Here is a 54667-nt window from a genome sequence, read left to right on the forward strand (position 1 = left end):
GCGGGAGCGGCAAAAGAGATCGCAAACGCGACCGATCTAGAAACTTGCAAAAAGATTCAGGCTCGTCTTCTAAAAGACGAACGCTTTATTGATGAAACGGCGGCTTGCGAAATCGTCGATCTATTAGCGTTTGTTCTGCGCGGCGATAATAGCCAATCGATCGCAACGCCGCCAAGCTCGCAATACGCTTCGCCATCGACTTCGCAGTCGCGATACGCGCAACCGCAAACAAACGCAAACGCGCAGAATACGGGCGTAAATAACGCAAGCGGCTGGATTAGTAACGCGGCAAAAACAATTATCACCGTAATTATCGCGATAGCCGTTGGTATCGTAGTTGGGGCTATTGCCGTATTTGTGATATGTTGTATTAGCTTTCTAATTGCAGGCGGAGAAAGAATAGACAATTTATGGTCGTCTAATTATGACTATCATTCTTACAAAATTATAGATCACGCCAAAAAGATAGCCGCAGTTTGCGGCGCTATTGGCGGCTTTATAGTTTGGCTAATAACATTTTATAAGGTCAATAAAAAGTTACTGCCAAAGGCTACAAAAGATTGGATTAAGAATTGGCGCAATTGACTTGCCGCTTATATTTATATAGCAAGGCTTTATTAGCGCCGATCTTTAATAAACGCCGCGTGATAAATCTATATCGCTAGGGAGATAAAGATGTATGATCGCATCACTAAAAAGACGGCGTTTTACGCTGGCGGCGGCGCTATTGGCGGCGCTTTAGGCGAAATTATAAGCGAGTTATTCGCTTTTAATGAAGCTACCGACTCATTCATTGAATGCCTAGTTCATACGGCGATCTGGATGGGAGTAATCGGGTTTGGCGTATCCATATCGCTGTTAGTAGCGCTTGGGATATATCTAAGAAAAACGCCAAATTGGCAATCGCTAGTAAAAGCGGCGTTAATCGGCGCGGGCGCGGGCGCGGTCGCGGGCGGATTGGCGCAATTTATCTATAGCTTCGCGTTAGCGGAGATTGGCAAATTTGGATTGCTGCCGCGCGTTATTCAGGCGCTCTGCTGGGGCTTGGCGGGCTTGGGTTTGGGTTTGGGCGTTTCGCTTTTCACGCCAAACTATTCGGCGCTAAAAGCGATTTTGGCTGGATTTGCGGGCGGCGCGATCGGCGGCGCGATATTTCTTTTGTCTGGCGCTTTTCTGCCCGAAACAATTTCTCGGATTGCGGGCATAGCGATTTTAGGCGCGACGATTGGGCTAACTATTTCGGCGGTTGAGGAGATATTGCGCGAGGCGTGGCTAACGATAATCTGGGGCAAAAACGAAACCTCCTCCGTCTCGCTAGGGCAAAAACCCGTAACGCTAGGTAGTTCAAGCGAGGCGGACATTCGCCTGCCGCGCAAAAAATATCCGCCCGTAACGGCGGTCATATCGGTAGAAAACGGCAAAGTTATATTGGACAACAGGCTGAGCAATCAAAGAGTCGCGCTCCCAAACGGCAGCAAAATTAGCATGGGAACAATCGGCGTAATTATCAATATACGCAAAAGCGGCATAGATAGAAAGGAGCGATAATGGACGCGAAGTTTATAGCGATTGTAGGGCGCTTGCTCAAGGAGCAAGGCGCGGATACGTTGATCAATGCGGCAAAATGCAAAGCGTTTTTAAACGATTACGCCAAAAGCGAATTTAAGAGAGAGCGGCATTTGCTGATGATCGCTATTGAGGCGGGGGCGGCAAAAGAGATCGCAAACGCGAGCGATCTAGACGCTTGCAAGAAAATTCAAATCCGTTTTCTAAGAGACGAACTCAGCATCGACGGCGCGGCGGCTTGCGAAATCATTGAGCTATTAGCGTTTCTCCTGCGCGACGATCAAAACCAATCTATTGCCCAAACGGCAAAACTCGCGCCGCAATCGCAATATAATCCAACGCGATACGACGATGAATCCTCGTTGCGGCGGCAAACGAGCGATCCGCCGTATCAGACGCCGCAAAACGGCGATAACGCACGATCGGCAAAAGCTAATAGATCAATAGGCTTTTTTCTTTTTATCGCGGGCGTTATAGCCGTCGTTTGCTTTGGTATAGTCGTCTTTATAAACGATCTATCCAGTAGCTATTATCAATCGCAATCAACGCAAAAGATCGCGCCGCCAACAACGCAGAATATCGACCCGCAAATCGCAATTCTAAAAGAGACGCTTGATAAGGCAAAGAGAGCCGAGCGCCTAAACGATCGCAAAGAGGCGATACGACTATATACAAAAGCGATCGAACTCGCCCCCGATAATTTCGCCGCGTATAGCGATCGCGGGGATATTTACTACGCGCTAAACGATTACAAAAAAGCGATCGCGGATTTCAGCCAAGCTATCAAGATTGATCCTAACGTAGCCTACGTTTATAACAACCGAGGAAACGCCTACGCCAATCTGGGCTTTTATTCCGCGTCTATCGTCGATTACTCTCAAGCGATCAATATCTCTCCTAGCGACGCAAAAATCTACAATAATCGCGGATACGTCTATCAAACATTAAACGATTACAAAAAAGCGATCGCGAACTATAATCAAGCTTTGGGTATCGATCCAAACTATGCGGAGGCTTATAATAATCGCGGGCTTGCCAACTATAGTTTAGGCGCTTATTCAAAGGCAATCGCGGATTTTAACCAAGCTATCAACATTAACCCCTACATCGCGGACGCTTATAACAATCGAGGAAACGCTTATAATGATTTAGGCTATAGAAATAAAGCGATCGCCGATTACAATCAGGCGATAACAATAAATCCAAATTTGCCGTATTTGTATAATAATCGCGGGGACGCTTACTATAATATGGGCGACTACAAAGCCGCCGCGAAAGACGCGCGAAAAGCGTGCGAACTAGGTAGTTGCGATCTGCTGCGGCAGATAGAGAAAAATTAACCGCAAACGAGATAGCAAAATATTTACGCAAGTAGCAAAGAAACTTAAACGCTAATGCTTGAGCGAGCGGCTTTTTTAGCGCTTACAAATCTTGTCTCGAGCGCTATGTCTAAAACATTAACCGTTTTCCCGTCCATTATAACAATAGCGCGCCAATCGCCAAAACGCAAGCGACGCGCAAGCCTTTGAATAATCCGATAAGCGGTTTAGGGCGCGGCAAGCCCGTTTCAGCGAAACGATAAATGCGCTCGATGATCGCCGAGCGGTCGCGCTTGTCGATTTTATCAAGCGTTTTCAGCGACGTTTCCGCAAACTCAACTTTTAGCGGCATAGCGCGACCTTACCTCTTCAAGCGAATATGCGCGCTCTTCGCCGCGATCAATACGATCTAAGATCGCGCGGCATTTAATCGCCAGCGCGTCGTCTAGTTCGTCGTCCTCGTCGATGTAGTCTAGCGCAGCCGCTTATGTTACGGCGCTTTAACGCATATTTTTCTTTTTCGCAATCGCGGCGATTAACTGGATAATATCAGCGTCCAACGAGTAAGTTTTGACTACCGCTCCCATTTCTTGCTCCTTTGTTATTTATTGTTATAACATAATCATATTTTGACAAGACTTTCTCGTAAATAATCAGACGGGTTGTTATGGAGAAGTAAAAAAGCGGCTCTATACCCTATTTACGCCCTGTAAGCCGCGTCGTTAGCGTCGCGCGATTGTATTATAGACTGATCGGATCGCAACGCAAACGCTAAAAAATAGCGCAAATATTTTGCCGCGCGGCGATTTAGCGTATTTTTCGGTCTCAAACGATCACGACGCCAAGTCTTGCGTCGCGATCGTATCGATTACGCTTATTTCAAACGAATAACTTTTTGTCGCCGTTGGCATATGGCTCTCCTATTGTTCATTATGCGTATTAACATATTTCCGCTTCGAGGTCAAGATTTTCCATAACAATTCTATCCGCCGCTTTGGTTGCGTAACATCGGTAATCGAAAACCCGCGATCAGACCTTGCGATGCGTTTAGCTTTAAGTTAAGCGGTCGCTAGGGTAATAGTATTTGATCGATTAGAAACAAGCCTATTATAATAAAGCGGATATTTTGTTTTTTGCGATTTATCGGTATGTTGTGGCGCTTAACGCGCCGCGATCAACGTTAAAGCGTTTATCGCCGCGTCTCGCGGATTTTTTGCGCAAACGATCGGGCGCCCCATAACGATGAAATCGCACCCTTCGCGTCGCGCCGTTTGAGGCGTAGCCACGCGGAACTGATCGTCGGTTTCGCCGCCCTCAAAACGAACGGCGGGACAGAGCGAGAGAAAATGCTCCGCGCACGCCGCTTTGATCGCGCGACTTTCATAAACCGAGCAAACCGCGCCGTCCAAACCCGCGTTATACGCAAATCGCGCCATATCGATCGCCGACTTTTCAATTGGGTTGTGGTAGATCGACGCAAATTCGTCGTTAGAAAAACTCGTTAGCGCCGTAACCGCCAAAACAATCGGGCGCGTTTTTCGCGCGTTTAAGCGGCTCATCGTCGTTTCCATCGCCCTGATTCCGGCGGAAGCGTGAATATTGAACATATCCGCGCCGCGATCGGCAATCTCTAACGCCGCGTCCGCCGTCGTGTTTGGAATGTCGCATAGCTTCAAGTCTAAAAAAATAGGCGCGTCGCCCAACCTTTTTATCCTATCTATAAACGCCCACCCGTCGCGGATAAAACTCCTAAGCCCGATCTTGAACCATAGGTCTAAGCCGCTTAGCTTTTCGACGACTAGCAGGTTCTCTTCGGCGCTTTGCAAATCCAGCGCGACGCATAACTTCAAGCGCTAATCCTTTGTTTGCGGATCGCTTCCAACACTCCGTTGATAAACGGCGGCGCGTGTTCGTCGGCGAACATTTTTATTAAATCCAGCGCCTCGTTAATGGCGATCGGCGCGTCGCTACCGCCAAACATTATCTCGCAACAGGCTAACCGCAAAACGGCAAGCTCCATGCGCCCTAGCCTATCCAGACTCCACTCTTTTGATATTTTGGAGGCGATCTCCGCGTCGATCGCGCTTAGGTTGGCGCAAGTTTTTTCAAAAAGCGAAACGGCGAACTCTTTATATTTTTGCGCTATTTTCGTCTCGGCGAGGAAGCCGTCCATCAGGTCTTGGCGGGTGTTGCCCATATCGTAAGCGTATAGCGCCTGCGCGGCGATAAGCCGAGAGCGGCGGCGCGCGCTCAAACTATTCGCCTAGTTTAGCGTAGAGATCGATTAGCTCGATAACTCCCGTCATCGCCTCGAATCCTTTGTTGCCCGCTTTGCTTCCGGCGCGTTCTATGGCTTGCTCGATAGTGTCGGTGGTCAATACGCCGAAGGTTACGGGAATCAGGGATTCTAAAGCGACGGCGGCTATGCCTTTGGTGGTTTCGGCGGCTATATAATCAAAATGCGGCGTAGAACCGCGTATCACCGCGCCGATGCATACTATGCCCGCGTAACGACCAGTTTTTATGGTTTTTTTAAGCGTCATCGGTATTTCAAACGCGCCGGGCGTCAATACTACGTCCAGATTCTTTTCGTCGCCGCCGTGTCGTATAAAGCTGTCTTTCGCCCCCTCTACAAGCCGATCGGTAACAATATGGTTAAAACGCGAAGCGATTATCGCCGCTTTGACGTTTTTGTCTAGCCGTAACGCGCCTTCGTAAAGCATTCTAAAGCCTTTGATCGCCCGCAAATCGGGCGTGGATTAAAAACTACCGATTTTCGGCGGTTTTAGCGGAGCGAATCTCTTTGATACGCGCCGCTTTACCGCGTAGGTTACGCTGGTAGTAGAGTTTCGCGCGGCGAACGCGACCGCGTCTAATAACCTCGATTGTTTCTAGCGCCTCCGCGTAAAGCGGAAAAATACGCTCTACGCCGATATTGTTCGCGCCAATCTTGCGAACGATAAAGGTTTTGTTAGCGCCCTCGCCGCGTTTGGAGATGCAAACGCCCTCGAAAATCTGAACGCGGGTTTTTTCGCCCTCTTTGATTCTAACGCCGATACGAATAGTGTCGCCCGCGCCGAACTGAGGACGCGCTCTCTCGCCGATCTGCGCTTTTTCAAAGGCTTCGATATATCGGTTTCTCATAACTGTATCCTTAAAATTGCTTGAAAAAGGGGCAATTATAGCGGAAATAACTTAATAGATTAGCGCTAAGTCAGATCGGGGCGAAAATAGCGCGTCTTTAGCGCCGAAAGGCGCGATCTAAACTCGTCGATCGCCTTATGATTGCCGCTAAGTAGCTCGCTTGGCGTTCCATAGCCGCGAAACAGCGTCGGTTTCGTAAAACTAGGCGACTCTAAAGCCGCGTTTTCAAAGCTATCCGTTAGCGCCGATCGCTCGTTGCCAAGCGTCCCGCTCACAAAGCGGGCGATCGCGTCGCACATCATAATCGCGGGTAACTCGCCGCCCGTCAAAACAAAATCGCCGATCGAAAAAACCTCGTCGGCAAAAACTTCGATCGCGCGTTCGTCGAAACCCTCGTAACGCCCGCAGACAAAAGCGATATGTTCTTGCGCGGCTAACCTTTTCGCGTCGCGCGATCCGAACCTTTTCGCGCACGGCGTCATGAACAAAATCTTGACCTTTGGCGATTTGCGCCTTAGATCGGCTAACGAGTCAAACAGCGGTTGCGGCGTCATCACCATTCCGGCGCCGCCGCCGGTTACCGTATCGTCGGTTTTTTGCCATTTGTCGGCGGAGTAATCGCGCGGATTGACGATCTCGATCTCAAGCAGCTTTTTATCAATCGCTTTTTTTAGGATCGCCTCGTTGAAATAGGGCGCGATCAGGTTCTCAAAGATCGTAATAAAGCTAAAACGCATTGCCGCTCTTAGATTTTTCAAATAGTATAGACAAATCCGCCAAAAAACTCGGCGCTAAGCGCTCGATCCGCCCTAACATAGCCGCGACGATACGCCAAGCTAACCGCTCGATTCCGTTTTCGCGCGCCCTTTTAACGTCCGCGTTCGTCAACGGCGAGAAACAAGCTAAACGTCGTTCTTACTCGCCAATCCGCGAGGGTCGTATCTTAACGTCGCGGATCGCGGCGATCTCGGCTTGCCGATCAATCTTACTCGCGAGCGGAAAATTGATCCGCGCTCATTTATTTGGCGTTAAGATTAGCAAAATCTCCCACCATTTTCATAGCCGCCTCTTTTTTGGCGCAATCGACGCGCTCGGTCGTTTCGTTAAACGCCGCGATCAGCAAAATAACAAGCGATTGCTTGTCTCCTAAAAGCGAGTCGTCGATCTGAAGATCGACAATCTCCCCCTTGCCGTTGGCTACGATTTTTATAAGTCCGCCGCCGCTTTTGATCGTATAGGCGACGCTTTCGGCGCTCTCTTGAATTTCGCGGGCTTTTTGTTGCACTTGGGTTAAAAGCTCGCCGATATTCCCTAAGTTTAAATTTTCAAACATTATCAGCCCTATATTTCGCGCAAAACCTGCGTTAGCGTGTTGTTTTCATCGACCATTACAATCGTCGGCTTGTAGTTAAGCGCCTCTCGTTGATCCAGCAAACAGTAACATACGACAATCACCTTATCGCCGACGCACACTTTTCGCGCCGCCGCGCCGTTTAAGCAGATTTTCCCGCTATGTTTTTCGCCTTTGATCGCGTAAGTGCCAAAACGCTCGCCGTTGTTGAGGTTTAACACCTCCACTTTTTGACCGACTAAAATCCCGCTCGCTTCCAGCAAAGCCTCGTCGATCGTAATCGATCCCACGTAATTTATATTCGCGTCCGTAACCGTGGCGCGATGAATCTTCGCGCACATCATTTCTCGCATCACGCCGCGCCTCCTTTTAGTAGTTCTAGGACGACTTCGCGATCGCTAAAGGGCAAAATGTTATCGCCGATTGTTTGCGTCGTTTCATCGCCTTTGCCTAGTATAGCCAAAATCTCGTCTTTTTCAAGATCGGCGAGGGCTTTGGCGATCGCCTCTTTGCGATCGACGATACAGACGACGTTTGGGTGAGACTCGCAACCGACTTTAATATCGTCGATAATCGCTTGCGGATCTTCGCTTCGCGGATTATCGCTTGTAATATATAGCCTCTTGCAATGCTTGGCGGCTGCCGCCGCCATCAGCGGTCGTTTGCTTTTGTCGCGATCGCCGCCCGCGCCGAAAACCGCGACGATTTTTCGCGGAAAGAGCGCCTCTAACGCCTTATCGATCCCGTCCGGCGTATGGGCGAAATCTACGATCGTTAGCGGTTCTTTGCAAACAATCTCCATACGTCCCGCCACGCCGCCAAAGTTTTCAACCTGATCGCAAATCGTTTTTAGCGGTTTGTCGGTTAGCAGTTTTACCGCGCCGATCGCGGCGGTAACGTTGTATAGGTTAAAGCGCCCGATCAAATCGGCGTTAAAGATTGCGCGTTCGCCTCCAAAAAGGATCGCGCCGCTTAAACCGTCGTTTTGCGAGTAGGCTTCAAGTTTAAACGTGGCGGGCGTTTCGATCGCGTAGGTGCGGGCGTTGGTTATGTTGAACTCTACTTGCGGATCGTCTTTGTTGATCAGTTTTAGCGTATCGTCGGCAAAAAAACTATTTTTCACGCGCCGATACTCCTCAAACGTTCGGTGAAAATCCGAGTGATCGCCCGTGATATTGGAGTGGATTTTAAGCGCGAATTTAAGCGCCTCGACGCGCCCTTGCGCGATCGCGTGGCTACTGACTTCGGTAACGAAAAAATCGCGCGCGGCTTTTTTGGCGCGATCTATTCGGGCGTAATTATCCAGCAAAACGGGCGTGGTAAGACCTTTTGGCGCGATCGCTTCGCCGTCGATAAAAAAACCGCGCGTGCCTTGCATAGCGACGCTATAGCCTAAATCCAGCAAGATCGAGTAGATAAGCGCCGCGATAGTGGTCTTGCCGTTGGTTCCCGTAACGCCTATTATCGGCATATCAACGTCAAAATAGCCGCCTAGATCGGACGCCTCTAAAAGCGCGGGCGCGCCTTTTTTTAGCGCGTCGTCGGCAAAGGGGCGCGAATACCAATCGAGAGCAAACGCCGTTTGACCGTCGCATTCGCGCGAATCGCTCGAGACAAATTTGAAGCGATCTGAAATTACGGGATATTTCACCTACGCCTCCGCTTTGTTTTTCTCGCTCGACTCTTTTTCTCGCAGTTTGACCAGCAACGCCCGCGCGCGATCGTCTATGCCCACAAGCGGCGAGGCGCTCTCTATAAATCGGTAGGCAATCTCAAAATAGCCGCTTTCGATCAGCCGCTCTAGCAGATCGTACCAATCTTTTTTGCGCGAAATATAGACGTTGGTAGAACGGCTTACTTTTTCAAACAGATCGGCAAAACTCGGCGAAGCGTCTAAAAGAGTCAAAAACTCGTTGTAGTCTATGCCGTTTTGCAACGTCAAAAATTGTTCCAGCTCCGCGCCGTTTTTGCTCTCTTCCGCTTCGATCGCCTCGATCAGTCCAAGCGCGAGGCGTTTGGCGTTTTTAGGATCGATCGCGCGCGCGGCGGCGTAAGTTTCCGCTATTCGCGCGGCAAATTCGGCGCGTCTAAGGCAAAAATCCGCGATCAAAAGCCCTTCCATAGCCGAGCGGTTATCTCGCTTTATCGCTAGAGCGCGGCGAAACAGTAAAGACGCGGAGTTGAAATTCAAGCTCTCCAGCGCGCGTTCCGCTTTATCGCATAGCGATCGAAAAGAGGCGTTAGTCGTTAACGTTTTCATTGTCCGAGTCTATTACGATCATCTCCGGATGAATGCGCGATCTGATCGCCCGCTCGACGACTTTTTTAAGCGTCTGCGAGCTCGCGTTGCATGCGGCGCACGCGCCCGTTAGCCGCACGAAAACCTCTTTTTGACGAACGCGCAAAAGCTCTATATCGCCGCCGTCCTTTCGCAACGCGCCGCGAACGGAGTCTAGCGCGCGCTCGACGGCGGGAAAAAGCTCCTCGTCGGTAAACGGAAAGCGCATTAACGCCTTAAATTAACGAGATAATCGCCAGCGGCGCCGCGTCGCCCAGCCTAACGCCGCTTTTTTGAATTGTCGTATAGCCGCCTTTGCGATCGGCGTATTTGGGCGCGATCTCGACGACTAATTTATGCGCGCACTCTTTGTCTTGCAATTTGCCGAATACGGCGCGATGCGCGTTTGGATCGCCTCTGCGCGCTCTGGTTATCAATTTTTCGATATAGCTTTTAAGCTCTTTTGCTTTCGGCTCGGTCGTTTCTATCTTACCCGCTTTTATTAACGCGATACTAAGATTTTTAAGCAACGCTTGACGATGCGCCGAAGTGCGTCCAAGTTTGCGATGCGCTTTTAAATGTCTCATAGTTTAACCTTTTAATTCCGCTATTGCCGCTTTAAGTCTTTTGGCTAGATCGTCCGAAAGCGACTCGTGGACGGGATAGCCTAGTTGCGATAGCTTGTCTTTTATCTCGTCCAACGATTTCTTGCCAAGGTTTTTCACCTTGCTAAGCTCCGACTCGTCCATCAAAACCACTTCGCCTAAATAGACGACGCCGCTTCTTGCCAAACAGTTATGGCTTCTAGCCGAAAGCCCTAAATCCTCGACTTTGATCAGGAGCGTTTTTAAGTTCTCGTCGTAAGCGCCGCCCTTCGAGCCAAACAAGCCCGCGCTCTCCACGCCAAGCGCGGAAGAAAGCACCTCTGTCTGCTTAAAGAGCGTGGCTACGCCGCTTTTGAAAACCTCCTTTGGATCGATCTGCCCATACGTGCATATCTCGAAAACGATCTTTTCAAAGTTCGGGTTGTCCTCCACCAATATCTTTTCGATAGAGTAGTTGGCTTTTTTAACGGGACCGAAAATCCCGTCGAGCGGCAAGTAGCCTTCGGGGATCAACTCGCGTATATCCTCGCTCGGCACGTAACCCATGCCTTTTTCCAAAATAATGGAAATTTTCAGCTCGCCGTCCTCGTTAATCGTCGCGAAGTGCGCTTCCGGCGTTACTACGTCAACACCCTGAGCGGCGAGATCGGCGCCTTTGACCTCTTTAGGACCTTTAAAGGATGCGACTAGCTCTACCCTATCCTCGCTTCCCGTAATTTTGAAGCGAACGTTTTTTAGATTGACGATCAGGCGAGCCGCGTCTTCGACCACGCCGCGAACGCTGTCAAACTCGTGCGTGGCGCCTTCGATTTTTACGGCGATCGGCGCGCTACCGACCGCGCTGGAGAGAATTAACCGTTTGATCGGGTGAGCCAAAGTAATAGCGTATCCCGGCTCGAAAGGGTAAATTTCAAACACAGCGCGATCGTTATCGCTTTTCGTTACGACAAATTCGGTAGGCGCGTGTGGCGCCGTTTTGATTTTTTTCATCTCTATTACCGCTTTGAATTGGTTTATTACTTGGAATACAGTTCGATAATCAGGCGCTCTTCGATCGGCAAGCTAAGCTCGCTACGATCGGGTACGCGAGTGAAAATCCCCTCAAAATTATCTCTATCCACGTCAACCCAAGCGGACAAGCCCGTCTGATTGGTAAGCTCTATCGCGCGTTGAATCTGCGGATTGTTTCTCATCTTCTCTTTAACCGCGACTTTTGCGCCCGCTTTCAAAAGCATCGACGGCACGTTTGCGGCTCTACCGTTTACAAGAATATGACCGTGGCTTACAATCTGTCTCGCAAGGCGGCGCGTCGTGGCGAAACCCATTCGATAGACCACGTTATCAAGGCGGCTTTCAAGCAACTGGATAAAGTTTTCGCCGGTGTTGCCCAAGCGGCGGCTCGCCTCTTTGTAAGCGCCGGCGCACTGCTTCTCGCTCACGCCGTACATATAGCGCGCCTTTTGCTTTTCGCGTAGTTGCAAGCCGTATTCGCTAATCTTGGTTCGTCTTTGACCGTGTTGCCCCGGAGCGTAAGGGCGCTTTTCGATCGCGCTCTTGCCCGCTAAACGGCGCTCGCCTTTAAGGTTCAGATTTACGCCGAGCCTTCTTTCGATCTTTTCTACGGGACCTCTATATCTTGCCATCGTTAATCCTTACACTCTTCTTCGTTTGGGCGGTCTGCAACCGTTGTGCGGCAACGGCGTTACGTCTTTGAGAGAGGTTACTTTGATTCCGTCAAACGCGCCGACGCTCTTTATCGCCGTTTCGCGCCCGCCGCCCGGACCTTGAACGCGAATCGCAACCTCTTTTAATCCCGCTTCTTTGGCTTTCGCCAGCGCGTTTTCCACCGCCTGTTGCGCGGCGTAAGGGGTGGATTTTTTGCTGCCCTTGAAACCCAAACTACCCGCCGTAGTCCAGCAGATCACGTTACCCGCTTCGTCGGTTACGGTTATGTTGGTGTTGTTAAAGGTCGCGGCTATATGCACCACTCCCTTGCCTATGGTCTTTTTAATCTTTTTGCGCGTCGTTCGCTGTTGTTTTGTAGCGGTTATCGCCATTAGCTTGTTTCCTTATGCTTCTTTGGGCTTAGAGCCTACGGTTTTGCGCTTGCCTTTGCGGGTGCGCGCGTTGGTTTTGGTTCGCTGACCGCGAACGGGCAAACCCTTGCGATGACGAATGCCGCGCAACGTTTTAATGTCTATAAGGTTTTTAATGTCCATAGCCGTGCGCTTTCGCAAATCGCCCTCGATCGCGTAATTGCGAAGCTCTTTTGTGAGGGCGGCTACATCGTCCTCGCTTAGATCCGCCACGCGCTTATCGGGGCTAACCCCCGTCGCCGCGAGCGCTCTAAGAGAGGTGGCGCGTCCAACGCCGTATATATAGGTCAAACCAAACTCGATTCGTTTCTTTTTGGGCAGATCGACGCCCGCAATACGTGCCATTTATCCTTGCCTTTGCTTATGTTTTGGATTCGCGCAGATAACGCGCGCGACTCTTTTGCGTTTAATAACCTTACATTTATCGCACATTTTTTTAACGCTTGCTCTAACTTTCACGTCTTTTCCTTTTTCTAGTAGCCGGCAATGAAGGGCGGAATTTTACCATTATAAACATTAAAATCTACTTATAACGATAAATTATTCTGCCTTTGTCTAGGCTATATGGCGTTAGCTCCACCTTAACCTTATCGCCCGGCAGTATGCGGATATAGTGCATACGCATTTTGCCGGCGATATGGCACAAAATCACGTGCTTATTCTCCAACTCCACGCGAAAAGTGGCGTTGGGAAGCGCCTGATTTACGATTCCGTCAATCTCTATTACGTCGTCTTTTGCCAATTGGTAAATCCTTACGCTACTGATAAAATCTCGGCTCTGCCGCCCATTATCGCCACGGCGTGTTCGTAATGACTGCCGTTAAGCCCGTCCTCGCTCGTTACCGACCATTTATCGGCGAGTATTTTACTTCTGCCGCTTTTTTGGCAGATCATCGGTTCGATGCAAAAAACCATGCCCTCTTTGATCTTTGGTCCCTGCGTAGGTTTACCTTCGACATAGTTTAATATCTGCGGCTCCTCGTGCGGTTTTCGCCCAAGTCCGTGCCCGCAATAACCGCGCAGAGGAACATAGCCTCTTGAAACGATCGACTCTTCTAAAACGGCGCTTAGCTCTTTGAAACGCATGCCCGCTTTGATCGAGTCAATCGCCTCGTAGAGCGTCTCTTTGGCGCAGTCGATCAGCTTTTGATCGGCTTGCGAAATCTTGCCCACCGGCAAAGTTACCGCCGCGTCGCCATACCAACCGTTTAGCTCTACGCCTATGTCCAGCCCAAGAATATCGCCCTCTTTAAGCGGCGTATCGTCGGGAACGCCGTGAATGATCACCTCGTTTTTTGAGGTGCAGATCGCGCCGGAAAAGGGCGGTTGGTATAGCCCTTTAAACGACGCGCGCGCGCCGTTTTCGACGATAAAGCGCTCCGCCTCTCTCGCAAGATCGTTTGTGGTCGCGCCCTCTTTTACGAGAGCGCCCACGCGCTCGAGCGTCCTCGCGACCAATCGATTTGCCGCGCGCAAGCCGGCGATCTCGTTTTTGTTGCGAAGCGCTATCGCCATCTTGCTATAAACCGACCGCGCTAAGCGTCTGATAGCGGCTCATATAGATCTGCGCCTCGATTTTGCGCATCGTATCTAGCGCCACTTGCACCACGATCAGCACCGCCGTGCCGCCGAAATAAAACGGCACGCCCATAGATTTGACCAACACCCACGGAAGAGTGGAGATGATCGCCAGATATATCGCGCCCCAAAACGTCAAACGGCTTGCGATCTCGCTTAAATACTCCGAGCTGTGCTGTCCCGGACGCACGCCCGGAATAAAGCCGCCTTGCCGTTTGAGATTTTCGGCTATGTCCTTAGGGTTAAAGACGATCGAAGCGTAAAAATAGGCGAAAAATATCACGAGCAAAAAGGTCGCGAAGTTAAACCAATAGCCGTCTGGACTTAAGAGGTCTCGCGCGAAACGCACGTATTCGTTCTCGCTCGCCTGTAACAGCGTAGCGGGAAACATCAAGATCGCGCTGGCAAAGATCGGCGGTATAACGCCGCTTAGGTTGATCTTGATCGGAATATAGTTCATAACGCGCTTGTTCTGACTTTCGATTATTACTTTGCGGGAGTAGCTAACCGGCACGCGCCTTTCGGCAAGCTCCACATAGATAATCGCCGCCACTGTTAGCAGCATAATCGCCACGATGGCGATCGCGACTAAAAAGTTCATCTCCGCGCTGTTGATAAGTCTGATCGTCTCGTCGATAGCGCTCGGAATCCCCGCGACAATGCCGCCGAAGATGATAAGGCTGGTGCCGTTACCCACGCCGCGCTTGGTAATCTGCTCTCCGATCCACAACAAGATCATAGTCCCAGCCGTCATTGAAGCGGACGCTAACGCGACAAAGACGTTCATATCGAGCATAATCGGATTTTTGCCGCCCTCTCCCGAAAGACTGTTTAACCCGATCGCCACGCCAATTGACTGAACTAAGGCTATGCCGACGGTCATATAACGAACGATCTGCATATATTTCTGCATGCCGTCGCGCTCTTTTTTCAGTTTGCCAAGCTCCGGAAAGGTCGCCGCTAAAAGCTCCATAATAATAGCGGCGGTAATGTAGGGCATAATGCCTAAGCTGATAATGCTAAGGCGCTCCACGGCGTTGCCGCTAAACATATTATAAAGCCCCAGAGCGTCGCCCCGATGAGAGTCGAAAAGCTCTTTGATAACCTCGACGTCAACGCCCGGCGTAGGCACGTATGCAAGCACGCGGAAAATAAATAAAAATCCTAAGGTGATTAGGATTTTATTAACTAGGGCTTTATCCATCGCTTATTTTTTGGCGCCGGAATAGGCGACCGCTTCGTCTTTGATCTTTGGCGCCAGCGTTTTGGCTTCCGAACCGATCAGCTTAACTTTTTTAGCCGACTTTGGCGCCAAACCAGCCTCGATCAAAGCCGCGATTGTGATCTCGGCAAGCTCCTTAACCGCGGGAAAGCGATCCACGCTGATCGCGTAAGGTTTGCATATATGCGACGTGAAACCGACTTTTGGCAAACGGCGATACAGAGGTTGTTGTCCGCCCTCGAAGCCCGATTTGTAACCGCTACCCGTTCTAGCGTGCTGACCTTTGGCGCCGCGTCCGGCGGTTTTGCCATGTCCGCTGCCTTGTCCGCGACCTATACGCTTAATTTTTCGGTTTGAACCGGCTGCGGGATTAAAATTTTCAAGCATTGCAGCTCCTTATTTCTTTAGTTGTTCCAGCGCAAGGCAGGTAGCGCGAACCACGTTAGCCGCGTTGTTGCTTCGCAACGATTTAGTCAGAATATCTTTCACGCCCGCAAGCTCCAGCACAGGGCGGACGGCGCCGCCGGCGATAAGCCCCGAACCCTCCGCGGCAGGTTTCAAAAGCACGACGCTCGCGTTGAACTTGGCTTGCACCTCGTGAGGGATCGTCGTCTTTTTGAGATCGACAAAAATCATATTCTTAAAAGCGTCGTCCACCGCTTTGCGAACCGCGTCGGGAATCTCTTTGGCTTTGCCCACGCCGTAGCCCACGCGCCCTTTTTTATCGCCGACGACGACAAGCGCGCTAAATCTGAAACGGCGACCGCCTTTTACCACTTTGGTTACGCGCCCGATATTGACGATCGCCTCTTCAAACTCTTCGCGGTTTAACGCTCTTATTTCGCTTTGCTGCATTATTAGCCTTTACAGTTTAATCGCGTTTTCGCGAAGCGCGTTAGCAAACGCCGCCACAACGCCGTGATAGAGATAGCCGTTGCGATCAAAAACGACCGTTTCGATCTTTTTTTCTTTAAGCAGTTTGGCAAACGCTTTGCCAGCCGCCGTCGCGCCCTCTTTGTTGCTTGCCGCGCCGCTCGCCTTGCCGTCAAAAGCGGCGATTGTTACGCCGTTCGCGTCGTCGATCGCCTGCGCGTAGATGTAGCGGTTGCTTCTAAACACGCTGATTCTTGGTTTGCTAGCGACGCCGACAAGCCTAGAACGGATACGCGCCTTGCGGCGAGCGCGCGTCGCGGTTTTTCGTTTTAAATTTTTTTCGGTCATATTAAAGCCTCTTAATTACTTTTTAGCGGTTTTACCGGCTTTTCTAAGGATCGTTTCGTTCGCGTAACGAACGCCTTTGCCCTTATAAGGCTCCGGTCCTCTAAAGCCGCGTATAATAGCCGCCACCTGACCGACCTGTTGCTTGTCGGCGCCTTTAATTGAAACGCTTACGCTCTTATCCACCGCGATCTCCACGCCTTCGGGAATCTCGTAGTTAATCGGGTGAGAGTAGCCGAGCAACAGCTCCAGCGTTCTGCCTTTTACAGCGGCGCGGTAACCCACGCCCGTAATTTCCAGATTTTTCTCAAAACCCTTCGTCAAGCCCTGAACAATATTGTGAGCCAAAGCCCTATAGGTTCCCCAAAACGCTTTGGACTGCTTGGTTTCGTCTTTTGGCTTGAAATGCAATTTGCCCTCTTCAAGCGTTACCTGCACGTTGCCCAGCGTATCGAGCGTTTTAACCTGTTTCGCGCCCTTAAACTCTATGGTGTTGCCGTTAATTTTCGCCTCTACGCCTTTAGGCAGAGCGATCGGCGCTTTTCCTATTCTAGACATTGTTAATCCTTACCATACGGTGCAAAGCGCTTCGCCGCCGGCGTTTTGCGCGTGAGCGTCGTCGTTGCTAAGCACGCCTTTTGAGGTAGATATGATTATCGTTCCAAAACCGTGCTTGAACTTTTTAACGTCTTTAGCCGAAACGTATATTCTACGACCCGGTTTGCTGACGCGCTTAATCTCGACGATCGCGCTTTTGCCGTCGTCGCCGTATTTCAAAAACACGTCGATATAACGTTTAACGTCCGATTCGTCGGCTTTGAACGAATCGATATAGCCTTTTGCCTGCAAAACGCCCAAGATAGACTCGACCGTTTTAGAATACAGAAGTTTAGTCGCCTCTTGGCGGCGCAAAGCGGCGTTACGAATACGGGTAATAGAATCGGCGATAATGTCGTTCATTTTTTTCCTTACCAGCTTGCTTTACGAACGCCCGGCAACAACCCTTCGTTCGCCATCTTGCGCAGACATACGCGGCATATGCCAAAATCGCGATAAACCGATTTCGGACGACCGCAGATTTGGCAGCGCGTATAGCCGCGCACCGCGAATTTAGGCTTGCGCGCCGCTTTAACTATAATTGACTTCTTTGCCATCTCTTCCTCTCTTTAGCTCTTCTTGGCGAATGGAAAGCCAAGTTTTTCAAGCAGCGCCAAAGCCTCTTTGTCGCCCCTTGCCGTAGTAACGATCGAGATATTCATGCCGTGAATCTTCACAACGTCGTCGTAATTTATTTCCGGAAAGATCAGCTGTTCGGACAACCCAAAATTATAGTTGCCCGCGCCGTCGAATCCGCTTCTTGGCAGACCTCTGAAATCCTTGATGCGCGGCGCGGCGATCGAGATAAACTTCTCTAGGAAGTTATACATCTGCGCGCCGCGAAGCGTTACGCGAACGCCCACGTTCATACCCTGTCTAATCTTGAACGTCGCGACCGATTTTTTAGCTTTAGTAATCACCGCTTTTTGACCGGCGATCAGGCTGATCGTATCGGCGATATTTTGCATCAGCTTCTGATCCTTGCCGCCCTCGCCGCTTCCAACGCTAATAACGATCTTCTCTAGTTTAGGTAGAAGCATCGGATTGGCTAATCCAAGCTCTTTGGATAATTCGGGCTTCAAAGCGGCGTATTTCGACCTTAATTGAAACATACTAGCCCTCGACTTTTTTAATGTTAGAGATATGGATCGGCTTCTCTTTGCCAATAAATCCGCCCTCTTTGTTTTTGTCGTTAGGTTTGATCGCCTTTTTAACGACTCTCACGCCCTCGACAATCGCAAGCGAATCTTTTGGTAAAACGCGCAAAACTTTGCCCTCTTTACCTTTGTCGTCGCCGGCGATCACCCTAATCGTATCGCCTTTTTTTATATCAAACTTAGGCATCACAAAACCTCCGGAGCGAGCGAAACGATCTTCATAAAGTTGGCGTAGCGCACCTCGCGCCCAACAGGACCGAAAATGCGCGTGCCGATCGGCTCTTTTTTCGCGTCGATAATCACCGCCGCGTTGTCGTCGAATCGGATCAGGCTGCCGTTTTCGCGGTGCGTCTCTTTGCTGACGCGAACGATCACCGCTTTGACGACCTGACCTTTCTTCACCTTGCCGTTTGGAACGGCTTTTTTCACGCTTGCAACGATTACGTCGCCAAGCCCCGCGTAGCGGCGTTTGCTACCGCCCGGAACCTTGATGCACATAATCTCTTTAGCGCCGCTGTTATCGGCGACGTTAAGACGAGTAAAGCTCTGTATCATGCAAGCGCCTCCGGTCTGACGTAGGATTTAAGCCTAAAGTTTTTACTTTTGCTGATCGGGCTTGTTTCCACCGCCGTTACCTTATCGCCGATTTGAAGCTCGTTCTTTTCGTCATGCACCTGAAAGGCGCTAAATCGTTTAACGATCTTGCGATACCTTGGGTGCAAAACCCGTCTTTCCACGCGGATCTTTGCGCTCTTATCGCCGCTTTTGGAGACGACGACGCCCTGAATTTCGCGTTTATGCGCGGCTGCTTTTTCGCTCATTTGCTCTCCCTTGCCTTAGCCGACAGCGCGGTTTGAATCCGCGCGATCTCTAATCGTTTGCCTTTGATTTCGCCCGTATTGGTAAGCTGCATCGTCTTTAACTTTAACCGCAACGAAAATAACTGCGTCTTTTTCTCTTTTAAATCTTTTAACAGCTCTTCTTGACTTTTGGCTCTTATCTCGGCGTTAAGTTTCTGGCGCTTAGTCAGATACTCTTTGCCGCCCGCCTTTTTCTCAGTATAACTCATGTTCGGCTCCCGCGCTTACGATTTTAGTTCTTAGCGGCAGTTTGCTGGCGGCGATGGTAAGCGCCTCTTTAGCCAGCGCGTTCTCGATGCCCGCGATCTCGTATAAAACGCGACCGCGCTGAATGTTCATCACCCACTCCTCTATGCCGCCTTTGCCTTTACCCATACGAGTTTCAAGCGGTTTTTTAGTCAAAGGCTTGTCGGGAAAGATTCTAATCCACACCCTGCCCTGCCGTTTAATATGCCGTGTCATCGCAACGCGCGCCGCCTCGATCTGGCGGGAGTTGATTCTGCCGTTTTCGACGGCTTTCAATCCCAAATCTCCGTTGGCTAACTCGGCGCCGCGGTTAGCCTGCCCGCGATTGCGCCCTTTCATCATCTTGCGATATTTGGTTTTTTTGGGCGTTAACATATCGGTTACTCCCCTTTATCTTCTGTTTTTCTGCGTCTAGGCGAGCGCCTTCTCTCGCTCTGCTCTTCTTTAGGCTCCGACGCGGTTTCCGCGTCGGCTTGAATACCTTTGGCAAGCACTTCGCCCTTAAATATCCACGTTTTTATACCGATCACGCCATAAGTGGTATGCGCCTCCGCAAAGCCGTAATCGACTTTGGCGCGAAGCGTATGAAGCGGCACCCTGCCCTCCAAATACCACTCCCTGCGGGCGATCTCCGCGCCGCCCAAACGACCGCTGACTTGAACGCGAATGCCTTTAGCGCCGCCTTTTAAAGCCGCCTGCATCACCTTTTTCATCGCGCGGCGGAAGGCGACGCGCTTTTCGAGCTGCGCGCCTACGTTTTCGGCGGCAAGCTGCGCCGACAGTTGCGGACGGCGCTCCTCTTTGATATTGATGATCACCTCTTTTTTATTGACCAGATCGGAAACCTCGTTTTTGAGCTTATCGATCTCTTCGCCTTTTTTACCGATCACAAGTCCGGGGCGAGCGACCACAAGAGTAACTTTCAGCTTTTTGATCGTCCGCTCGATAATAATATCGCTGACGCCCGCATAGTAGAGCTTCTTTTTCAGAAAGTTGCGCACTCTGTAATCTTCGCCAACGTTCGCCGCTCGAGAGCTTTTGCCCGGAAACCAACGCGACTTCCAGTTGGCGTTGATCCCAAGCCTTAGACCAATCGGATTAGTTTTCTGACCCATTACTTATCACCCTCTTTTTCTACTTCCACCAAAATATGCGAAGTCGGCTTTCTAATCGGCGTGGCGCGTCCGCGAGCGCGGGGCGTAAAACGCCGTAAAACGGCGGCTTTATCCACGCGCGCGCTTTTTACGATCGCCTTATTCGCGTCCAGACCGGAGTTGGCTATCGCGCTGGCAAGAACTCTATAGAGAACGCGAGCCGCTTTGTTTGGCATAAATTGCAATCCCGCGAGCGCTTTTTCGGCGTTTAAGCCTTGAATCTCGCGCGCGATCAGCCGCGCCTTCGTCGGAGATAAACGAACATACTTTAATAACGCTCTGCTCATTTTACTTTCCTATCTTCTTTTGGACGCTGCCCTTATGCCCGTGAAAGGTGCGGGTAGGCGCGAACTCGCCGAGCTTATAGCCGATATGGTTTTCGGTGATATACACGGCGACGTGATCGCGCCCGTTATGCACCAAAAAGGTTAGCCCCACGAAATCGGGGCTGATCGTGCTTCGGCGCGACCATGTTTTGATCGGCTTGGAGCTGTTCTCTTTTTTCGCTTTATGCACCTTAGCGAGAAGGTGCGAGTCGATAAACGGACCCTTCTTTGTTGATCTAGCCATTGTTACCTCGCGCCTTTCTTGCGTCTAGTGATGATGTAGCGGTTGCTTGCTTTAGTTTTCTTGCGGGTTTTTAAACCTTTGCACTGCTGACCCCACGGGGAGACCGGCGGTCTGTGTCCGTTGGATTTGCCCTCGCCGCCGCCGTGCGGGTGGTCGATCGGGTTCATCGCCGAACCGCGCGTCTGCGGACGAACGCCCAAATGACGATTGCGCCCCGCTTTGCCGATCACGCGGTTTGCGATCTCCGCGCCGCTTACCACGCCGATCGTCGCCATACACTCGCTTAGCGTTTTGCGCGTTTCGCCGCTAGGCAGACGAAGGATCGCGTATTTGTCTTCGCGCCCCATCAGCTGGGCGAACCCGCCCGCCGATCGCGCCAACTGCGCGCCTTTGCCGGGCTTTAACTCGATATTGTGAACGATCGTCCCTACGGGAATGGATTTTAGTTTTAGAGCGTTGCCCGAGACTATGTCCAATCCCGCTTCCGCCGCCTCGATTGAATCGCCCACCTTCAACCCTTCGGGCTGAATGATGTAGCGTTTATCGCCGTCCTTATAAAAGATCAGCGCGATTCGAGCGTTGCGATACGGATCGTATTCGATCGCCGCGACCCTGCCCGACACGCCAAACTTATCGCGCTTAAAATCGATAACGCGATAGAGCTTTTTCGCCCCGCCCTCTTTGTGGCGGGAGGTGATCCGCCCGTTGTTGTTGCGCCCCGAAGTAACGGGCAATTTAACCAGCAACTTGCGCTCGTTCGCCTTAGCGGTAATATCCTTATTGTCCAATCCCGACATATAGCGGCGAGAAGGGGTGTAAGGTTTGTATGTTTTTAACGCCATCTTTGTCTCCTTACGCCGTTAGCGCTTCGATCGCCGCGCCTTCAGGCAAGGTTACGAAGAACTTTTTAAGATCGCTGCGTTTTCCTATCACGCCGCGAAACCGCTTGGTTTTGCCGCGAACGGAAGTCGAATTGATCTTCTTGGGCAAAACGCCGAAATAAACGCGAAAAAGCTCTTTGAGCGAGTTCTTGGTGATCTTCGGCGAGGTTTGCACGACGACTACTCCCCGCTCTTGCAGACCGAGAGATTTTTCCGTATAGAGAATGGATTTAATATCGGTGATGTCCGCCATCTCAGTCCTCTTTTATGATTTGTTCAAGCGCCGCTTTTTCAATAGCGATCACGCGGTAGCTCGCGGCGATATAGGCGTTAAGCTCGGAAACCTGCGCTAGGTAGTGCGAGGGCAGATTTCTAAACGCCAGATAATTTTTATCGTTCAGGCTCGATACGACAAACAGCCCGTCTCTTGGAGCGATCTTTTTAGCGATCGTAGCTGCCTCTTTGGTTTTGCCGCTTTCTACGCTAATTGAATCGACGACAAATAGCGCGCCTTCGCTCGCCTTTTTGTTGAGCGCGTATAGCAGAGCCAAGCGTTTCTGCTTCTTATTTACCTTCTGATCGTAGTTGCGGGTGTTTTTGGGTCCAAAAGCCGCGCCGCCGCCTACGAAAGTCGGACCTTTTAGCGAACCTTGTCTAGCGCGACCGCCGCCTTTTTGCGCAAACGGCTTCTTGTCCGTTCCGCTAACGACCGCGCGCGTTTTGGTGTGCGCGCCGTTTTGCCGAATGGAGCTTAAAAACGACTTTGCGTATAGATAAAGATTCTGCTCGCTGATCTCTTCATATTTTTCGGGCAGAGCGAACTCGCCCGCCTTTTCAAATTGCGCGTTTAATATCGTTGCTTTGCTCATTTAATCACCTTCGCGCGACCTAAAGCGCCGTTTGGTCCCGGCACGCTACCCTTAACGACTATAACTTTGCCGTTGTTATCAAAGTCAAGAGTTTCGCTTTTGATCGTTACCTTTTCAACGCCGTAATGTCCCGCCATCTTGCGCCCTTTATGCACGCGCCCCGGTTCGTCGCGGTTGCCGATCGAACCGCTAGTGCGGTGAAAACGGCTGCCGTGCGCGGCGGGACCGCCTTGAAAGTTCCAACGTTTAATCAAACCGCTAAAGCCGCGCCCTTTGGTGTTGAAAGAAAGTTTCAAAATAGCGCCCTCTTTCAGATCGTCGTAGCTTTGATCGCCCTCTTTCGCGCCGCTAGCGTCGATTGTGGCGAAGCGGTTAAACTCCTTAGAAAGCCCGTATTTTTTTTGCGCGCCGCCGATCGCCTTGTTAAACTTTTTGGCGTTGGAGTAGGCGACTAACGCCTTACCGTCCTCGCGGGAAGCTACAATCTTGGCTTCGCGTATTTTTAAGAGCGTTACCGCTTTGGCTTTAAGCCCCAACGTTCTGCTCATTCCGATTTTTTCTACGATGTATTCCATTATTTCGCCTTCTGATTCATAGAGCGAACCTCCACGTCCACTTCGGGAGCGAGGTCAAGTTTCATCAGAGAATCAACCGTGTCGCTAGTGGCGAACTCGATGTCGATCATTCTAGTATGAACGCGGGTTTCAAACTGCTCGCGCGAATCTTTATTGACGTGCGGCGAACGCAGAACGGTATATCTGCGGATTTTGGTCGGAAGCGGCACCGGACCAATTAGTTCCGCGCCGGATCGCTTAACCGCGTCAACGATCGCGCCGACGGATTTGTCCAATACGCGGTGATCGTAAGCTTTTAGCTTTAGTCGTATTTTTTCCATAATCGCGTTTTTCCTTGAATAGTTTAGAAAGCCTAACGAAGCGGGTTTAACGCCTTTTACGCGCAGGATTTCCGAAAATGGAAGCGCAATTCTAACCGCCGATCGACGAAAAATCAAGAGTTGGCGGCTATTTTATTTCCTTTTTATAAGGAAATGATATGTCTAACTATAGCGCGATAAGCGCGGCGACGCGCATTTAAGACGTGTAATTTTCGCCGTATCCTCCGCGCGATCGCGAAAAATCGAGCGCCAAAATAAGCGCGCGGAGAGAAAAACTTAGCGATCAGGGTTTCGTATATTGCGAATATGCGATCGGTAGTTGCTAGAAAAATTGTGCGTTCCGTCCGCGCCGCGAACGAAGTAAAGGTAATCGCTTTTAGCGGGATTAAGCGCCGCGTTGATCGCCTCTAAACTCGCCATCGCCACCGGAAAAGGCGGCAAACCGCGTTTTTTGTAGGTGTTGAAATCGCTGGAGTCGGATTTGATTCGTTGAGGCGTTACCTTTTGGTGCGAAAAATAGCCGTAATTCAGCGTTCCGTCCATCTGAAGACGCATATTTTTTTTCAAGCGGTTATATATAACGCTCGCCACAAGCGGCATTTCGGCGTTGTTCGCCGCCTCTTTTTGGACGATCGAAGCGATCGTTACGATTCTAAACCAGCTCTTTTCGTCGTATTTGCCAAAATGCGACGCGGCGCGTTCCTTATGTAGCCGCATAGAGGCTTTGAGCAACGATTCCACCACCTCCTTTTCCTCCGCGCCCTTCGCGATCCGATAGGTATCCGGAATCAAAACGCCCTCTTCCAACGGCGCGTTTTCGTCGTATATCTTGCGCATCAGATCGGCGTTTAGATTCAGCTTTTGAGCGATCAGATCAAGCGCCACGACCGTCGTTTCGCCCGGAATTAACACGATCTCGTCGTAAGCGGTTTTGCCGCCGACAAGCCCTAAATAAAAATCGAGTTTCGAGGCGTTTTCCTCTCCAATATCAATCAAACCGCGCTTGGGCATTCCAAGAGCGCGTATAAACCATAAATCCAACTCGTTGAGATCGACGCCGTTCATTTTAAGTTGCGCTATAATCGGGCGCAAAGCTCCGGGCGCGATCTGCACAAAACGCGAATGTTCAAGCCGCTGAGCGAAATAATACGAGAGAAACATGATAATCAAAAGAGCGATCGTAGCCGCCGCCAAAACGGTGGCGGTAATTTGCGTCTTGTTTATTTTCACCTTAATCATCTGTATAGGCGTTCTCTTCTTTGGGGTGAGTTTTGAAAAGCTGGATTTTAGCCAATTCGAGGTTCGCGACGTAGAGCTAAAAATCAATCCGAAAATTGTTTTGTCAATCGACGAACTTGTGTTGCGCGATCCGCCAAAAGAAAAAGAGGCGATCGATTCGGAGGCTACGCTTAGAAACGTAGAGGCGGCGTTTTTGGCGTTAATGCTAACCGATCGCCTAGAGATTAAACGCGCGAACGTTCAAGGGGTAGAGACGCGGATTGTATATGAAAACGGCGAGTTTGCCGTTTCCAACGAAAAGGGGCGCGCGCGATTTACGCTAGGCTGGCTAGAGGGGGCTGGGGCGGCGTTTGAGCTTACGGACGCGCAATACTTGGAATTGGGGCTAAACGTTCAGGCAAACGGGTTTATCAGCCCTATTACGAGACGATTTTCTATCGACGCTAAATATCAATCGCCCTACGCTTCGGGCGAATTGAGCGCGTCGGGGGACGCCAAACGCGCCGTTTTGCGCGTTAACGACGCGCGATTTAACTTCAAAGATTACGAAGGAGAGCTATCCGGGCTCGCCGAGGTCGATTTGACGCAAAAAAAAGGCTCTTTCGCGGGAAACGCGCGCGCGCTAGATATTCGCGGCGCGGTGCGCGCCAATTACGAGGGCGACCTGATTCTCTTTACGCTCCTAGACGCGGAGGCGGAAAGTTTGGAGAAGCTATCTCGCGCGATAGCGATCGACGATAGCGCGAGAAAGTGGGTTCACGGAAATATCGTAGCGGAGAGCTTTAGAGCCAATCGTTTCGCTATGGAGCTGAATCTAACGACAATGAAACTAAACATACCGACCCTATTTTTGGACGCGACGGCGTATAACGCCGAAATTCGTTTTCACCCAAATCTACCCGCCGCGCTCGCCGAAGAGGTAAAAGTCGCGATCAATAAAGGCGTTTTGAAAATTACCGCCGACAACGCCGACTACGAAGGGCAAAAAGCCGACGCTAAAGTTGTTATAGATCGACTCGCGGTTGAAAACGGCAAGAGGCTGAGTCTGAAAATCGACACGTCGGCGCTATTTAATAAGTCGATGCGCGATCTGATCGCCGCATACGGCGCGAACGCCGCCATAGTTCAACTAAGCGGCAACAACGAGGCTAGTTTCGAGCTTGAAACGCCGCTGTCCAATACGGACGATCTGCATTTTCAAGCGGCGCTTGTTACGGAGGACGGCGAGTTCGAGATAGCGGGAATGCCGGTTAGCTATCGCGACGCGAGAGCTACAATCAACGATTCAAATATAACGATTGAAAAATTCGAGGCGATTATCCCGAACGTTCGCTCCGCCTCGATTGTCGGTCTGGTGGAAGCAAAAGAGAGAAGGTTTTCGCTTAACATAGATATTAAAGGCGCAAACGCCCTAAACGGAAAGGGGGCGCGTTTCGATCGTCTTAAAACAAACCTGCTAGGCGAATGGAACGATAAAAGAACGCTGTTAAAATTGGACGATTTTGCCACCGAGTTATCGCTAGTCGGCGAACGCGCGGAGATTAAAGCGAGCGATTTAAAACGATATAAAGCCTATATCCCGTTGATGGAGCTTTTGAATATAAACGGCGGGACGCTAAAGCTGGTAAAAGATAACGGCGGAGTGGTCGCCGATTTTACGATCGACATCGGCGCTACGATACTCTATAAAGACGAACAGCCCGTTAAAAACGTCGTCGGGCGTTTCAAAAGCGATAAGGACGGCAGCTATTCGCTAAAACTGTTGGACGGCGCCTTTATGAGGGAGGCAAACGAGGATTTTGTAAGAGTAACGATGAGCGGATTGGAGATAGACGCTCTGGAGCTTATCGATTTCGCAAAACGCAGACAAGCCGCGCTCAACGCCGACGAATTAAGCCAAGACGGCAAGCCGCTGTTCGTTTTCGGCGATAAAAGCGGCGTGCGTTTCAAAGACAGGCGCTTTGCGAGCGACTGGTTCTCGTTTTACCAAGAGGGGGAGAAATTCGAGGGAAAGATCAAAAAAGACGGCGCGACTATGACGATCAGCCGCGATCGCGGCGATATAACCTTTCGCGGAGAACATATAGGAAGCGATTGGGTCAGAGGATTGAGCGGCGTTAAGATGAGCGGCGGCGAATGGGATTTTAGCGCTTACGGTAGCTTGAATAGCGAGGACGTTTACGGAATTATCCGCATAAGAGAGACGACGATCGAGGAGGCGAGACTATTTACCAACGTAGTGGCGCTAATCAACGCCCTCCCCTCTTTAGCGCAGTTTAGATCGCCCGGTTTTACCTCTAAGGGCTTTAAGATAAACGACGGCGTGATTGAGCTCTATTACGCAAGCGACACTTTATACTTCAACGCGGCGCGTTTTACCGGAACGAACACGGATATTTTGGCGCAAGGCAGCATAAACGTCGATAGCGGCGAGGTTGATATATACGCGGCGGTTCAAAGCGCCAAATCGTTAAGCTCTCTCGTTTCCAAAATACCGATTGTCGGCTATCTTTTTACGGGCGACGGCGGAAAAATCGAAAACGTCTTGCATATTACGGGCAATATCGACGATCCAAAAGTGGAAACCGCGCTGGCGAGAGAATTTATCTTTTATCCGGTCGGCGTCCTAAAACGCACGCTAACCTTACCGGTTAAACTATTTGAATAGGCAAACGTAAGAGAGCGCCTTTCAGGTTTTGCAAAATAGCGAATACGGGGTTTTAGCGTCGATACGGCTTCGCAAAACCTTGCCGATAGTCCCGTTTGAACTTCTGTTTGCCGTTGATTGCGCATTTTAACGCGCGGCTTCATACTGTCCGATACGCTTGAACGCGCTTTCCTTATTCGTTTTTACGAGAAACGCGGACGTTTTTATGCGGATATGGGCAAGCAGCCGATAGTTTGGCGGGGTTTTGCATCTCTATAACTCAAAACCGCCGCGGCTATAAAAATGGCGATAAATCCAATTTATAGAGGAGCGGCGAACGCTGGTATGCCCCGAACAGGACTCGAACCTGTCGCCTCAAGCTTAGGAAGCCTGCGCTCTATCCGGATGAGCTATCGGGGCAAAGGACGCGATCTTAGCAAAACGATCATAAATGTCCCGAAATTGGGAAACTTTCAAACCTCTTTCAAATATGTATATGCGGTTGTTATAGCGGAGACCTCTTTATCTGTCAGGCTAAAACAACGCTAAATATTTAGCGAAATAATATTTTCGTTTGCCGCCGGCGTTCAATTGATTAATAACGCCAAGTTTTACCAAATCGTTAAGCAGTTTATGCGCGGTTACTCTAGATTTTCCTATAATCTGCGTAATCGCGTTTGCATCGACGATCGGTTGCGAATACAACGTATCCGTAACTTTCTTGGCGTCTGACATTCTTTTGCCAAAATTCTTAAACAGTTCGTCAATCTCGTTTTTTAATCGCAATATGTCGTCAAAGGTTTTTATGCCTTTTTCCGCCGTTTCTATCACTCCGGTCAAGAAAAAACTAAACCATTGAGCTATATCGCCTCGAGTCCGAACGCTCATCAAATTATCGTAATACAAATCCCTATGCTTTTCAAAGAAATCCGAAAGGTATAAAATAGGACGTTTCAGATCGCCTTTGTCAATAAGATAAAGCGTAATCATCAAGCGACCTACTCTGCCGTTCCCGTCCAAAAAAGGGTGGATTGTTTCAAATTGATAGTGTATCAGCGCTATTTTCAACAAATTGGGCAAATTAAGCGAATCATTGTTCGCGAATTTCTCCAAATCGCTCATTAGAGAGCCTATCTCCGCATGAGGAGGCGGCACAAACCTAGCGTCGTTAATCGTCGCGCCTCCGATCCAATTTTGACTAACGCGATACTCGCCGGGAGACTTATGTTTGCCTCGAACGCCTTGCAACAACGTTTTATGCGTCTTCTTAATCAACCTGCTTGAAAACGGCAGGCGTTCTAGCGACAATACCGACTCGTTCATAGCGGCGATATAGTTTTGAACCTCGTCCCAGTCCTCCCGCTTTTGCGGATCAATATCCTCTTTGGCGACAAACGCGTCCTCTATGGAGGTTTGAGTCCCTTCTATGCGGGAAGATTGAGTGGCTTCCTTGACTATATGCATACGAATATATAGCTCGATATCTACATAATTTGAATACATATCAAGTTTTCCAAGCAGACGATCGGCTCGACTTAGTAAATTGACGATACGCATATCATTGATCGTCCATTCTCGATTGACGGCGCTTGGAATAAACGCTTTGTAATAGCCCTGCTTAACGTAACCGCCCGGTTGAAAGTTTTGCATAGTCTGTTTGCCTCCAAGAATAACGCGTTAAGTTTAGCGGGTCTAAACTTAACAAACCTGTCATATAGTTAAGTTTAGAGGCTCCAAACTTAACAGATTGCGACATAAAAAGACTAAAATTGTTGTAGCGCAAATGAGCGGCGCGGTTTTTGACGTGGCGCGATCAGTCGCGATCGCCCTTTGCCCGCGCGTTTTTATAATCCAGAACAAATTGGTTGATTTGCGCGAGTATCTGATTGTTGCGCGCCTCTTTCGCGTTATTTGACTTGCGCCCAATCGTTTCGTTTAGCTCTTCATCGCTTGGATAATCGTCGTTAATCTTTCTTAGAACCATCAAAGATTGTCTGTGTTGCCCCAACTCGATTGATTCGTCAAAAGGCGAGCCGTCGTATATATCAAAAATCTCTTCGCAACGCCAGCCCTTTAAGAGTAGCGGCAGTCTGATTTTGCCGTAGATTCTATGCAAATTCCAGCAGAGCAAGTCTTTGCCCAGCGGAACGCCCAGAAACAGAATCCCGCCCTCTTTAAGCGAGTTATGCGCCGCCTTCATAGCTTTGAGATCGCCTATTGGATCGATCGGATCGCCGTAACGTCCCAGCCCGTCATGCTCGAACGAAGAGTAAGAGATGGCAAAATCGGTTTTCAAGTCTTTCTTGTTTAGCTCCTCATGGGTTAAAACCTCTATTTGCGGATGATCGCAGATAGGTTTATTGTAATCTACGACATAAACTTTGCGAGCGTTGTTGTAGATGGACAACGCCTCGCAGTTGCAACCTGCTAAACCCCAAACAAGAACCGTTTTATCGCTAAAGGTATATCTTTCAAACGCGGCGTAAAAGGCGTTTATCTCTGCGCCGTAATACCTAAACGATCGATTTTTAATCTGTTTGAATACCTTTTTATATTCTTTAGCGCTATTATGAACGGCGCCGTCGCCATTTACTTCGGCGCAATAACTATACGCTACCTTTATAGCGTTGTCGAGGGTAAAATCAGGAATAAGATTTTGCGGTATAGTATTGGGAGGTAGGGGGAGAGGCGGGGCGAACGACAATAATTGCGGCTCTACAAGCGATCTGTCCAGCGCCCATATCAACTTTTTTATGCCTTTGCGGATAAAGCCAATTTTGGCCAGTCGCCTCGCTAATTTTTTCATCAAACAAGCCTTTACGCGGTTTTTAACGCCGCCATTGTAACCGCAACGCCTTTATTTAGATTTTGGTTTTGGCGCGGGCGGCGGATTATCTTATCTTGCGCGGCGCCAAGCGGGGTTAAAGCGCGGCTAACGAGATTGGCGGGTAATTTGACGCTATAAAGCGTTTTTGGCGCCAAATCGCGCAAGAAAGAAAGCTTGATATTTGACAAACTAATCGAGACGGGGCGAAAAATCGCCCCAAAAATGCGGCGTAAAGTAAATTTTGCGGCTTTTTGGCGCGTTTTTGCAGGTCGTTTAATGGCAGATTAAGGATTGCAAGATAGAATTGCACGCTCAAACTTCGGGCTGGTTTAGCTCAGTTGGTAGAGCAGCTGCCTTGTAAGCAGCAGGTCGGGGGTTCAAGTCCCTTAACCAGCTCCAGTTTAGTTGTTTGGCTTAAAACGAGAAACAGCGTTTTACCGCGCTGGATTTGCGTTAGGCGTTACAAAGGCGCGTAGCGACGCGCAGGTTTAGGATTACGAAGCGGTTAGCCGCAAGTAAGCCGGTGAGATTCCCGAGCGGTCAAAGGGGACAGACTGTAAATCTGTTGGCTCTGCCTTCGAAGGTTCGAATCCTTCTCTCACCACCACAAAACGCCTATCTTGTTAGCTTAGGATTTTAGGTTTTAGTAAAATTAGCCTAGAATACGAGCTTAAACGCGGGAGTAGCTCAGTTGGCTAGAGCATTAGCCTTCCAAGCTGAGGGTCGCGGGTTCGAGTCCCGTCTCCCGCTCCAAGACGCAGTCCGGATTGATCGGGAGCTGGCATAGCCCGCCTTTCCCCCGATTTGCGCCGTTTCCAAATTAAGCCTGACTTTGAAGGTTGGTTTTAGCCGAGCTTGCCAAAAGGGGAAGCAAAACAAAGCCTAAAAAGAGCAAGCAAGGCGCCCATATAGCTCAGAGGCAGAGCGCTTCCTTGGTAAGGAAGAGGTCGGAAGTTCAATTCTTCTTATGGGCTCCATTTGACGAGCTAAACGAAAGAAAACAAAACGAAAGGATACAAAAATGGCAAAAGAGAAGTTTGTCCGCAACAAGCCGCACGTTAATATCGGCACGATCGGACACGTTGACCACGGCAAGACCACGCTGACGGCGGCGATTACCGTTATTCTGGCGAATAAATACGGCGGCGAAAAGAAAGCCTACGATCAGATTGACAACGCGCCAGAAGAAAAAGAGCGCGGCATTACAATCGCGACCAGCCACGTCGAGTATGAAACGTCAAAACGACACTACGCGCACGTCGATTGTCCCGGACACGCCGACTATGTGAAAAACATGATTACGGGCGCGGCGCAGATGGACGGCGCGATTTTAGTTATCGCGGCGACCGACGGTCCTATGGCGCAAACGCGCGAACATATCCTGCTAGCTCGTCAAGTAGGCGTTCCATATATCGTCGTGTTCCTCAACAAAGAGGATCAGCTCGACGAAGGCGAAAGAGCGGAAATGCTCGAACTTGTCGAAATGGAAGTTCGCGAGCTACTAAGCTCCTATGAGTTTCCGGGCGACGACACGCCTATTATCGCGGGATCGGCGAAACTCGCGCTCGATGCGGGCATGGACAATAAAGAGAACGAATGGACGGCGAAGATCTTTGATCTGATGGATAAGATCGACGAATACATTCCGACTCCCAAACGCGACACCGACAAACCTTACCTGATGCCAATCGAAGACGTTTTCTCTATCTCCGGACGCGGCACGGTCGTAACGGGCAGAATCGATCGCGGCGTGGTAAAAGTAGGCGAGGAAGTCGAAATTATCGGTCTGCGCGAAACCCGCAAAACCGTCGTTACCGGCGTCGAGATGTTCCACAAAGAGATGGAGCAGGGCGAAGCGGGCGATAACTGCGGCATTCTTTTGCGCGGCACGAAAAAAGAGGAGGTCGAGCGCGGTATGGTTCTAGCTAAGCCCGGCACGATCAACCCGCACACCGAATTCGAGGCTGAAATCTACGTGCTGTCTAAAGAGGAGGGCGGTCGCCATACTCCGTTCTTTGCCGGTTACCGCCCGCAGTTTTATATCCGCACGACGGACGTAACGGGCGCGGTTTCTCTGCCCGCAGGCGTCGAGATGGTTATGCCGGGCGATAACGTAAAGGTCTCTTGCTCTCTGATCGCTCCGATCGCTATCGAGGAAGGCACTCGCTTCGCTATTCGCGAAGGCGGCAGAACCGTCGGCGCGGGCGTAGTAACTAAGATCAACAAGTAAGGTTCGGTTATGCGCGATAAGATCGGGCTAAAGTGCGCGGAGTGCGGCGATATTAACTACACTACCACCAAAAACAAGAAAGCTCACCCCGACAAGGTAGAGTATAAAAAGTATTGCCCGCGTCTGAAAAAGCACACGGCGCATAAAGAGACGAAGATATAGCGCTTTAGAGCCGTTCTCGTTTTCGCGAATGAGAACGGCGAAAAGCAACCTTCGTTAGAGCTTTGACGGGTCAAGCGCGTTTAAGCGGCGAATGGCGTTTAAACAAACGCGCTTGGCGCAAAAGAGCAAGCTAGGGTAGTAGCTCCAACGGTAGAGCGGCTGATTCCAAATCAGTAGGTTGTGGGTTCGAATCCTACCTACCCTGCCATTAGGCGGATATGAGGATGTAAATGGGAAAACTAATTAGTTATATCAGGCTCTCTCGCGCCGAGTTGAGCAAGGTTATATTCCCCTTGTCTATGCAGGTTAAGAGCGCGTTCATAGCCGTGTTTGCGGTGGTAACAGTGATCACGCTCTTTTTGGCGTTAGTCGATCTGTTGATGGGTTTCGGCGTTTCGTCGATCATAAGCGAAGGATAAATCGTGTCGCAAAAATGGTACGCGATCCAAACCTACTATGGAAGCGAGCAGAGCGTAAAACGATCTATCGAGCGTCTGCGCGACGAACTCTCCATTTCCGATCGTATTTTCGAGATCGTCGTCCCAACCGAGGACGTTATTGAAATCAATAAAAGCGGCAAACCTAAAACGACCGAGAGGTGCCTATATCCCGGATACGTTTTCGCGCAACTAGAGTTAGATAACGATCTGTGGCATCGCATTCAGTCGCTTCCAAAGGTTTCGCGGTTTATAGGCGAGGAGAAGAAAGCCGCTCCGCTTCAAGAGAAGGACATTCAGCAGATTCTGGAAAAGGCGCGCAACAAAGGTCCGGCGAAACACAAGATATTCTTCGATACCGCCGAGCAGGTGAGGATTATCGACGGTCCGTTCGCCAATTTTACCGGCGTCGTCGAAGAGTATGAAGCCTCGTCGGGCAAGTTGCGTCTTAACGTGTCGATCTTCGGTCGTTCAACGCCCGTCGAGATTGAATACGCAAAAGTCGAGAAGATGATTTAAGAAAGGCAAGAAAGGATATTAAAATGGCTAAAAAAGTCATAGGGCAGATCAAGCTGGTTATTCCGGCTACTCAAGCAAAACCCTCCCCTCCGGTGGGTCCGGCGCTTGGTCAAAGGGGCGTTAATATAATGGCGTTTTGCAAAGAGTTCAACGAAAAAACCAAAGATATGGCGGGTTGGAATCTGCCTGTCGTGATCACGGTTTACGAGGATAAGAGCTTTTCGTTTATTACCAAGCAACCGCCGGTTACCGATCTGATCAAAAAAGCCGCCGGTATTGAAAAAGGCGCGGCAAACCCGCTTAAAAACGTCGCGGGCAAGATCAGTAAAGCGCAGATTCAAGCGATTATTAAACAGAAGATTGTCGATATGAACGCGATCGACGAGGCGGCGGCGTTCAAAACTATCGCAGGCTCCGCTCGCAGTATGGGCGTTCAGATAACGGATTAGGAGTTAAAACATATGCCCAAAGTAGCTAAACGCATACAAAAACTTAACGACGCGCTGGAAAAAGGCGCGATCTATACGCTAGACAAAGCCTCGCAAAAGATCGGCGAGCTAAAAAGCGCGAAGTTTGACGAAACGGTGGAGCTTGCCGTTTGGCTTAACGTCGATCCGCGCCACGCCGATCAGATGATCAGAGGCGCGGTCGTTTTGCCGCACGGCACGGGAAAAACGGTGCGCGTGGCGGTTTTCGCCAAAGGCGATAAAGCTAAAGAGGCGCAAGAAGCCGGAGCCGACATTGTGGGCGAAAACGATCTTGTCGAAGATGTGACCAAAGGCGTCGTCAATTTCGACGTCGTGATCGCCACGCCGGATATGATGGGCGTAGTAGGCAAGATCGGGCGTATTTTGGGTCCAAAAGGGCTTATGCCAAACCCGAAAACCGGCACGGTTACGCAAGATGTGAAAACGGCGGTCAAGAACGCTAAAGGCGGTCAAATTAGTTTTAAGGTCGATAAAAAAGGCAACATCCACGCCGGCATTGGCAAGGCGAGTTTTTCTAGCGATAAGATCAAAGAAAACGCCGAAACGCTAATGCGGGCGCTAAATAGAATGAAGCCCGCGAGCGCGAAGGGTAGATATGTGAAAAAGGCGGTTATGAGCCTCACTATGTCGCCCTCTATTTTATTGGACGTAAACGAGTTAACGGAACTGCGCGGCTAGAACGCTCGGTTTTGATTTCTGTAGGCTAAAGACAGCGGGCGTTTAGGCGACTAAACTTAATCCAGCCCGCCGAAGTTTGTCGGAAAGGAGTTAAATGACAAAAACAGAAAAAGCGGAAATCATCGATTCTTTGACGGAGGGATTCAAAAACAGCGACGCCATTTTGGTCGCCGATTTTAAGGGTCTTACCGTCGCGGAGTTCGAGGATCTCAGAAATCATGCGCGAAAGATCGGGGCGTTTACGCGCGTGTCCAAAAACACGCTCGCCGCGATCGCGCTGAAAAACGCCGGTAAAGAGGGTTTGACTCTTAAAGACGGCAACGTCTTTATTTGGGGAAACGACGGATTAAACCTAATCAAAACGATTAGCAAATTCGCCGAAAACTCCAAAGAGAAGTTTGTCGTTAAACAGGGTCATATTGATAACAAAGTCGTTGACGCGAGTTATATTGAAGCGCTTGCTAAACTGCCCTCTAAAGAGCGGCTTATCGGCATGTTGCTGTCGGTGTGGAGCGCGCCGCTACGCGGTTTTGTTACGGGTCTTGACAATCTGTCTAAAAAACTCGCCGCCTAAAACGCGGCGTTAGCTAAATTAAAACGAAAAGGAAAGAAATGGCGATCACAAAAGAAGAGCTGCTTGAGTATATCGGCAAATTAACCGTAATCGAGCTTAACGATCTCGTTAAGGCTTTTGAAGAGAAGTTTGGCGTAAGCGCCGCTCCGACCGTAGTCGCGGGCGCGGCAAGCGTCGCCGCGGACGCTCCGGCGGCGGAAGAGAAGAGCGAATTTACCGTTCATCTTAAATCCGCCGGCGAGAAAAAACTCAACGTTATCAAAGTCGTTCGAGAATTGACGGCTATAGGGCTTAAAGAGGCGAAAGACCTCGTGGAAAGCGCTCCGGCGGTAGTCAAAGAGCACGTATCCAAAGCCGACGCCGAAGAGTGGAAAAAGAAACTTGAGGAAGCCGGCGCGCAGGTTGAGCTTAAATAACCTTAGCCGTCGCGTATTTTAGGCGATCTGTTTTATGATCGCCTTTTTGTTTCAACGCTTCGACTCTCTCGTTTTGCGTAGGTTGCCAAAAAGCGAGCTTTTTTGGCGGGAGAGTCTTAACCTCGCGCGTATCGATTGTGCGCGCTCGAATCATAAACTTGAGCCTTAGAACGTCTAAACGGACGATCACGCCGTCTTTCTTGACATTTGCGCGTCGTAAAGACGCGGCTATTTTATTGCGAGGTAACCCAATCTATGTTAAACAGTCTAAAATCCGGCAACCGCCTTCGCGCCGATTTCGCCAAAATCCCGCAGGCGCTTCCTATACCCAATCTTTTGCAGCTACAACAAAACAGCTACGACGATTTTTTGATGATCGGTCGCGATTCGCGCGATCATAGCGGTATCGAGCGCGTTTTTCGCTCTATATTCCCTATCCACGATCAGCACAACAATATCACGCTAGAGTATCTCGGAGGCGAGTTTGGCAAGCCCAAATACACCATTAGAGAGTCGATGGAGCGCGGATTAACCTATTGCGTGCCGCTTAAAATCAAAGTGCGCTTGCTGGTCAACGAAAAAGACGAGAAAACGGGTAAGATTATCGGCGTTAAGGACATAAAAGAGCAATCTTTGTATGTGCGCGAAATCCCGCTGATGACCGATCGCACCAGCTTTATTATTAACGGCGTGGAGCGCGTCGTCGTCAATCAGCTTCACAGAAGCCCCGGCGTTATCTTTAAGGCGGACGAAAGCGGAACGGCGGGCGGCAAGCCTAGCTATACCTCGCAGATTATTCCCGATCGCGGCAGTTGGCTTCACTTTGAATACGACGCTAAAGACGTGCTGTTCGTTCGTATTAACAACCGCAGAAAAGTGCCGATCACAATTCTATTTCGCGCGCTTGGATACAACAAGCAGGATATTGTCCGACTTTTTTACCCGCTTCTTAAAATCGCGTTGCGCGACAATCGCTTCTTCGCCCCGTTTGAACCAGACCTGTTCGGCGGGCGGCTCGATTATGATCTCAAAGACGAAAAAGGCGAGATTATCCTCCAAGCGGGGAAACGTTTGACCGCAAGCAAAGCCAAAAAACTTAAAGACGACGGACTCGCGTTCGTCGAATATCCGCTCGAGGTTATGATGGAAAGACATCTAGCCGAGCCGGTAATCGATAAAAAGAGCGGCGAGGTGCTTTACGACGCGCTGACTCAGCTTGACGAGAACAGGCTGAAAAAATTGCTCGAGCTTGGCGTATCCGAAGTTACGATCGCTAACGACGCGGCGCCCGGTTACGATAAATCGGTGATCGCGGCGTTCGGCGCGGACATCGAATCGCTGAAGCTACTAAGGCAAACCGAAAAGATCGACGATGAAAACGATCTGGCGGCGATAAGAATCTATAAGGTTATGCGACCGGGCGAACCCGTAACTAAGGACGCCGCGAAAGAGTTTGTGGATAAGTTATTTTTTGATCCCGAACGATACGATCTGACTAAAGTCGGTCGTATGAAGATGAACCATAAGCTCGGCGTAAACGTTCCCGAATATATCGCCGTGCTTACGCCGGACGATATTATCAAAACCGTGCAGTATCTTATCAAGGTTAAAAACGGGCAAGGACATATCGACGATCGCGATCATATGGGCAACAAACGTATTCGCGCTATAGGCGAGCTGCTCTCCAACGAGCTTCATCAGGGACTTGTCAAAATGCAAAAGGCAATCCGCGACAAACTCGCCACCATCAGCTCCTACGACGAGCTTATGCCGCACGATCTAATCAATACCAAGCTAATCACCACGACGATCTTGGACTTTTTCAGCGTCGGTCAGCTCTCTCAGTTTATGGATCAAACCAACCCGCTTTCAGAGGTTACGCATAAACGCCGCCTCTCCGCGCTTGGCGAAGGCGGTTTGGTTAAAGATCGCGCGGGCTTCGAGGTGCGCGACGTTCACTCTACGCACTACGGCAGAATCTGTCCGATAGAGACGCCCGAAGGTCAGAATATCGGTCTAATCAATACGCTTTCCACATACGCGAAGGTAAACGAGCTTGGTTTTATCCAAGCGCCTTATAAAAAGGTGGTAAACGGCGCGGTTACGGACGAAATCGTCGATCTGACGGCGACGCAAGAGGAGGGGCAGGTAATCACCCCCGCGAGCATTAAGATCGACGAGGACGGGCGGATAGTCGAAGAGCTTGTAGAGGCGCGAAAAGACGGTGAAATTATGCTGGTCGAGCGCGAAAAGGTGAATCTCATAGACCTCTCGCCAAAAATGGTCGTGGGCGTGGCGGCGGGCTTAATTCCGTTTCTGGAACACGACGACGCGAATCGCGCGCTTATGGGTTCAAATATGCAGCGCCAAGCGGTGCCGCTTATCTGGACGGACGCGCCGCTCGTTGGCACCGGTATGGAAAAAATCATCGCGCGCGACGCTTGGCAGAGCGTCAAAGCTAAACGCGGCGGCGTGGTGGAAAAAGTGGACGCGAAAAACATCTACGTTCTCGGCGAGGACGATAACGGAGCCTTTATCGATCACTACCCGTTGCAAAAGTATCTGCGCACCAACCAAAACAGCAACTTTGACCAACGCCCGATCGTTAAAAAAGGCGACGTCGTAGCCGCCGACGACATTATCGCCGACGGCTCCAATATGGATTTAGGCGAATTGGCGTTAGGCAAAAATATATTGGTCGCTTTTATGCCGTGGAACGGCTTTAACTACGAGGACGCGATCGTGGTGAGCGAAAAGCTGATCCGCGACGACGCTTTCACCAGCGTGCATATCTACGAAAAGGAGATCGACGCTAGAGAGCTTAAACACGGCGTCGAGGAGATCACGCGCGATCTACCAAACGTCAAAGAAGAGGATATACAGCATTTAGACGAAAGCGGCGTGGTTAAGATAGGCTCTTACGTTAAACCCGGCATGATTTTGGTGGGTAAAATAAGCCCTAAGGGCGACGTGAAGCTAACGCCGGAAGAACGGCTTTTGCGAATGATCTTCGGCGAAAAGGGCGGACACGTCGTTAATAAATCGCTCTACTGCCCCGAATCGATGGAGGGCGTGGTAATCGACGTTAAAATTTTCACCAAAAAAGGCGCGGATCGCGACGCTAGGGCGATCGCCGAGTTCGAGGCGCAAAAAGCCGAGCTAGAGCGCGAGCATAACGACAAACTACAGATGATCGACCGAGAGGAGATGCTGAAAATCAACGGTTTTCTGTCTAAACAAAAGTTTGCGGAAGAGGTCTCGATCGGCGGTAAAGTTTATAAAAAGGGCGACAGCGTAAGCAAAGACGAGCTGAAAAACGTCAATCGTTTCGCCGTCGCCACCCTTGTCAAGGGGCTAGACAAAAACGCGCAGGCTAATTTCGAGACGATCAAGGCGCATTTTAGGAACGAAAAAGAGCAGTTGCGCGTCGATCACGAGGAGAAGCTCTTCGTCATAGAAAAAGACGATATTCTGCCAAGCGGCGTGGTAAAGCTCGTGAAAGTTTATATCGCCACCAAACGCAAGCTAAAAGTCGGCGACAAGATGGCGGGCAGGCACGGCAACAAAGGGATCGTATCCACGATCGTGCCTGAACACGATATGCCCTACCTAGAGGACGGCGCTAGCATAGAGATCGTCTTAAACCCGTTAGGCGTTCCAAGCCGTATGAATATCGGACAGATACTAGAGGTGCATCTAGGGCTTATCGGCAAACGCTTAGGCGATCAGATCGGGGATATTTTCGAGCAAAAGCGCGACGATTACGTTCAACGCTTGCGCGAAAAGATGATCGAAATTGTTTGCGCCACCCCGCTTAAAATTGGCGCGGATTTTCTGCGAGAGCTAAGCGACGACGAGCTTATCAAATACGCCCGCGATTGGCGCAAAGGGGTTCGCTTTGCCAGCCCCGTATTTGAAGGCGTAGAGGCAAGCGAGTTCAAAAAACTCTTTGAAATGGCGAAGATTGACTCGGACGCCAAAACGGAGCTTTACGACGGACGCACGGGCGAAAAGTTCTTGGAGCGGGTGAACGTGGGCTATATGTATATGCTCAAACTTCACCACCTTGTGGACGAAAAAGCGCACGCTCGATCTACGGGTCCCTATTCGCTGGTAACGCAACAGCCCGTCGGCGGCAAGGCGCTTTTCGGCGGTCAGCGCTTCGGCGAAATGGAGGTGTGGGCGCTGGAGGCTTACGGCGCGGCGCACACGCTTAAAGAGATGCTAACCGTTAAATCCGACGACACCGAAGGGCGCGTGCAGACCTATAAGGCGATCACGCGCGGCGAGAATATGCCCGCCAGCGGCGTGCCGGAGATTTTCTTTGTGCTTACCAAAGAGTTGCAAGCGTTAGGGCTTGATATTAGTCTATATAAGGAGACAAGCGATGAGTAAATTAGAAAAAGTCATAGTCGGACCCGACGAGAAAGCGAAAGATTTTGACGCGCTTCAGGTGATGATCGCAAGTCCCGAAAAAATCCTAAGTTGGAGTTTCGGCGAGGTTAAAAAACCGGAAACTATCAACTACCGCTCGCTAAAGCCGGAGCGCGACGGGCTTTTTTGCGCGAAAATCTTTGGTCCCGTGCGCGATTACGAGTGCCTGTGCGGCAAATATAAAAAGATGCGCTACAAAGGGCTTAAATGCGAAAAGTGCGGCGTGGAAGTAACCGCTTCTAAAGTGCGCCGAAGCAGAATGGGGCATATCGATCTTGCCGCGCCCGTAGCGCATATCTGGTATGTCAATTCGCTGCCAAGCCGCGTAGGGACGCTGCTTGGCGTGATGACCAAAGATTTGGAGCGGGTGCTTTACTACGAGGCGTATATCGTCGAACACGGGGGCGAAGCGTTCTACGACGCGGAAAATAAAACTCCCGTAGCTAAATACGACATTCTCAACGAGGAACAGTATATAACGCTAGAGGAGCGCTACTCGCACACGGGCTTTCACGCCGAAATGGGCGCGGGGGTGGTGCGCAGATTGCTCGAAGACCTAAATCTGCCCGAAATGTACGAGCGCTTAAAAGCCGACATTAAAGAGACGACCGCCGAAACCAAACTAAAATCGCTCGTGAAAAAATTAAAAGTGGTGGAGGTGTTCTTAAACTCCGACAACCGCCCCGAATGGATGATTCTAACCGTTTTGCCGGTGCTTCCGCCCGATATTCGCCCGCTTGTCGCGCTTGAGGGCGGCAAGTTCGCGGTAAGCGATCTAAACGATCTCTACCGCCGCGTGATCAACCGCAACGCCCGCCTCAAACGGCTGATCGAGCTAGAGGCGCCGGAGATCATTATCCGCAACGAAAAGCGAATGCTCCAAGAGGCGGTGGACGCGCTCTTTGACAATGGCAGACGCGCCAGCGCGGTAAAAGGCGCCAATAAGCGCCCGCTGAAATCGCTAAGCGAAATCATCAAGGGCAAACAGGGGCGCTTCCGTCAAAACCTTCTGGGTAAACGCGTGGATTTTTCGGGACGCTCCGTGATCGTGGTTGGACCGGAACTCAATATGGATCAGTGCGGGCTGCCAAAAATTATGGCTTTGGAGCTATTTAAGCCCCATTTGATGGCGAAACTTGAGGAAAAAGGCTACGCCACCACGCTAAAACAGGCAAAAAGGCTGATCGAGCAGCAGGGCAACGAGGTCTGGGAGTGTCTGCAAGAGGTCGTCGAGGGACACCCCGTGCTGCTAAACCGCGCCCCTACGCTTCACAAGCTCTCTATTCAAGCGTTTCACCCCAAGCTAATCGACGGCAAGGCGATCAGGCTTCACCCGCTGGTGTGCGCCGCCTTTAACGCGGACTTCGACGGCGATCAGATGGCGGTTCACGTGCCGCTTAGCCAAGAGGCGATCGCCGAAGCTAAAATCTTGATGTTAAGCTCGATGAACATTCTGCTGCCCGCCACCGGACGCGCCGTAACTACGCCGTCGCAGGATATGGTTCTGGGTCTATATTACCTCTCTATGGAAAAACAGGGGGTAAAGGGAGAGAATAAACTCTTTTCAGGCATAGACGAGGCGCTTATCGCCATCGACGGCGGCATGGTCGATCTGCACGCGCGCGTTCGCGTAGCGATCGGCGATCAGATGATCTCCGCCGCCGCGGGACGGATCGTTATTAAATCGATTCTGCCCGATTACGTGCCGACAAGCCTTTGGAACCGCGTTCTCAAGAAAAAAATGATCGGCGAAATAGTCGATTACGTCTATAAACGCGGCAAGATCAAAGACGCGGCGGAGTTTTTGGACAACCTTAAAAACTTAGGCTTTCGTTACGCCACCAAAGCGGCGATCTCTATTAGCGCGGCGGATATTCTCGTTCCCGACGATAAAGAAAAAGCGATCGCCGCCGCCAAAAAGAAGGTCAAAGAGATACAGGCGCAATACGCCTCCGGTTTGCTGACCGAACAGGAGCGTTATAACAAGATCGTTGACTTGTGGACGGACACGCAAAACGGCGTGGCGGAAACAATGATGAAAATCGTGCAAAACGACAAGCAGGGGTTCAACTCGATTCATATGATGGCGGATAGCGGCGCGCGCGGTTCCGAGCAACAGATCCGCCAGCTTGCCAGCATGCGCGGTTTGATGGCGAGACCGGACGGCTCTATTATTGAAACGCCGGTTATTTCAAACTTCAAAGAGGGTTTGAATATGATCGAATACTTTATCTCCACCAACGGCGCGCGCAAAGGTCTGACCGACACCGCTTTGAAAACCGCCAACGCCGGTTATCTTACGCGCAAGCTGATCGACGTAGCTCAAAACGTTCGCGTCAACGTGGACGACTGCGGCACGCACGAAGGGGTAGAGGTTACCAGCATTACCGTCGGCGGCGAGTTGATCGAATCGCTCGAAGATCGCATCGTGGGGCGCGTGCTTGTCGAGGACGCGATCGATCCCGTTACAAACGAGCCGCTGTTCAAAGAGGGCGAGCTGATCGACGAGGAAAAAGCGCAGGCGATCGCCGAAGCGCAGATTAAATCGGTCAAAATCCGATCCCCGCTTACCTGCAAGGCGCGCAAAGGAGTTTGCGCCAAATGTTACGGGCTTAATCTCGGCGAAGGAAAGATCGTCCAAAAGGGCGAGGCGGTAGGCATTATCGCCGCGCAATCAATCGGCGAACCGGGAACGCAGCTTACGCTAAGAACCTTCCACGCGGGCGGCGCGGCTTCTAGAACGCAAGAGGAGAGCAAGATCGTCGCCGATAAAGAGGGCTTTATCCGCTACTACAACCTTTCGACCTTCAAAAACAGCGCGGGCAGAAGCGTGGTGGCGAATCGACGCAACGCGGCGGCGCTGCTTGTGGAGCCGAAAGTCAAAGCTCCCTTCGACGGCGTTTTGCGCGTTGAAACGATCCACGACGAGCAGATTTTGATCGTAGATAACGGATCGGAGCAGGCGCGTTTTCACCTTCGCAGAAACGACATAGCGAAGCCAAACGAGCTTGCGGGCGTTTCCGGACAGATCGAAAGCAAACTCTATCTGCCCTATAAAGACGGCAACCGCGTTAAAGCGGACGAATCGATTGTGGAGCTGATCAAAGAAAGCTACAACGTTCCGGCTCGAATCAGCTACGGCGCGGAGCTACACGTAGAGGACGGCGCGCCCGTTCCTATGAAGATAGTCGCCAAAGCCAAAGGCATAGTCAAATACTATATGCTCAAAGGCGACTATTTAGAAAGAAGGCACGATATACAAGCGGGTCAGAAAATTTCCGAAAAGGGACTTTTCGCCGTCGTAGCGGACGAGCAGGATCGCGAGGCGATACGACACTATATCGTTCGCGAAAGCGTTATAGAAGCGGCGGATAACTCAAAAGTCGCCGCTCACACGGTTATTTCGCGCCCCGAAGCCAACGAGCAGACGATTATCGCCGAATGGGACCCATATACAATCCCCGTAATCGCCGAAAGCGCCGGCGCGGCGCATTTAGAGGATTTGATTCCCGGCGTTACGGTCAGCGAACAGATCGAGGAGCTAACGGGGCAAACGCGCCTAATGGTCAACGAATACTACGCGCCCGAATATAAGCCGACAATCGTGATTGCGAACGATTCCGGACAGCTAATCCGCTACTCGCTAGAGCCAAAAACGGCGATCTTCGTTCAAGAGGGCGAGCGCGTCGGCGAGGCGCAAGTTTTGGCAAAAATGCCAAAAGCGGTCGCTAAAAGCCGCGATATTACGGGCGGTCTGCCGCGCGTTACCGAACTGCTAGAAGCGCGCAAACCCAAAGATTCCGCGATGTTAGCGGATATAGACGGCGTGGTGCGCTTTGGCAAACCAGTCCGCAATAAACAGCGCGTGCTTATTGAAAACGAAAACGGCGTGAGCGTCGAATATCAGATTGAAAAGGGCAAGCGGATTTTGGTTCATGAAGGCGAGTTTGTCCATGCGGGCGAGCGTCTGACCGACGGGCAGATCTCCTCGCACGACATCTTACGCATACTTGGCGAAAAGCAGCTTCAGCAGTTTATCGTCAGCGAAGTGCAACAGGTTTATCGTCGTCAAGGCGTTGTGATCAACGACAAACACCTAGAGGTGATTATAGGCGAAATGCTTCGTCAGGTTAAAATCGTCGATAGCGGCGATACCAAGTTTATCGTCCATGATCTGATCAGCCGCCGCCGGTTTGAGGAAGAGAATCTGCGCGTGATGAGGCTGGGCGGCGAACCCGCTTTAGGTTCTCCCGTTTTGCTTGGCATTACCCGATCCGCCGTCGGCGCGGACTCTATTATCTCCGCCGCTTCCTTTCAGGAGACGACAAAGGTCTTGACGGAAGCGTCGATCGCCGGCAAGTTCGACTACCTAGAGGATTTGAAAGAAAACGTCGTGCTAGGACGGCTGATTCCCGTAGGCACGGGCATTTATCGCCGCAAGCCGCCGCTTGTTAAAGAGTTGGTCGTCTCCGACTAACTAGCGGAAATCAAATCGGTTAACGCCGATTTGATTTCGCTTTCTCGATTAACCGCCCTGCCCTTTTCGCGATCGCGAGCTTTTAAACGACAAACGCGTAGAGATCAAAATCATAAAAACCGCTTCGCTATCGATCTAGCCGCCTCGAAAGCGTTTGAAACGATTTCGCAATCAAACGGCGCGAAGTCCTTCGCTGTAGAGTAGCCGCATAACAGGGCGATCGGCGTTACGCCCGCGCTAAGCGCCGCGTTTATGTCGATTGGCGTGTCGCCTATCATAAAAGCGTTTCTCTTGTCTCCTCGCGTTCTCTCTAACGCGAGCAGTATAGGTTCCGGATGCGGTTTGGGGTTTTTCGCGTCCTCAAACCCCACGATCGCCTCAAAATACCCGTCTATGCCAAAATGCGCCAAAATCTCTTTAGAAAAGCTCGCCGACTTTGTGGTAACCACGCCGATTGCTGCGATTGGCTTTAGCGTTTCAAGCGCCTCTTTAACCCGCGGCAGAAGCGTCGTCTTTTGCAAACAGACCTTTCGGTAGCGATCTTTATAGCGATCGATGTAGCCTTGAATCTCCGCTTCCTCTATGCCAAGCGAGACGAACATCTTATGAAGCGGATTACCTATTAGCTTAATAATTGCCTCCGGATCGGGGCTTGCTCTATTAAAATGCGCGAACGCCGCGTTAAAGCTCTCTACAATCGCCTCCGTAGAGTCGATCAGAGTTCCGTCGAGATCGAATAGCGCCGTGGCCGGTTTTGCCATAATTAGCTCCGTTGTTGCGTGAAAGGACGTTATGTATTCTATTAAACGGGCGCTTGAGTTTGGAACTAACGCGCTAAAAAACGTCTGCGATCGACCGCGTTTTGAAGCGCGGATACTGCTTGAGCGCGCAAGCGGGCTTAGCCGCGTAGAGATCGCGACTAACGATCAAGCGCCAATCGACGCGGCGCGATACGAAGCGATGATCGCAAGAAGAGAGCGAGGCGAGCCAATCGAGTATATTATTGGTTTGGTTAGCTTCTATTCGCGCGAGTTTCTATGCGAAAGCGGCGTGTTGATCCCCCGCCCCGAAACGGAGCTTTTAGTCGATCGGGTTATCGAGGCGGCGAAGGGGTTTAACGCGCCGAAGATCGCCGAGATCGGCGTTGGAAGCGGTTGCGTTTGCGTTATGATCGCCGCGTTAATTCCAAACGCGAAAATTACCGCGAGCGATATTAACAAAAAGGCGATCCTTCTTGCCGCAAAAAACGCCGAGCGCTTTGGCGTAGCCGATCGCGTAGCGCTAATTCAAACCAATCTACTAGAGGGCGTTCAAGGCGATTTCGATATTTTGGTATCCAATCCGCCTTATATCCGCGCGGACTATCCTTTGCCAAAAGCGGTATCGTTCGAGCCAAAAGAGGCGTTAATCGGCGGCGAAAGAGGAACGGAGATTTTAGAGGCGATTATCGCGTTAAGAAAACCGATATTAGTCTGCGAATGCGGATACGATCAGGAGGCGTTTTTGCGCGAAAAATTGAAGGCAAACGGCTATAAAATGGTAGAGTTCTATAAAGATTACGCGAATTGGACGCGGGGATTTACGGCGAAAAGATGATTCAAATACGCGATCTGCGCAAACGTTTCGGCGAAAAAGAGGTCTTGCGCGGCGTCGATCTCGATATTATTCGCGGCAAAACGACGACCATTTTCGGCGTTAGCGGCGGCGGCAAAAGCACCATTATTAAACATATCGTTGGGCTTTTGACGCCCGATCGCGGCTCTATCGTGGTGGATGGCGTGCGGCTGTGCGACGCGAAATCGCTATACGCGATACGGCGCAAAGTCGGCTTTTTGTTTCAAAGCGGCGCGCTTTTTGATAGTATGAGCGTGCGCCAAAACGTGGAGTTTCCGCTGATCGAGCATACGAAACTAAGCGCCGCCGAACGAGAAAAAAAGATCGTAAAGGCGTTGGAGCTTGTGGGGCTAAAACCGCGCGAAGTTATGCCGCTGTTTCCTCACGAATTATCGGGCGGCATGCGAAAACGCGCGGGGCTTGCGCGAACGATTATCCTAGACCCGCAGGCGGTGCTATACGACGAGCCGACAAGCGGACTCGATCCTATCACAAGCGATCGCATAAGCCAAATGATATTGCGTCTGCAAGAAGAACTTGGCGTTACCGCCGCGCTAATTAGCCACGATATTAAAGAGAGCTTTAAGTGTTCGGACTATATCGCTATGCTGTTCGAGGGTAAGATCGTGGAGTATGGCGAGACAAAGGCGATCGCCGCGTCGCAAAATCCAATCACGCGGCAGTTTATCGACGGATCGTCGGACGGACCGGTTAGATTCGCCGACGACTAACGCGAAACAATCTATCAAAGCGACCAAACGCGGTTTTGCTAATCGCGAGTAATCGATCGCCAATCGTTTAGCGAAACGCGGCAGACGTTTTAGGCTTACATATACTATAATCGCCAAATCACACGACATAAGGGAGATAATGCGATGAAAGCGGTTATGCTTGCGGCGTTAATATGCGTCGCCTCTTGGGGCGCAAGCCTTTTTGAACTAGGCAAAGAAGCCTATGTAAACGGCAATTATGAAGAGGCGTTAGAGTATTTCGCCAAAGCGATAAAAGAGAAGCCAAAAAGCGCTGAAATTTACTACGAGCGCGGCTGCCTTCTTAGCGATCTGGGCGAATATGAAGCGGCGATCAAAGATTTTACGAAAGCGATCGAGCTTAAACCCGATTACGGCTTTGCCTACAACAATCGCGCGATCTCCTACGGAACGAGCGGCGATATTGAAAAGGCGGAAAAAGACGCGCGTAAAGCGTGCGAGTTAAAAGTCTGCGTCGCGTATCAATTTATGCGCGAAAACGGATTTATAGAAGACTAACAAAACCTTTTATAAGGGCGGGGCGACGGCAAGATCGATCCTTGAAGCAAACAGCAAAATCCGCTACGACTTCTGCGCGTCAAGCCGTTAACGGATTTTTAATCTGAATACGAAAGACACGGCGCCCGCCTTTTACGCATAGCTATTAACGATAAGTTTGAGCGCGTTGGCGTTTGTTTTGTCAACGCCTCGTCGAAGGCGGGGATTTAAAAAACGTTTATTTTAAACGTTTTTGATCTTACTTTTAGAGAAAACCGCGCGTCTTTCGGCTTTTGCGATCGTTTAAGCAAACGCGCCAAAATAAACTAGGCTTCTAACCCCTCGCGCGATATAGGCGGGCTTTTTAGCCTAGCCGTAAAAGCCGCGCCGCCGATAGCTTAAACTCGCAACGTCAAAGCGGCGTTTTTGGAACGACGGAAACTTTTTTGCGGTTTGCGTCTTTGTGCGAAAAGAGCGTCTCTCCGTCGATCAGCGCGAAGAGCGTGTGATCTTTGCCTGTGCCGACGTTATCGCCCGCGTGAATTTTCGTGCCGCGCTGACGGACGATAATGTTTCCCGCGCGGACAAACTCGCCGCCAAATTTCTTAACGCCTAATCTGCGACCGATCGAGTCGCGGTTGTTCTGGGTGCTACCCTGCCCTTTTTTATGCGCCATATCCTATTCCTTTGATATTTGTAAAACCGCGCTTACAGGCTTATGCCCGTAATTCTCACGCGGGTAAAATCGCGCCTAAAGCCGCGTTTTTGCTTGCTGTCTTTGCGGCGGCGTTTTTTGAAAATAATGATTTTCTTGCCGCGCCCTTCGTTGATCGCCTCGCCCGTAACCTTCGCGCCCTCGATAAACGGCGAACCCACCGTCAGCGCGCCGTCGTTACTCACCAGCAAAACCTTTTCAAAAGTAACGGCGGCTTTCGGCTCTAAACCGCGCTTGTCAAACAGAACTATATCGCCTTGCGCGACCTTATACTGCCGTCCGTCCGTATTGATTATTGCATACATCGCTTGCCTTTTTGCCTAGCAAAATAAAAGGCGCGATTATATTCAAAGGTAGCTTTAACGCAAATTAGTCAATGTTCAAAACGGCGAAACTTTAGCCGATAAAGCGTATTTCGCGCTTGCGTCATAAACTCGGCGAAGTTAGAAAAGAGACCAAGCCGCGCGAGAAAATCGTCCGACGGCTACCGCGCGTTAATTTTTACCCTCTGTTTTTATTGATCGCCTTATCCGAAATCCGCGTTCCAAGCATTAATCCAGTCAACGCTCCGAATGTTCCTGCGGTCAGCGCTCCGATCACCGCTCCTGCTATTGCCGTGTATTCCGTTCCGACTATATCTCCAATCAACGCTCCGATCGACACTCCAATTAGCGCTCCGATCGTCGCTCCGAACGACGTTCCAACCAGCCCTCCGAGTAGCGCTATAACATTCCTCCATCCAATCAGCCACCCAATCAACGCTCCGATCGCCACGATCAGACATACAATCGGCATTCCAAACGCCGGTCTAACCATCATTCCAATCAGCGCTCCGAACGTCCCTGCGATCAGCGCTCCAATCGCCGACGCCTGTTTATCTATTCGCGGCGTTTGATCGGGTTGAACAATCGATTTGCTCTGATCTTGGCGTAAAATAAGAGCGAGCAGATCGACGATCTTCGCCGCCGCGGTATCGTTTATAAATAGCTTCTCGCATAGATAACGAATTTGCGTCTGTTTGCAGACTTGTAAATTCCGCGCGGTATCGATCGCTTTCGCGCAATCCGTTTCGATCGCCATTATTAGCAGACGGCGCTCCTGTTTGAACTCGCCTTTTGCGTAATCGTTTAACGACGCCTCGCATTGTTTTGGATCGAATAGAACCTCTCTGCCCTCTTTCGCAACCAGCTCTTGCGCAACCGATACAAACCGCGCGTCCATTGTCGCCTCTTGTAGTTTTTTTGAAAACCCGCGTCAATCGTAGCGCCGCGTTTCTTAAAAGGAGACCTGTATCAACGCCATAACCGAGCGAGCGAGCGAAGATCGCGACTTTTATCGGCGCGAGTTGTCGTCGATCTGTAAAACGGCTAAAAACGCCTCTTGCGGGATATGAACCTTGCCGATCGCTTTCATTCGCTTTTTGCCCTCTTTTTGCTTCTCTAATAGCTTGCGTTTTCTGGTAATATCACCGCCGTAGCACTTGGCGGTTACGTTCTTGCCCACCGATTTAACCGTTTCGCGAGCGATTATCTTAGCGCCGATCGAGGCTTGGATCGCCACTTCAAATAGCTGGCGATCGATTAACTCCTTCATCTTTGCGACAAGCTCGCGCCCTCTGTATTCGGCTTTGGATCGATCGATAATTAAGCTAAGCGCGTCAACCGCTTCGCCAGCCACGCGAATATCGAGTTTTACTAGATTGCCCTCTCGATATTCGATCGGCTCGTAATCAAAACTCGCGTATCCTTTTGACAGGCTTTTTAACTTGTCGTAAAAATCGCCGATCGCCTCGTTAAGCGGGATCGCGTAGATAAGCATCACGCGGCTTTGACCGATATACTCCATCTTTTCGCTAACGCCGCGCCTATCGTTCAACAGCGCGATCATAGAGCCGACAAACTCGTTTGGCGCAATCACCGTCGCGCGCGCGTAAGGCTCGAAAACCTTGTCGATCTTTCCCGCGTCGGGAAACAAAGAGGGGTTGGAGACGAGTATTTTTTCGCCGCTTGTCGTCAAAACTTCATAGGTAACGCTCGGAGCGGTGGCGATCAGATCAAGCCCAAATTCGCGGCTTAATCGCTCCTTAATCACGTCCATATGAAGCGCGCCCAAAAACCCCGCGCGGAAGCCAAAACCTAGCGCGACGGAACTTTCGGGCGTAAAGGTAATGCTCGAATCGCTCATCTTTAGTTTTTCTAGCGCGTCGCGCAACGGCTCAAACTGTTCGGCGTCGATCGGGTAAATCCCCGCGAATACATAGGCTTTTGCCTCGCGGTATCTTGCGACGGGTTCGTTAGCTGGCGCGATCAGATCGGTGATCGTATCGCCCACGCGAATATCGCCAATCGTTTTAACGCCCAAAACGACAATCCCGATTTCGCCCGTTTTAAGCTCCTCGGTCGCAATATGATCGATCGGGTGCGGGTAATAAAGCGCGCCTATCTCGCGGCGCGTTCGCGTCGCCATCGTCAGAACCTTTTGCCCTACTTTAAGAGCGCCGTCAAAGACGCGGACAAGCGCCAACGCGCCTAGATAGGGATCAAACCTGCTATCGTAAATCAGAGCGCGGCTTGGAGCGTTTTCGTCTCCATCGGGCGGCGGGATTTTCGCCGTAATCGTATCTAGCAGCGCCTCGATCCCCAGCCCGCTTTTTGCCGATACAAGATTGGCGTTAGAACAGTCAATCCCGATCACGCTTTCAATCTCGGCTTTAACGCGATCAATATCCGCGTTTGGCAGATCGATCTTGTTTATGACCGGAATAATCTCCACGTCGTTTTCAATCGCCATATAGCAGTTGGCGATCGTTTGCGCCTGCACACCCTGCGTCGCATCAACGACAAGCAACGCGCCTTCGGAGCTAATCAGCGACTTGCTCACCTCGTGCGAAAAATCCACGTGTCCGGGCGTGTCGATCAGATTAAGAGTGTAATCTTTGTATCTGAGGCGAACGCTCTGCGCTTTGATCGTAATGCCGCGCTCGCGCTCGATCTCCATATCGTCTAGCAGTTGCTCTCTCATCTGCCGATCGCTAACCGATCGCGTCTGCTGAATAATCCGATCGGCGAGAGTGCTTTTGCCGTGATCGATATGCGCGATAATAGAAAAATTGCGTATGTTTTTCATCTACTTCCAAATCTAACGCCAAAGCGAATTTGCGCCAAGCCAAGCGTAGGCGGAAATATACCAAAAACGCATTTGCGCGGCGAAATTAGTTCTGGGAGTTATACCACGGAAACGCCTTGCGCGTAACAAACACAAAAACTCTATCGGCGATAAAACCCGACGCGCCGAGCGCTCCTATGCCTATAAACATCCATTCGACATAAAAAAGCTGATTGCCAAGCGACATCATATACGCGATTCCGCTCAAACTGCCGCTTAATTCCGCCGCCACCAGCACGACCAGCGAAAGCGCGATCGCCTGTCGAATGCCCGTCAAAATAAAGGGTAAAGCGGCGGGCAGAACGACCAAAAATAGCGTGTCGCTACGGCTTGCGCCCAAGCTCGCGGCGCTTTTTAGATATATCTGATTAACGTCGCGCACGCCGATTAGCGTCGTGATCCAAACGGGGAAAAACGCGCCCCACGCTATCAGCGCGACTTTAGGCGGCTCGCCAATTCCAAACCAAAGCACGACAATAGGCACGATCGCCAAAACCGGCACGGCGCGAAAGCCGTGCAAAATTGGCTCCGTAAGGTAGTTAAACCACTCTAACCTAGCCGAAGAGACTCCCGCTACCACTCCTACGACGACGCCAATCGCAAAACCCGCGATCGCGCGCTCCATGCTCGCGACGATATGCGTCCATAATTCGCCTGAAACGATTAGCGGAATAAGGCTTTGCGCCACCTTTGAAGGCGGCGGAAACAACGAGGGATTCAACCAATCTATCAGACGCGGCGCGATCTCCCACAACGCTAAAAATATAACGCCGCCCAGCAGATTAAACGCCAGCCGTTTAACCCGTTTGCGCCGTTTTTCGCGCTCCGTCGCGCGCTTAAACTCCTCTTTTAGGTCGCTCATTTTTCTAATAACTCCTCGATATTACCGTATAGCAGCTCCTCGATCGCGCGGTATTCGACGGCAAATTCGGGCGATCCGCGCAGACGAAAATACGGGGCGGCGATCGCTCTGTATCCTGCAATCGCGCCGTTTCGCATTACCGCCACGCGCTGCGCCAAAAATATCGCCTCGTCTATATTGTGCGTTATAAATAGGATCGTTACGCCGGTTTCCTTCCAAATGCGCAACAGATCGCTCTGCAACTCGGCGCGAGTGAGCGCGTCAACGGCGGCAAACGGTTCGTCCATCAGCAAAATCGACGGGCGCGTAACAAGCGATCGCGCCACCGCCACCCGTTGGCGTTGCCCGCCGCTAAGCTCGTGCGGATAGCGGCGCGCCTGATCTTCCAGCCTCGTCATTTTCAGAGCTTCCATCGCGCGTTCATAGCGTTCGGCTTTGCCGACGTTTAGCGATCGCAGTCCAAACGAAACGTTTTGAATCGCGCTCATCCAAGGAAAAAGCGCATATTCCTGAAACACCACCGATCGATCGGGCGCGGGTTTCGTTATTCGTTTGCCGTCGATTAAAACTTCGCCCGCGCTGGGCGCGATAAAACCCGCCAGCAAATGCAGCAGAGTGGTTTTCCCGCAACCGGAACGCCCAAGCAAACAGACAAACTCGCCGCGATCCATGCGAAAATCGACGTTATTCAACGCCAAAAACGGCTCGCCTTTACCTGCAAAATAGCGGCTAACCGCCTTAACTTCTATCATATCGATCGCGCCTTTTTTGGCTTATGTTCGAGGCGGTATTTTAGCGCTATTATGATAAACTTGAGCGATTTACTTAACTTATCAAAACAAAGGAGACGAATTGGCAAAGAAACTGATTGAGACGCACTGCCATCTAATCGGCGCCTCGCCCGTCAGCGAAAATCTTGGCGACAAGATAAAAACGCTGCCCGACAAGATCGCCTTTCGCACAAGGTATCCCGATCTTTACGCGCAGCGGATTCAACTGCCGCCGATCGATATTTCCGACGCTCTGATCGCCGACATGGACGCGCACGGCGTAAGCCACGCCATTATCCAGCAAGATTACGGCAGAGGCGACAACGATATGGTAGCCGCGCAGGTAGCCAAGCGTCCCGATCGCTTTTTCGGTTTGGTGAAAATGCAGCGTTATACCGACTTCGTCAAACGTATGCCTAGTCGCGAAGAGACGCCGCGCATCCGCGAGTTTGCGGTTTCTGAGATCAGACGCGGCATAGAAGACCTAAAGCTGATCGGCGTAGGCGAGTTTTTTGCGCGGGTATTTACCAACGAGGTAAATCCCGACAACATTCTTGAGGATTTTCGTCCGATTTTCGATACGCTAAGCGAATATAAGGCGCCCGTTCAGATTCAAACCGCATGGACGCAGTTCCCGCATAATCTTTTTTACGGCGATCCGCTCTGGGTTGACGAGATCGCGGGCGAGTATCCGCGCGTTCCGATTATTCTGACAAAAATGGGGCGCGGCTTCGAGTCGCTTTTTGATAACGCCTTGATGGTGGCTATGCGCAACGCCAACGTCTATTTTGATATTGTCGATACCAACGCCAACCATCTACGCCGCGCGATAGACGCGATCGGCTCGGATCGCATAATGTATGGCAGCGATTGGTGTTGTATGACCCGCTGGGTGAGAGAGCCGTCGGGCTGCCACCAGCGCCATCTCGATCTGCTAGATCAGGCGAATGTTACTCCGCAAGAACGAGAGAATATCGAGTGGCGAACGGCGGCAAAGGCGTTTAACCTAAAACTATAAGCAAAGCGTTCCGCGTGGCGACGAACGGCAATGCGGAGCGCTACGCTCGCCATAGCGTTAGGACGTAGAACGGCTTGCCGTAGGATTGCGGCATCGCCGCCTCTCTTAGCGCGGATACGCATATCCGCTCGCGGCGGACTAAACGATAACGCGAACTGCAAAGTCTCGCGCTTGAGCGAAAACAAAACAAGATCATAGACGGTTTTGGGCAATGGTAGATACGGTTATCAACGCCGAGCGCGATCTGCGCGAGATGGATACCCGCCTTCCTACGCGATTACGGGCGGTAAACACCGCCCTATCGCTCCGCGCGGGTATGACGGGAAAGGCGGGAATGACGAAAAGCGGATCGTTTCGGGGTAAAATAACGCGATAGGGTTTAAAGCGCCTAAGCGATAAAAGGAGCAAAATAACCCTCCTAACCATTAGGCTAGCGCCGCGCTCCGCTCGCGTTGTGTAGCGCGGCGATCAACCTCGTTAGCCGTTAGAATTAACGCCGCTAGCGCCTTCGTTTTATCAGCTCTCTCGTTTCTAAATAACTG

Annotated in this window: 70 protein-coding genes and 6 tRNA genes; 24 read left to right on the plus strand and 52 right to left on the minus strand. The window is 50.8% G+C overall.

Annotated features, from left to right (window positions below; all coding sequences use genetic code 11):
* From LBF86_08895 to LBF86_08905, 3 genes are all read left to right on the plus strand, one after another.
* Positions 1-585, plus strand: a 585-nt coding sequence (locus tag LBF86_08895; GenBank protein MDR0665618.1) for a hypothetical protein, incomplete at its 5' end; no start/stop codon positions are given.
* Between the two features lie 90 nt (positions 586-675).
* On the plus strand, positions 676-1548 hold the full coding sequence (locus LBF86_08900; protein MDR0665619.1) for an FHA domain-containing protein: 873 nt from the start codon (positions 676-678) through the stop codon (positions 1546-1548).
* Positions 1548-2906, plus strand: coding sequence for a tetratricopeptide repeat protein (locus LBF86_08905; GenBank protein ID MDR0665620.1), 1359 nt, complete (start codon positions 1548-1550; stop codon positions 2904-2906). The genes LBF86_08900 and LBF86_08905 overlap by 1 nt, the downstream gene beginning before the upstream one ends.
* 136 nt (positions 2907-3042) lie before the next feature.
* Here the strand turns inward: LBF86_08905 and LBF86_08910 are convergent, their stop codons facing one another.
* The 41 genes from LBF86_08910 to mltG form a co-directional block, all read right to left on the minus strand.
* Positions 3043-3237: a hypothetical protein gene (locus LBF86_08910; protein MDR0665621.1), complete on the minus strand. Its 195-nt coding sequence runs from the start codon at positions 3235-3237 to the stop codon at positions 3043-3045.
* A gap of 808 nt (positions 3238-4045) precedes the next feature.
* Positions 4046-4735, minus strand: a complete 690-nt coding sequence (pyrF, locus tag LBF86_08915; protein ID MDR0665622.1) for an orotidine-5'-phosphate decarboxylase — start codon at positions 4733-4735, stop codon at positions 4046-4048.
* A complete protein-coding gene (gene nusB, locus LBF86_08920; protein ID MDR0665623.1) occupies positions 4732-5139 on the minus strand; it encodes a transcription antitermination factor NusB in 408 nt (135 codons plus the stop codon). The genes pyrF and nusB overlap by 4 nt, the downstream gene beginning before the upstream one ends.
* Position 5140: 1 nt before the next feature.
* On the minus strand, positions 5141-5608 hold the full coding sequence (gene ribH / locus LBF86_08925; protein ID MDR0665624.1) for a 6,7-dimethyl-8-ribityllumazine synthase: 468 nt from the start codon (positions 5606-5608) through the stop codon (positions 5141-5143).
* 43 nt (positions 5609-5651) lie between these two features.
* A complete protein-coding gene (gene rplS / locus LBF86_08930; protein MDR0665625.1) occupies positions 5652-6029 on the minus strand; it encodes a 50S ribosomal protein L19 in 378 nt (125 codons plus the stop codon).
* Between the two features lie 65 nt (positions 6030-6094).
* Positions 6095-6766 (minus strand): tRNA (guanosine(37)-N1)-methyltransferase TrmD, encoded by a 672-nt coding sequence (gene trmD, locus LBF86_08935; protein MDR0665626.1) that lies wholly within the window; start codon positions 6764-6766, stop codon positions 6095-6097.
* 281 nt (positions 6767-7047) lie between these two features.
* Positions 7048-7362: a YbaB/EbfC family nucleoid-associated protein gene (locus LBF86_08940; GenBank protein ID MDR0665627.1), complete on the minus strand. Its 315-nt coding sequence runs from the start codon at positions 7360-7362 to the stop codon at positions 7048-7050.
* Positions 7363-7370: 8 nt separating this feature from the next.
* Positions 7371-7736: an aspartate 1-decarboxylase gene (locus tag LBF86_08945; GenBank protein ID MDR0665628.1), complete on the minus strand. Its 366-nt coding sequence runs from the start codon at positions 7734-7736 to the stop codon at positions 7371-7373.
* The gene (locus LBF86_08950; GenBank protein MDR0665629.1) at positions 7733-9031 is read right to left on the minus strand and encodes a UDP-N-acetylmuramoyl-L-alanyl-D-glutamate--2,6-diaminopimelate ligase; all 1299 of its coding nucleotides are present in this window, start codon (positions 9029-9031) and stop codon (positions 7733-7735) included. Before LBF86_08950 ends, LBF86_08945 begins: the two co-directional genes overlap by 4 nt.
* Positions 9032-9640 carry a hypothetical protein gene (locus LBF86_08955; GenBank protein MDR0665630.1) on the minus strand — a complete coding sequence of 203 codons (609 nt, stop codon included), beginning with the start codon at positions 9638-9640 and terminating at the stop codon, positions 9032-9034.
* The gene (locus LBF86_08960; protein ID MDR0665631.1) at positions 9621-9887 is read right to left on the minus strand and encodes a NifU family protein; all 267 of its coding nucleotides are present in this window, start codon (positions 9885-9887) and stop codon (positions 9621-9623) included. The genes LBF86_08955 and LBF86_08960 overlap by 20 nt, the downstream gene beginning before the upstream one ends.
* Before the next feature lie 7 nt (positions 9888-9894).
* A complete protein-coding gene (gene rplQ / locus LBF86_08965) occupies positions 9895-10245 on the minus strand; it encodes a 50S ribosomal protein L17 (GenBank protein MDR0665632.1) in 351 nt (116 codons plus the stop codon).
* 3 nt (positions 10246-10248) lie between these two features.
* Positions 10249-11253: a DNA-directed RNA polymerase subunit alpha gene (locus LBF86_08970; protein ID MDR0665633.1), complete on the minus strand. Its 1005-nt coding sequence runs from the start codon at positions 11251-11253 to the stop codon at positions 10249-10251.
* Between the two features lie 26 nt (positions 11254-11279).
* Complete coding sequence (gene rpsD / locus LBF86_08975; protein ID MDR0665634.1) at positions 11280-11906, minus strand: 30S ribosomal protein S4; 627 nt, start codon at positions 11904-11906, stop codon at positions 11280-11282.
* 9 nt (positions 11907-11915) lie between these two features.
* Positions 11916-12320, minus strand: a complete 405-nt coding sequence (gene rpsK, locus LBF86_08980; protein MDR0665635.1) for a 30S ribosomal protein S11 — start codon at positions 12318-12320, stop codon at positions 11916-11918.
* A gap of 12 nt (positions 12321-12332) precedes the next feature.
* On the minus strand, positions 12333-12704 hold the full coding sequence (gene rpsM / locus LBF86_08985) for a 30S ribosomal protein S13 (protein ID MDR0665636.1): 372 nt from the start codon (positions 12702-12704) through the stop codon (positions 12333-12335).
* A complete protein-coding gene (rpmJ, locus tag LBF86_08990; protein MDR0665637.1) occupies positions 12705-12818 on the minus strand; it encodes a 50S ribosomal protein L36 in 114 nt (37 codons plus the stop codon).
* Positions 12819-12882: 64 nt separating this feature from the next.
* Positions 12883-13101, minus strand: a complete 219-nt coding sequence (gene infA, locus LBF86_08995) for a translation initiation factor IF-1 (protein ID MDR0665638.1) — start codon at positions 13099-13101, stop codon at positions 12883-12885.
* A gap of 11 nt (positions 13102-13112) precedes the next feature.
* Positions 13113-13874, minus strand: coding sequence for a type I methionyl aminopeptidase (gene map, locus LBF86_09000; GenBank protein MDR0665639.1), 762 nt, complete (start codon positions 13872-13874; stop codon positions 13113-13115).
* A gap of 4 nt (positions 13875-13878) precedes the next feature.
* Entirely contained in the window at positions 13879-15141 is a 1263-nt protein-coding gene (gene secY / locus LBF86_09005; protein MDR0665640.1) for a preprotein translocase subunit SecY, read from the minus strand.
* Positions 15142-15144: 3 nt separating this feature from the next.
* Entirely contained in the window at positions 15145-15546 is a 402-nt protein-coding gene (rplO, locus tag LBF86_09010) for a 50S ribosomal protein L15 (GenBank protein MDR0665641.1), read from the minus strand.
* A gap of 9 nt (positions 15547-15555) precedes the next feature.
* Positions 15556-15999 carry a 30S ribosomal protein S5 gene (gene rpsE, locus LBF86_09015; protein MDR0665642.1) on the minus strand — a complete coding sequence of 148 codons (444 nt, stop codon included), beginning with the start codon at positions 15997-15999 and terminating at the stop codon, positions 15556-15558.
* A 24-nt stretch (positions 16000-16023) separates the two neighbouring features.
* Positions 16024-16380, minus strand: coding sequence for a 50S ribosomal protein L18 (gene rplR, locus LBF86_09020; GenBank protein MDR0665643.1), 357 nt, complete (start codon positions 16378-16380; stop codon positions 16024-16026).
* Positions 16381-16395: 15 nt separating this feature from the next.
* Entirely contained in the window at positions 16396-16935 is a 540-nt protein-coding gene (rplF, locus tag LBF86_09025) for a 50S ribosomal protein L6 (protein MDR0665644.1), read from the minus strand.
* 9 nt (positions 16936-16944) lie between these two features.
* Positions 16945-17337 (minus strand): 30S ribosomal protein S8, encoded by a 393-nt coding sequence (gene rpsH / locus LBF86_09030; GenBank protein MDR0665645.1) that lies wholly within the window; start codon positions 17335-17337, stop codon positions 16945-16947.
* 8 nt (positions 17338-17345) lie between these two features.
* On the minus strand, positions 17346-17531 hold the full coding sequence (locus LBF86_09035; GenBank protein MDR0665646.1) for a type Z 30S ribosomal protein S14: 186 nt from the start codon (positions 17529-17531) through the stop codon (positions 17346-17348).
* A 12-nt stretch (positions 17532-17543) separates the two neighbouring features.
* Positions 17544-18086 carry a 50S ribosomal protein L5 gene (gene rplE, locus LBF86_09040; protein ID MDR0665647.1) on the minus strand — a complete coding sequence of 181 codons (543 nt, stop codon included), beginning with the start codon at positions 18084-18086 and terminating at the stop codon, positions 17544-17546.
* Position 18087: 1 nt separating this feature from the next.
* Positions 18088-18318 carry a 50S ribosomal protein L24 gene (locus LBF86_09045; protein MDR0665648.1) on the minus strand — a complete coding sequence of 77 codons (231 nt, stop codon included), beginning with the start codon at positions 18316-18318 and terminating at the stop codon, positions 18088-18090.
* Positions 18318-18686: a 50S ribosomal protein L14 gene (rplN, locus tag LBF86_09050; protein MDR0665649.1), complete on the minus strand. Its 369-nt coding sequence runs from the start codon at positions 18684-18686 to the stop codon at positions 18318-18320. Before rplN ends, LBF86_09045 begins: the two co-directional genes overlap by 1 nt.
* A complete protein-coding gene (rpsQ, locus tag LBF86_09055; protein MDR0665650.1) occupies positions 18683-18952 on the minus strand; it encodes a 30S ribosomal protein S17 in 270 nt (89 codons plus the stop codon). The genes rplN and rpsQ overlap by 4 nt, the downstream gene beginning before the upstream one ends.
* Entirely contained in the window at positions 18949-19131 is a 183-nt protein-coding gene (gene rpmC, locus LBF86_09060; protein MDR0665651.1) for a 50S ribosomal protein L29, read from the minus strand. The genes rpsQ and rpmC overlap by 4 nt, the downstream gene beginning before the upstream one ends.
* A 55-nt stretch (positions 19132-19186) precedes the next feature.
* Entirely contained in the window at positions 19187-19612 is a 426-nt protein-coding gene (rplP, locus tag LBF86_09065; protein ID MDR0665652.1) for a 50S ribosomal protein L16, read from the minus strand.
* A 5-nt stretch (positions 19613-19617) separates the two neighbouring features.
* Positions 19618-20352 (minus strand): 30S ribosomal protein S3, encoded by a 735-nt coding sequence (rpsC, locus tag LBF86_09070; GenBank protein ID MDR0665653.1) that lies wholly within the window; start codon positions 20350-20352, stop codon positions 19618-19620.
* Positions 20352-20678 carry a 50S ribosomal protein L22 gene (rplV, locus tag LBF86_09075; GenBank protein MDR0665654.1) on the minus strand — a complete coding sequence of 109 codons (327 nt, stop codon included), beginning with the start codon at positions 20676-20678 and terminating at the stop codon, positions 20352-20354. The genes rpsC and rplV overlap by 1 nt, the downstream gene beginning before the upstream one ends.
* 1 nt (position 20679) lies before the next feature.
* Positions 20680-20961, minus strand: coding sequence for a 30S ribosomal protein S19 (gene rpsS, locus LBF86_09080; GenBank protein ID MDR0665655.1), 282 nt, complete (start codon positions 20959-20961; stop codon positions 20680-20682).
* Positions 20962-20963: 2 nt separating this feature from the next.
* Entirely contained in the window at positions 20964-21803 is an 840-nt protein-coding gene (gene rplB, locus LBF86_09085; protein ID MDR0665656.1) for a 50S ribosomal protein L2, read from the minus strand.
* A 10-nt stretch (positions 21804-21813) separates the two neighbouring features.
* Entirely contained in the window at positions 21814-22095 is a 282-nt protein-coding gene (locus tag LBF86_09090; GenBank protein MDR0665657.1) for a 50S ribosomal protein L23, read from the minus strand.
* A gap of 1 nt (position 22096) precedes the next feature.
* Positions 22097-22711: a 50S ribosomal protein L4 gene (gene rplD, locus LBF86_09095; GenBank protein ID MDR0665658.1), complete on the minus strand. Its 615-nt coding sequence runs from the start codon at positions 22709-22711 to the stop codon at positions 22097-22099.
* Entirely contained in the window at positions 22708-23286 is a 579-nt protein-coding gene (rplC, locus tag LBF86_09100; GenBank protein MDR0665659.1) for a 50S ribosomal protein L3, read from the minus strand. The genes rplD and rplC overlap by 4 nt, the downstream gene beginning before the upstream one ends.
* Positions 23286-23606: a 30S ribosomal protein S10 gene (rpsJ, locus tag LBF86_09105; protein MDR0665660.1), complete on the minus strand. Its 321-nt coding sequence runs from the start codon at positions 23604-23606 to the stop codon at positions 23286-23288. The genes rplC and rpsJ overlap by 1 nt, the downstream gene beginning before the upstream one ends.
* 276 nt (positions 23607-23882) lie before the next feature.
* Entirely contained in the window at positions 23883-24845 is a 963-nt protein-coding gene (mltG, locus tag LBF86_09110) for an endolytic transglycosylase MltG (protein MDR0665661.1), read from the minus strand.
* Between mltG and LBF86_09115 the strand changes: the two genes are divergently transcribed.
* Positions 24766-27513 (plus strand): AsmA-like C-terminal domain-containing protein, encoded by a 2748-nt coding sequence (locus tag LBF86_09115; protein MDR0665662.1) that lies wholly within the window; start codon positions 24766-24768, stop codon positions 27511-27513. The genes mltG and LBF86_09115 overlap by 80 nt on opposite strands.
* A gap of 325 nt (positions 27514-27838) precedes the next feature.
* Here the strand turns inward: LBF86_09115 and LBF86_09120 are convergent.
* The 3 genes from LBF86_09120 to LBF86_09130 form a co-directional block, all read right to left on the minus strand.
* Positions 27839-27912, minus strand: a tRNA-Arg gene (locus LBF86_09120).
* A gap of 114 nt (positions 27913-28026) precedes the next feature.
* A complete protein-coding gene (locus LBF86_09125) occupies positions 28027-29142 on the minus strand; it encodes a Fic family protein (GenBank protein MDR0665663.1) in 1116 nt (371 codons plus the stop codon).
* A 163-nt stretch (positions 29143-29305) separates the two neighbouring features.
* Positions 29306-30298: a DUF268 domain-containing protein gene (locus tag LBF86_09130; protein ID MDR0665664.1), complete on the minus strand. Its 993-nt coding sequence runs from the start codon at positions 30296-30298 to the stop codon at positions 29306-29308.
* A gap of 344 nt (positions 30299-30642) precedes the next feature.
* On the opposite strand from LBF86_09130, the gene LBF86_09135 reads away from it, so the two are divergent.
* The 13 genes from LBF86_09135 (at position 30643) to rplL (ending at position 35823) form a co-directional block, all read left to right on the plus strand.
* A tRNA-Thr gene (locus tag LBF86_09135) sits at positions 30643-30718 on the plus strand.
* A 123-nt stretch (positions 30719-30841) separates the two neighbouring features.
* A tRNA-Tyr gene (locus LBF86_09140) sits at positions 30842-30926 on the plus strand.
* A 69-nt stretch (positions 30927-30995) separates the two neighbouring features.
* Positions 30996-31072, plus strand: a tRNA-Gly gene (locus LBF86_09145).
* A 149-nt stretch (positions 31073-31221) separates the two neighbouring features.
* Positions 31222-31296 (plus strand) — tRNA-Thr (locus LBF86_09150).
* Between the two features lie 44 nt (positions 31297-31340).
* Positions 31341-32549, plus strand: a complete 1209-nt coding sequence (gene tuf, locus LBF86_09155; GenBank protein MDR0665665.1) for an elongation factor Tu — start codon at positions 31341-31343, stop codon at positions 32547-32549.
* A gap of 9 nt (positions 32550-32558) precedes the next feature.
* Positions 32559-32711 (plus strand): 50S ribosomal protein L33, encoded by a 153-nt coding sequence (gene rpmG, locus LBF86_09160; GenBank protein ID MDR0665666.1) that lies wholly within the window; start codon positions 32559-32561, stop codon positions 32709-32711.
* Positions 32712-32843: 132 nt separating this feature from the next.
* A tRNA-Trp gene (locus LBF86_09165) sits at positions 32844-32919 on the plus strand.
* 22 nt (positions 32920-32941) lie between these two features.
* Entirely contained in the window at positions 32942-33130 is a 189-nt protein-coding gene (secE, locus tag LBF86_09170; protein ID MDR0665667.1) for a preprotein translocase subunit SecE, read from the plus strand.
* A 3-nt stretch (positions 33131-33133) separates the two neighbouring features.
* Positions 33134-33667 carry a transcription termination/antitermination protein NusG gene (gene nusG / locus LBF86_09175; protein MDR0665668.1) on the plus strand — a complete coding sequence of 178 codons (534 nt, stop codon included), beginning with the start codon at positions 33134-33136 and terminating at the stop codon, positions 33665-33667.
* A gap of 23 nt (positions 33668-33690) precedes the next feature.
* A complete protein-coding gene (gene rplK, locus LBF86_09180) occupies positions 33691-34116 on the plus strand; it encodes a 50S ribosomal protein L11 (GenBank protein ID MDR0665669.1) in 426 nt (141 codons plus the stop codon).
* Positions 34117-34128: 12 nt separating this feature from the next.
* A complete protein-coding gene (gene rplA / locus LBF86_09185; protein ID MDR0665670.1) occupies positions 34129-34833 on the plus strand; it encodes a 50S ribosomal protein L1 in 705 nt (234 codons plus the stop codon).
* Between the two features lie 94 nt (positions 34834-34927).
* The gene (gene rplJ, locus LBF86_09190) at positions 34928-35407 is read left to right on the plus strand and encodes a 50S ribosomal protein L10 (protein ID MDR0665671.1); all 480 of its coding nucleotides are present in this window, start codon (positions 34928-34930) and stop codon (positions 35405-35407) included.
* A 38-nt stretch (positions 35408-35445) separates the two neighbouring features.
* Positions 35446-35823 carry a 50S ribosomal protein L7/L12 gene (gene rplL / locus LBF86_09195; GenBank protein ID MDR0665672.1) on the plus strand — a complete coding sequence of 126 codons (378 nt, stop codon included), beginning with the start codon at positions 35446-35448 and terminating at the stop codon, positions 35821-35823.
* Here rplL and LBF86_09200 read toward each other — a convergent pair.
* Positions 35816-35977, minus strand: coding sequence for a hypothetical protein (locus tag LBF86_09200; protein MDR0665673.1), 162 nt, complete (start codon positions 35975-35977; stop codon positions 35816-35818). The genes rplL and LBF86_09200 overlap by 8 nt on opposite strands.
* A 101-nt stretch (positions 35978-36078) precedes the next feature.
* Here LBF86_09200 and rpoB point away from each other — a divergent pair, with 101 nt between their 5' ends.
* Together rpoB and rpoC are read left to right on the plus strand one after the other, a co-directional pair.
* Complete coding sequence (rpoB, locus tag LBF86_09205) at positions 36079-40218, plus strand: DNA-directed RNA polymerase subunit beta (protein ID MDR0665674.1); 4140 nt, start codon at positions 36079-36081, stop codon at positions 40216-40218.
* A complete protein-coding gene (rpoC, locus tag LBF86_09210; GenBank protein MDR0665675.1) occupies positions 40211-44734 on the plus strand; it encodes a DNA-directed RNA polymerase subunit beta' in 4524 nt (1507 codons plus the stop codon). Before rpoB ends, rpoC begins: the two co-directional genes overlap by 8 nt.
* Positions 44735-44844: 110 nt before the next feature.
* On the opposite strand, the gene LBF86_09215 is transcribed toward rpoC, so the two are convergent.
* Positions 44845-45495 carry an HAD family hydrolase gene (locus tag LBF86_09215; protein ID MDR0665676.1) on the minus strand — a complete coding sequence of 217 codons (651 nt, stop codon included), beginning with the start codon at positions 45493-45495 and terminating at the stop codon, positions 44845-44847.
* A 31-nt stretch (positions 45496-45526) separates the two neighbouring features.
* Between LBF86_09215 and prmC the strand changes: the two genes are divergently transcribed.
* The 3 genes from prmC (at position 45527) to LBF86_09230 (ending at position 47616) form a co-directional block, all read left to right on the plus strand.
* On the plus strand, positions 45527-46330 hold the full coding sequence (gene prmC / locus LBF86_09220) for a peptide chain release factor N(5)-glutamine methyltransferase (GenBank protein ID MDR0665677.1): 804 nt from the start codon (positions 45527-45529) through the stop codon (positions 46328-46330).
* On the plus strand, positions 46327-47079 hold the full coding sequence (locus LBF86_09225) for an ATP-binding cassette domain-containing protein (GenBank protein ID MDR0665678.1): 753 nt from the start codon (positions 46327-46329) through the stop codon (positions 47077-47079). Before prmC ends, LBF86_09225 begins: the two co-directional genes overlap by 4 nt.
* A 144-nt stretch (positions 47080-47223) precedes the next feature.
* Complete coding sequence (locus tag LBF86_09230) at positions 47224-47616, plus strand: tetratricopeptide repeat protein (GenBank protein MDR0665679.1); 393 nt, start codon at positions 47224-47226, stop codon at positions 47614-47616.
* A 391-nt stretch (positions 47617-48007) separates the two neighbouring features.
* On the opposite strand, the gene rpmA is transcribed toward LBF86_09230, so the two are convergent.
* From rpmA to LBF86_09260, 6 genes are all read right to left on the minus strand, one after another.
* On the minus strand, positions 48008-48271 hold the full coding sequence (gene rpmA / locus LBF86_09235; protein MDR0665680.1) for a 50S ribosomal protein L27: 264 nt from the start codon (positions 48269-48271) through the stop codon (positions 48008-48010).
* 32 nt (positions 48272-48303) lie between these two features.
* Positions 48304-48615, minus strand: coding sequence for a 50S ribosomal protein L21 (gene rplU, locus LBF86_09240; GenBank protein ID MDR0665681.1), 312 nt, complete (start codon positions 48613-48615; stop codon positions 48304-48306).
* Between the two features lie 196 nt (positions 48616-48811).
* Positions 48812-49531, minus strand: coding sequence for a hypothetical protein (locus LBF86_09245; protein ID MDR0665682.1), 720 nt, complete (start codon positions 49529-49531; stop codon positions 48812-48814).
* Positions 49532-49642: 111 nt separating this feature from the next.
* Positions 49643-51436: a translation elongation factor 4 gene (lepA, locus tag LBF86_09250; protein ID MDR0665683.1), complete on the minus strand. Its 1794-nt coding sequence runs from the start codon at positions 51434-51436 to the stop codon at positions 49643-49645.
* An 85-nt stretch (positions 51437-51521) separates the two neighbouring features.
* Positions 51522-52337 carry an ABC transporter permease gene (locus tag LBF86_09255; GenBank protein MDR0665684.1) on the minus strand — a complete coding sequence of 272 codons (816 nt, stop codon included), beginning with the start codon at positions 52335-52337 and terminating at the stop codon, positions 51522-51524.
* Positions 52334-53089, minus strand: a complete 756-nt coding sequence (locus LBF86_09260; protein MDR0665685.1) for an ABC transporter ATP-binding protein — start codon at positions 53087-53089, stop codon at positions 52334-52336. The genes LBF86_09255 and LBF86_09260 overlap by 4 nt, the downstream gene beginning before the upstream one ends.
* A 100-nt stretch (positions 53090-53189) precedes the next feature.
* On the opposite strand from LBF86_09260, the gene LBF86_09265 reads away from it, so the two are divergent.
* Positions 53190-54125 (plus strand): amidohydrolase, encoded by a 936-nt coding sequence (locus tag LBF86_09265; GenBank protein ID MDR0665686.1) that lies wholly within the window; start codon positions 53190-53192, stop codon positions 54123-54125.
* 211 nt (positions 54126-54336) lie between these two features.
* A complete protein-coding gene (locus LBF86_09270) occupies positions 54337-54501 on the plus strand; it encodes a hypothetical protein (GenBank protein MDR0665687.1) in 165 nt (54 codons plus the stop codon).
* The last annotated feature ends 166 nt before the right edge of the window (positions 54502-54667 follow it).

It is taken from the genome of Helicobacteraceae bacterium (genome assembly GCA_031258155.1).
In the GTDB taxonomy this organism is placed as follows: Bacteria; Campylobacterota; Campylobacteria; order Campylobacterales; family SZUA-545; genus JAIRNH01.

Coding starts and splice junctions, on each gene's coding strand:
- LBF86_08900 (MDR0665619.1), top strand. CDS start 676: ATGTATGATCGCATCACTAAAAAGACGGCGTTTTACGCTGGCGGCGGC.
- rplJ (MDR0665671.1), top strand. CDS start 34,928: ATGACAAAAACAGAAAAAGCGGAAATCATCGATTCTTTGACGGAGGGA.
- rplS (MDR0665625.1), bottom strand. CDS start 6,029: ATGAGAAACCGATATATCGAAGCCTTTGAAAAAGCGCAGATCGGCGAG.
- rplF (MDR0665644.1), bottom strand. CDS start 16,935: ATGTCTAGAATAGGAAAAGCGCCGATCGCTCTGCCTAAAGGCGTAGAG.
- rpmA (MDR0665680.1), bottom strand. CDS start 48,271: ATGGCGCATAAAAAAGGGCAGGGTAGCACCCAGAACAACCGCGACTCG.
- LBF86_09035 (MDR0665646.1), bottom strand. CDS start 17,531: ATGGCAAAGAAGTCAATTATAGTTAAAGCGGCGCGCAAGCCTAAATTC.
- rplR (MDR0665643.1), bottom strand. CDS start 16,380: ATGACCGAAAAAAATTTAAAACGAAAAACCGCGACGCGCGCTCGCCGC.
- rpoB (MDR0665674.1), top strand. CDS start 36,079: ATGTTAAACAGTCTAAAATCCGGCAACCGCCTTCGCGCCGATTTCGCC.
- LBF86_09215 (MDR0665676.1), bottom strand. CDS start 45,495: ATGGCAAAACCGGCCACGGCGCTATTCGATCTCGACGGAACTCTGATC.
- rpsM (MDR0665636.1), bottom strand. CDS start 12,704: ATGGCACGTATTGCGGGCGTCGATCTGCCCAAAAAGAAACGAATCGAG.
- rplV (MDR0665654.1), bottom strand. CDS start 20,678: ATGAGCAGAGCGTTATTAAAGTATGTTCGTTTATCTCCGACGAAGGCG.
- secE (MDR0665667.1), top strand. CDS start 32,942: ATGGGAAAACTAATTAGTTATATCAGGCTCTCTCGCGCCGAGTTGAGC.
- rplE (MDR0665647.1), bottom strand. CDS start 18,086: ATGTTTCAATTAAGGTCGAAATACGCCGCTTTGAAGCCCGAATTATCC.
- rpoC (MDR0665675.1), top strand. CDS start 40,211: ATGAGTAAATTAGAAAAAGTCATAGTCGGACCCGACGAGAAAGCGAAA.
- trmD (MDR0665626.1), bottom strand. CDS start 6,766: ATGCGTTTTAGCTTTATTACGATCTTTGAGAACCTGATCGCGCCCTAT.
- LBF86_09225 (MDR0665678.1), top strand. CDS start 46,327: ATGATTCAAATACGCGATCTGCGCAAACGTTTCGGCGAAAAAGAGGTC.
- rpsQ (MDR0665650.1), bottom strand. CDS start 18,952: ATGAGCGAAAAAGCAGCCGCGCATAAACGCGAAATTCAGGGCGTCGTC.
- rplU (MDR0665681.1), bottom strand. CDS start 48,615: ATGTATGCAATAATCAATACGGACGGACGGCAGTATAAGGTCGCGCAA.
- rplQ (MDR0665632.1), bottom strand. CDS start 10,245: ATGAGACATTTAAAAGCGCATCGCAAACTTGGACGCACTTCGGCGCAT.
- tuf (MDR0665665.1), top strand. CDS start 31,341: ATGGCAAAAGAGAAGTTTGTCCGCAACAAGCCGCACGTTAATATCGGC.
- LBF86_09270 (MDR0665687.1), top strand. CDS start 54,337: ATGGTAGATACGGTTATCAACGCCGAGCGCGATCTGCGCGAGATGGAT.
- rplC (MDR0665659.1), bottom strand. CDS start 23,286: ATGGAATACATCGTAGAAAAAATCGGAATGAGCAGAACGTTGGGGCTT.
- prmC (MDR0665677.1), top strand. CDS start 45,527: ATGTATTCTATTAAACGGGCGCTTGAGTTTGGAACTAACGCGCTAAAA.
- rpsD (MDR0665634.1), bottom strand. CDS start 11,906: ATGGCAAGATATAGAGGTCCCGTAGAAAAGATCGAAAGAAGGCTCGGC.
- rplP (MDR0665652.1), bottom strand. CDS start 19,612: ATGTTAACGCCCAAAAAAACCAAATATCGCAAGATGATGAAAGGGCGC.
- LBF86_08910 (MDR0665621.1), bottom strand. CDS start 3,237: ATGCCGCTAAAAGTTGAGTTTGCGGAAACGTCGCTGAAAACGCTTGAT.
- rplK (MDR0665669.1), top strand. CDS start 33,691: ATGGCTAAAAAAGTCATAGGGCAGATCAAGCTGGTTATTCCGGCTACT.
- LBF86_09200 (MDR0665673.1), bottom strand. CDS start 35,977: ATGATTCGAGCGCGCACAATCGATACGCGCGAGGTTAAGACTCTCCCG.
- LBF86_09230 (MDR0665679.1), top strand. CDS start 47,224: ATGAAAGCGGTTATGCTTGCGGCGTTAATATGCGTCGCCTCTTGGGGC.
- LBF86_08940 (MDR0665627.1), bottom strand. CDS start 7,362: ATGTTTGAAAATTTAAACTTAGGGAATATCGGCGAGCTTTTAACCCAA.
- LBF86_09130 (MDR0665664.1), bottom strand. CDS start 30,298: ATGAAAAAATTAGCGAGGCGACTGGCCAAAATTGGCTTTATCCGCAAA.
- LBF86_09255 (MDR0665684.1), bottom strand. CDS start 52,337: ATGAGCGACCTAAAAGAGGAGTTTAAGCGCGCGACGGAGCGCGAAAAA.
- secY (MDR0665640.1), bottom strand. CDS start 15,141: ATGGATAAAGCCCTAGTTAATAAAATCCTAATCACCTTAGGATTTTTA.
- rpsK (MDR0665635.1), bottom strand. CDS start 12,320: ATGGCGATAACCGCTACAAAACAACAGCGAACGACGCGCAAAAAGATT.
- lepA (MDR0665683.1), bottom strand. CDS start 51,436: ATGAAAAACATACGCAATTTTTCTATTATCGCGCATATCGATCACGGC.
- rplD (MDR0665658.1), bottom strand. CDS start 22,711: ATGAGCAAAGCAACGATATTAAACGCGCAATTTGAAAAGGCGGGCGAG.
- rpmG (MDR0665666.1), top strand. CDS start 32,559: ATGCGCGATAAGATCGGGCTAAAGTGCGCGGAGTGCGGCGATATTAAC.
- mltG (MDR0665661.1), bottom strand. CDS start 24,845: ATGATTAAGGTGAAAATAAACAAGACGCAAATTACCGCCACCGTTTTG.
- LBF86_09090 (MDR0665657.1), bottom strand. CDS start 22,095: ATGGCGGACATCACCGATATTAAATCCATTCTCTATACGGAAAAATCT.
- map (MDR0665639.1), bottom strand. CDS start 13,874: ATGGCGATAGCGCTTCGCAACAAAAACGAGATCGCCGGCTTGCGCGCG.
- rpsS (MDR0665655.1), bottom strand. CDS start 20,961: ATGGCTAGATCAACAAAGAAGGGTCCGTTTATCGACTCGCACCTTCTC.
- rplN (MDR0665649.1), bottom strand. CDS start 18,686: ATGATACAGAGCTTTACTCGTCTTAACGTCGCCGATAACAGCGGCGCT.
- LBF86_08960 (MDR0665631.1), bottom strand. CDS start 9,887: ATGCGCTTTCCGTTTACCGACGAGGAGCTTTTTCCCGCCGTCGAGCGC.
- LBF86_09045 (MDR0665648.1), bottom strand. CDS start 18,318: ATGCCTAAGTTTGATATAAAAAAAGGCGATACGATTAGGGTGATCGCC.
- rplB (MDR0665656.1), bottom strand. CDS start 21,803: ATGGCGTTAAAAACATACAAACCTTACACCCCTTCTCGCCGCTATATG.
- rpsJ (MDR0665660.1), bottom strand. CDS start 23,606: ATGGAAAAAATACGACTAAAGCTAAAAGCTTACGATCACCGCGTATTG.
- LBF86_09115 (MDR0665662.1), top strand. CDS start 24,766: ATGATAATCAAAAGAGCGATCGTAGCCGCCGCCAAAACGGTGGCGGTA.
- LBF86_08905 (MDR0665620.1), top strand. CDS start 1,548: ATGGACGCGAAGTTTATAGCGATTGTAGGGCGCTTGCTCAAGGAGCAA.
- LBF86_09260 (MDR0665685.1), bottom strand. CDS start 53,089: ATGATAGAAGTTAAGGCGGTTAGCCGCTATTTTGCAGGTAAAGGCGAG.
- LBF86_09245 (MDR0665682.1), bottom strand. CDS start 49,531: ATGGACGCGCGGTTTGTATCGGTTGCGCAAGAGCTGGTTGCGAAAGAG.
- rplO (MDR0665641.1), bottom strand. CDS start 15,546: ATGCTTGAAAATTTTAATCCCGCAGCCGGTTCAAACCGAAAAATTAAG.
- rpsC (MDR0665653.1), bottom strand. CDS start 20,352: ATGGGTCAGAAAACTAATCCGATTGGTCTAAGGCTTGGGATCAACGCC.
- LBF86_09125 (MDR0665663.1), bottom strand. CDS start 29,142: ATGCAAAACTTTCAACCGGGCGGTTACGTTAAGCAGGGCTATTACAAA.
- LBF86_08955 (MDR0665630.1), bottom strand. CDS start 9,640: ATGAAAACGTTAACGACTAACGCCTCTTTTCGATCGCTATGCGATAAA.
- rplA (MDR0665670.1), top strand. CDS start 34,129: ATGCCCAAAGTAGCTAAACGCATACAAAAACTTAACGACGCGCTGGAA.
- rplL (MDR0665672.1), top strand. CDS start 35,446: ATGGCGATCACAAAAGAAGAGCTGCTTGAGTATATCGGCAAATTAACC.
- ribH (MDR0665624.1), bottom strand. CDS start 5,608: ATGCTTTACGAAGGCGCGTTACGGCTAGACAAAAACGTCAAAGCGGCG.
- LBF86_08970 (MDR0665633.1), bottom strand. CDS start 11,253: ATGAAAAAAATCAAAACGGCGCCACACGCGCCTACCGAATTTGTCGTA.
- rpsH (MDR0665645.1), bottom strand. CDS start 17,337: ATGAACGACATTATCGCCGATTCTATTACCCGTATTCGTAACGCCGCT.